Annotated in this window: 57 protein-coding genes, 1 tRNA gene and 2 pseudogenes (2 of these 60 only partly in view); 33 read left to right on the top strand and 27 right to left on the bottom strand. The window is 74.0% G+C overall.

The genetic code is table 11. The features are described 5' to 3' along the window. The 3 genes from BM051_RS24265 to BM051_RS24255 form a co-directional block, all read right to left on the bottom strand. Positions 1-247, bottom strand: partial view of a TVP38/TMEM64 family protein gene (locus BM051_RS24265; protein ID WP_092534947.1) — the beginning only. Its footprint begins 572 nt before the window's first position; 247 of the gene's 819 nt are visible here — the first part of the coding sequence; its start codon is at positions 245-247; the stop codon falls past the left edge of the window. A 212-nt stretch (positions 248-459) separates the two neighbouring features. Further along, positions 460-1,998, bottom strand: a complete 1,539-nt coding sequence (locus tag BM051_RS24260) for an alpha/beta fold hydrolase (protein WP_092534944.1) — start codon at positions 1,996-1,998, stop codon at positions 460-462. Positions 1,999-2,156: 158 nt separating this feature from the next. Further along, a complete protein-coding gene (locus BM051_RS24255; protein ID WP_092534941.1) occupies positions 2,157-3,236 on the bottom strand; it encodes an ATP-dependent DNA ligase in 1,080 nt (359 codons plus the stop codon). Positions 3,237-3,323: 87 nt separating this feature from the next. Here BM051_RS24255 and BM051_RS24250 point away from each other — a divergent pair, with 87 nt between their 5' ends. The 3 genes from BM051_RS24250 (at position 3,324) to BM051_RS24240 (ending at position 6,298) form a co-directional block, all read left to right on the top strand. Further along, complete coding sequence (locus BM051_RS24250; protein ID WP_134046350.1) at positions 3,324-3,749, top strand: hypothetical protein; 426 nt, start codon at positions 3,324-3,326, stop codon at positions 3,747-3,749. Positions 3,750-3,827: 78 nt separating this feature from the next. After that, entirely contained in the window at positions 3,828-4,916 is a 1,089-nt protein-coding gene (locus BM051_RS24245) for a PLP-dependent cysteine synthase family protein (RefSeq protein WP_092534935.1), read from the top strand. Further along, positions 4,913-6,298: an MFS transporter gene (locus tag BM051_RS24240; RefSeq protein ID WP_092535144.1), complete on the top strand. Its 1,386-nt coding sequence runs from the start codon at positions 4,913-4,915 to the stop codon at positions 6,296-6,298. Before BM051_RS24245 ends, BM051_RS24240 begins: the two co-directional genes overlap by 4 nt. Here BM051_RS24240 and BM051_RS24235 read toward each other — a convergent pair. From BM051_RS24235 to BM051_RS24190, 10 genes are all read right to left on the bottom strand, one after another. Continuing rightward, positions 6,224-6,820 (bottom strand): alkaline shock response membrane anchor protein AmaP, encoded by a 597-nt coding sequence (locus BM051_RS24235; RefSeq protein ID WP_092534932.1) that lies wholly within the window; start codon positions 6,818-6,820, stop codon positions 6,224-6,226. The two genes, BM051_RS24240 and BM051_RS24235, sit on opposite strands and share 75 nt — an antisense overlap. Next, positions 6,817-7,353 carry a DUF6286 domain-containing protein gene (locus tag BM051_RS24230; RefSeq protein WP_092534929.1) on the bottom strand — a complete coding sequence of 179 codons (537 nt, stop codon included), beginning with the start codon at positions 7,351-7,353 and terminating at the stop codon, positions 6,817-6,819. The genes BM051_RS24235 and BM051_RS24230 overlap by 4 nt, the downstream gene beginning before the upstream one ends. A gap of 20 nt (positions 7,354-7,373) precedes the next feature. After that, positions 7,374-7,739 carry an Asp23/Gls24 family envelope stress response protein gene (locus tag BM051_RS24225; RefSeq protein WP_092534926.1) on the bottom strand — a complete coding sequence of 122 codons (366 nt, stop codon included), beginning with the start codon at positions 7,737-7,739 and terminating at the stop codon, positions 7,374-7,376. Beyond that, on the bottom strand, positions 7,736-7,912 hold the full coding sequence (locus BM051_RS24220; RefSeq protein ID WP_092534923.1) for a hypothetical protein: 177 nt from the start codon (positions 7,910-7,912) through the stop codon (positions 7,736-7,738). Before BM051_RS24220 ends, BM051_RS24225 begins: the two co-directional genes overlap by 4 nt. 88 nt (positions 7,913-8,000) lie before the next feature. Further along, the gene (locus BM051_RS24215; RefSeq protein ID WP_092534921.1) at positions 8,001-8,252 is read right to left on the bottom strand and encodes a hypothetical protein; all 252 of its coding nucleotides are present in this window, start codon (positions 8,250-8,252) and stop codon (positions 8,001-8,003) included. Between the two features lie 2 nt (positions 8,253-8,254). After that, positions 8,255-8,593 (bottom strand): hypothetical protein, encoded by a 339-nt coding sequence (locus BM051_RS24210; protein WP_092535141.1) that lies wholly within the window; start codon positions 8,591-8,593, stop codon positions 8,255-8,257. Between the two features lie 23 nt (positions 8,594-8,616). Continuing rightward, positions 8,617-9,096 (bottom strand): Asp23/Gls24 family envelope stress response protein, encoded by a 480-nt coding sequence (locus BM051_RS24205; protein WP_092534918.1) that lies wholly within the window; start codon positions 9,094-9,096, stop codon positions 8,617-8,619. Between the two features lie 131 nt (positions 9,097-9,227). Then, the gene (locus BM051_RS24200) at positions 9,228-9,668 is read right to left on the bottom strand and encodes a hypothetical protein (RefSeq protein ID WP_092534914.1); all 441 of its coding nucleotides are present in this window, start codon (positions 9,666-9,668) and stop codon (positions 9,228-9,230) included. Beyond that, complete coding sequence (locus tag BM051_RS24195; RefSeq protein ID WP_092534911.1) at positions 9,665-10,282, bottom strand: RNA polymerase sigma factor; 618 nt, start codon at positions 10,280-10,282, stop codon at positions 9,665-9,667. Before BM051_RS24195 ends, BM051_RS24200 begins: the two co-directional genes overlap by 4 nt. Further along, positions 10,279-11,085 (bottom strand): pyrimidine reductase family protein, encoded by an 807-nt coding sequence (locus BM051_RS24190; RefSeq protein ID WP_092534908.1) that lies wholly within the window; start codon positions 11,083-11,085, stop codon positions 10,279-10,281. The genes BM051_RS24195 and BM051_RS24190 overlap by 4 nt, the downstream gene beginning before the upstream one ends. A 71-nt stretch (positions 11,086-11,156) precedes the next feature. Between BM051_RS24190 and zapE the strand changes: the two genes are divergently transcribed. Further along, positions 11,157-12,218: a cell division protein ZapE gene (gene zapE / locus BM051_RS24185; RefSeq protein ID WP_092534905.1), complete on the top strand. Its 1,062-nt coding sequence runs from the start codon at positions 11,157-11,159 to the stop codon at positions 12,216-12,218. On the opposite strand, the gene BM051_RS29235 is transcribed toward zapE, so the two are convergent. Continuing rightward, a complete protein-coding gene (locus BM051_RS29235) occupies positions 12,157-12,798 on the bottom strand; it encodes a phosphatase PAP2 family protein (RefSeq protein ID WP_166677827.1) in 642 nt (213 codons plus the stop codon). The genes zapE and BM051_RS29235 overlap by 62 nt on opposite strands. Positions 12,799-12,870: 72 nt before the next feature. Here BM051_RS29235 and BM051_RS24175 point away from each other — a divergent pair, with 72 nt between their 5' ends. Continuing rightward, on the top strand, positions 12,871-14,523 hold the full coding sequence (locus BM051_RS24175) for an ATP-binding cassette domain-containing protein (protein WP_092534902.1): 1,653 nt from the start codon (positions 12,871-12,873) through the stop codon (positions 14,521-14,523). A gap of 10 nt (positions 14,524-14,533) precedes the next feature. Next, positions 14,534-15,439, top strand: coding sequence for an NAD(P)/FAD-dependent oxidoreductase (locus tag BM051_RS24170; protein ID WP_092534899.1), 906 nt, complete (start codon positions 14,534-14,536; stop codon positions 15,437-15,439). 33 nt (positions 15,440-15,472) lie between these two features. On the opposite strand, the gene rocD is transcribed toward BM051_RS24170, so the two are convergent. Then, a complete protein-coding gene (rocD, locus tag BM051_RS24165; RefSeq protein ID WP_092534896.1) occupies positions 15,473-16,696 on the bottom strand; it encodes an ornithine--oxo-acid transaminase in 1,224 nt (407 codons plus the stop codon). 240 nt (positions 16,697-16,936) lie between these two features. On the opposite strand from rocD, the gene BM051_RS24160 reads away from it, so the two are divergent. Both BM051_RS24160 and BM051_RS24155 read left to right on the top strand, forming a co-directional pair. Continuing rightward, on the top strand, positions 16,937-19,021 hold the full coding sequence (locus BM051_RS24160; protein ID WP_092534893.1) for a S9 family peptidase: 2,085 nt from the start codon (positions 16,937-16,939) through the stop codon (positions 19,019-19,021). Continuing rightward, entirely contained in the window at positions 19,018-19,968 is a 951-nt protein-coding gene (locus BM051_RS24155; protein WP_092534890.1) for an LLM class F420-dependent oxidoreductase, read from the top strand. Before BM051_RS24160 ends, BM051_RS24155 begins: the two co-directional genes overlap by 4 nt. A 728-nt stretch (positions 19,969-20,696) precedes the next feature. Here the strand turns inward: BM051_RS24155 and BM051_RS24150 are convergent. Beyond that, entirely contained in the window at positions 20,697-21,692 is a 996-nt protein-coding gene (locus tag BM051_RS24150; RefSeq protein WP_092534887.1) for a GlxA family transcriptional regulator, read from the bottom strand. A 92-nt stretch (positions 21,693-21,784) separates the two neighbouring features. Here BM051_RS24150 and BM051_RS24145 point away from each other — a divergent pair, with 92 nt between their 5' ends. Together BM051_RS24145 and BM051_RS24140 are read left to right on the top strand one after the other, a co-directional pair. Continuing rightward, complete coding sequence (locus tag BM051_RS24145) at positions 21,785-22,492, top strand: DJ-1/PfpI family protein (protein ID WP_092535138.1); 708 nt, start codon at positions 21,785-21,787, stop codon at positions 22,490-22,492. 61 nt (positions 22,493-22,553) lie between these two features. Further along, on the top strand, positions 22,554-23,252 hold the full coding sequence (locus BM051_RS24140; RefSeq protein ID WP_092534884.1) for a class I SAM-dependent methyltransferase: 699 nt from the start codon (positions 22,554-22,556) through the stop codon (positions 23,250-23,252). A 22-nt stretch (positions 23,253-23,274) separates the two neighbouring features. Here BM051_RS24140 and BM051_RS30070 read toward each other — a convergent pair. Together BM051_RS30070 and BM051_RS24130 are read right to left on the bottom strand one after the other, a co-directional pair. Beyond that, positions 23,275-23,430, bottom strand: a pseudogene (locus BM051_RS30070) (general stress protein); the annotation flags it as partial. A gap of 149 nt (positions 23,431-23,579) precedes the next feature. Next, positions 23,580-23,861 carry an Hsp20/alpha crystallin family protein gene (locus BM051_RS24130; RefSeq protein ID WP_243859778.1) on the bottom strand — a complete coding sequence of 94 codons (282 nt, stop codon included), beginning with the start codon at positions 23,859-23,861 and terminating at the stop codon, positions 23,580-23,582. 174 nt (positions 23,862-24,035) lie between these two features. Between BM051_RS24130 and BM051_RS24125 the strand changes: the two genes are divergently transcribed. After that, positions 24,036-24,734, top strand: coding sequence for a twin-arginine translocation signal domain-containing protein (locus BM051_RS24125; RefSeq protein WP_166677835.1), 699 nt, complete (start codon positions 24,036-24,038; stop codon positions 24,732-24,734). Positions 24,735-24,876: 142 nt separating this feature from the next. On the opposite strand, the gene amaB is transcribed toward BM051_RS24125, so the two are convergent. After that, a complete protein-coding gene (gene amaB / locus BM051_RS24120; RefSeq protein ID WP_092534875.1) occupies positions 24,877-26,412 on the bottom strand; it encodes an L-piperidine-6-carboxylate dehydrogenase in 1,536 nt (511 codons plus the stop codon). Between the two features lie 88 nt (positions 26,413-26,500). Next, positions 26,501-27,661, bottom strand: coding sequence for an NAD(P)/FAD-dependent oxidoreductase (locus BM051_RS24115; protein WP_177216998.1), 1,161 nt, complete (start codon positions 27,659-27,661; stop codon positions 26,501-26,503). Between the two features lie 202 nt (positions 27,662-27,863). Here BM051_RS24115 and BM051_RS24110 point away from each other — a divergent pair. After that, positions 27,864-27,995, top strand: a pseudogene (locus tag BM051_RS24110) (site-specific integrase); the annotation flags it as partial. A gap of 105 nt (positions 27,996-28,100) precedes the next feature. Here the strand turns inward: BM051_RS24110 and BM051_RS24105 are convergent. Continuing rightward, positions 28,101-28,174: transfer RNA gene (locus BM051_RS24105), tRNA-Pro, on the bottom strand. A 258-nt stretch (positions 28,175-28,432) separates the two neighbouring features. Between BM051_RS24105 and BM051_RS24100 the strand changes: the two genes are divergently transcribed. The 9 genes from BM051_RS24100 (at position 28,433) to BM051_RS24060 (ending at position 39,698) form a co-directional block, all read left to right on the top strand. Further along, positions 28,433-29,332, top strand: coding sequence for a sugar phosphate isomerase/epimerase family protein (locus BM051_RS24100; RefSeq protein ID WP_092534872.1), 900 nt, complete (start codon positions 28,433-28,435; stop codon positions 29,330-29,332). Continuing rightward, on the top strand, positions 29,333-30,445 hold the full coding sequence (locus tag BM051_RS24095) for a Gfo/Idh/MocA family protein (protein WP_208326017.1): 1,113 nt from the start codon (positions 29,333-29,335) through the stop codon (positions 30,443-30,445). After that, entirely contained in the window at positions 30,442-33,252 is a 2,811-nt protein-coding gene (locus tag BM051_RS24090; protein ID WP_092534869.1) for a glycoside hydrolase family 38 N-terminal domain-containing protein, read from the top strand. Before BM051_RS24095 ends, BM051_RS24090 begins: the two co-directional genes overlap by 4 nt. A gap of 8 nt (positions 33,253-33,260) precedes the next feature. Further along, positions 33,261-34,001, top strand: a complete 741-nt coding sequence (locus BM051_RS24085; RefSeq protein ID WP_166677834.1) for a GntR family transcriptional regulator — start codon at positions 33,261-33,263, stop codon at positions 33,999-34,001. A gap of 200 nt (positions 34,002-34,201) precedes the next feature. Continuing rightward, the gene (locus tag BM051_RS24080) at positions 34,202-35,617 is read left to right on the top strand and encodes an extracellular solute-binding protein (protein ID WP_092534863.1); all 1,416 of its coding nucleotides are present in this window, start codon (positions 34,202-34,204) and stop codon (positions 35,615-35,617) included. Beyond that, positions 35,598-36,533, top strand: a complete 936-nt coding sequence (locus BM051_RS24075) for a carbohydrate ABC transporter permease (protein ID WP_092535129.1) — start codon at positions 35,598-35,600, stop codon at positions 36,531-36,533. Before BM051_RS24080 ends, BM051_RS24075 begins: the two co-directional genes overlap by 20 nt. Then, positions 36,530-37,381 carry a carbohydrate ABC transporter permease gene (locus tag BM051_RS24070; protein ID WP_208326016.1) on the top strand — a complete coding sequence of 284 codons (852 nt, stop codon included), beginning with the start codon at positions 36,530-36,532 and terminating at the stop codon, positions 37,379-37,381. Before BM051_RS24075 ends, BM051_RS24070 begins: the two co-directional genes overlap by 4 nt. After that, positions 37,381-38,499, top strand: coding sequence for an ABC transporter ATP-binding protein (locus tag BM051_RS24065; RefSeq protein WP_092534860.1), 1,119 nt, complete (start codon positions 37,381-37,383; stop codon positions 38,497-38,499). Before BM051_RS24070 ends, BM051_RS24065 begins: the two co-directional genes overlap by 1 nt. Positions 38,500-38,501: 2 nt before the next feature. Then, complete coding sequence (locus BM051_RS24060; RefSeq protein WP_092534857.1) at positions 38,502-39,698, top strand: CehA/McbA family metallohydrolase; 1,197 nt, start codon at positions 38,502-38,504, stop codon at positions 39,696-39,698. A gap of 82 nt (positions 39,699-39,780) precedes the next feature. Here BM051_RS24060 and BM051_RS24055 read toward each other — a convergent pair whose 3' ends face one another. Next, positions 39,781-40,005, bottom strand: a complete 225-nt coding sequence (locus BM051_RS24055) for a hypothetical protein (protein WP_134046348.1) — start codon at positions 40,003-40,005, stop codon at positions 39,781-39,783. Positions 40,006-40,158: 153 nt separating this feature from the next. On the opposite strand from BM051_RS24055, the gene BM051_RS24050 reads away from it, so the two are divergent. The 8 genes from BM051_RS24050 to BM051_RS24015 all read left to right on the top strand — a co-directional run bounded on the left by BM051_RS24050 (position 40,159) and on the right by BM051_RS24015 (position 46,731). Beyond that, the gene (locus BM051_RS24050; RefSeq protein ID WP_134046347.1) at positions 40,159-40,500 is read left to right on the top strand and encodes an FGGY-family carbohydrate kinase; all 342 of its coding nucleotides are present in this window, start codon (positions 40,159-40,161) and stop codon (positions 40,498-40,500) included. Then, complete coding sequence (locus BM051_RS24045; RefSeq protein ID WP_092534847.1) at positions 40,497-41,234, top strand: (Fe-S)-binding protein; 738 nt, start codon at positions 40,497-40,499, stop codon at positions 41,232-41,234. Before BM051_RS24050 ends, BM051_RS24045 begins: the two co-directional genes overlap by 4 nt. Continuing rightward, a complete protein-coding gene (locus BM051_RS24040) occupies positions 41,213-42,646 on the top strand; it encodes a lactate utilization protein B (RefSeq protein ID WP_092534844.1) in 1,434 nt (477 codons plus the stop codon). Before BM051_RS24045 ends, BM051_RS24040 begins: the two co-directional genes overlap by 22 nt. Continuing rightward, on the top strand, positions 42,639-43,289 hold the full coding sequence (locus tag BM051_RS24035; RefSeq protein WP_092534841.1) for a LutC/YkgG family protein: 651 nt from the start codon (positions 42,639-42,641) through the stop codon (positions 43,287-43,289). The genes BM051_RS24040 and BM051_RS24035 overlap by 8 nt, the downstream gene beginning before the upstream one ends. Positions 43,290-43,413: 124 nt before the next feature. Beyond that, a complete protein-coding gene (locus BM051_RS24030) occupies positions 43,414-44,202 on the top strand; it encodes an IclR family transcriptional regulator (RefSeq protein ID WP_243859775.1) in 789 nt (262 codons plus the stop codon). A 241-nt stretch (positions 44,203-44,443) separates the two neighbouring features. Further along, a complete protein-coding gene (locus BM051_RS24025; protein ID WP_092534835.1) occupies positions 44,444-44,734 on the top strand; it encodes a hypothetical protein in 291 nt (96 codons plus the stop codon). Between the two features lie 3 nt (positions 44,735-44,737). Then, positions 44,738-46,252 (top strand): sodium:solute symporter family protein, encoded by a 1,515-nt coding sequence (locus BM051_RS24020; RefSeq protein ID WP_092534832.1) that lies wholly within the window; start codon positions 44,738-44,740, stop codon positions 46,250-46,252. 140 nt (positions 46,253-46,392) lie between these two features. Further along, positions 46,393-46,731: a histone-like nucleoid-structuring protein Lsr2 gene (locus BM051_RS24015; protein WP_092534829.1), complete on the top strand. Its 339-nt coding sequence runs from the start codon at positions 46,393-46,395 to the stop codon at positions 46,729-46,731. A 103-nt stretch (positions 46,732-46,834) separates the two neighbouring features. On the opposite strand, the gene BM051_RS24010 is transcribed toward BM051_RS24015, so the two are convergent. Together BM051_RS24010 and BM051_RS24005 are read right to left on the bottom strand one after the other, a co-directional pair. Next, positions 46,835-47,197, bottom strand: a complete 363-nt coding sequence (locus BM051_RS24010; protein WP_092535123.1) for a DUF2203 domain-containing protein — start codon at positions 47,195-47,197, stop codon at positions 46,835-46,837. Between the two features lie 44 nt (positions 47,198-47,241). Continuing rightward, a complete protein-coding gene (locus BM051_RS24005) occupies positions 47,242-48,051 on the bottom strand; it encodes an alpha/beta fold hydrolase (RefSeq protein WP_092534826.1) in 810 nt (269 codons plus the stop codon). Positions 48,052-48,216: 165 nt separating this feature from the next. Between BM051_RS24005 and BM051_RS24000 the strand changes: the two genes are divergently transcribed. Next, a complete protein-coding gene (locus tag BM051_RS24000; protein ID WP_092534823.1) occupies positions 48,217-49,542 on the top strand; it encodes a GAF domain-containing protein in 1,326 nt (441 codons plus the stop codon). Between the two features lie 6 nt (positions 49,543-49,548). On the opposite strand, the gene BM051_RS23995 is transcribed toward BM051_RS24000, so the two are convergent. Then, on the bottom strand, positions 49,549-50,016 hold the full coding sequence (locus BM051_RS23995; protein WP_092534821.1) for a DUF4383 domain-containing protein: 468 nt from the start codon (positions 50,014-50,016) through the stop codon (positions 49,549-49,551). A 139-nt stretch (positions 50,017-50,155) separates the two neighbouring features. Here BM051_RS23995 and BM051_RS29230 point away from each other — a divergent pair, with 139 nt between their 5' ends. From BM051_RS29230 to BM051_RS23985, 3 genes are all read left to right on the top strand, one after another. Then, positions 50,156-50,305, top strand: coding sequence for a hypothetical protein (locus BM051_RS29230; protein ID WP_166677833.1), 150 nt, complete (start codon positions 50,156-50,158; stop codon positions 50,303-50,305). A gap of 173 nt (positions 50,306-50,478) precedes the next feature. Further along, entirely contained in the window at positions 50,479-51,333 is an 855-nt protein-coding gene (locus BM051_RS23990; protein ID WP_092534818.1) for an alpha/beta fold hydrolase, read from the top strand. A gap of 626 nt (positions 51,334-51,959) precedes the next feature. Beyond that, on the top strand, positions 51,960-53,291 hold the full coding sequence (locus BM051_RS23985) for a YjiH family protein (protein ID WP_092534815.1): 1,332 nt from the start codon (positions 51,960-51,962) through the stop codon (positions 53,289-53,291). On the opposite strand, the gene BM051_RS23980 is transcribed toward BM051_RS23985, so the two are convergent. Together BM051_RS23980 and BM051_RS23975 are read right to left on the bottom strand one after the other, a co-directional pair. Further along, positions 53,272-54,456, bottom strand: coding sequence for a saccharopine dehydrogenase family protein (locus BM051_RS23980; RefSeq protein WP_092534812.1), 1,185 nt, complete (start codon positions 54,454-54,456; stop codon positions 53,272-53,274). The two genes, BM051_RS23985 and BM051_RS23980, sit on opposite strands and share 20 nt — an antisense overlap. Before the next feature lie 54 nt (positions 54,457-54,510). Beyond that, positions 54,511-55,139: the 3' portion of a PP2C family protein-serine/threonine phosphatase gene (locus tag BM051_RS23975; protein ID WP_092534809.1), read on the bottom strand. 175 nt of this gene lie beyond the right edge of the window; 629 of the gene's 804 nt are visible here — the last part of the coding sequence; the start codon falls outside the window, past its right edge — the gene reads right to left on this strand; its stop codon occupies positions 54,511-54,513.

Raw genomic sequence — 55,139 nt, 5'->3', positions numbered from 1 at the left:
TCATCGCGACCGCGATGCCCAGCGCGTTGCCGAGCAGCAGCCCGGCGGCCAGGCTGAAGACGGTCCGCGGGATCGGCGCCACGGTCAGCACCGCGTAGCCGGCCAGCAACAGCAGCGGGGCGACCGGGCCGGCGCCGTCGGCCCAGGCCCGCAGCGCGGCGGGGCCGGGGACGGGCAGCAGCAGCGCCGCGGCCACCAGCGCGGTGAGGGCGGCGCCGGCGGCGAGCAGCTGGGTCCGGCGGGGCACGGCGTCCACCGTAAGGCAGGCCGGGAAAACCCGGTGACGCGCGTGCCGGGCCGTGCTCGACTGAGCCGGTGCTCGACCTCGACTGACGCTGTGTCCGCGTGCTGTGCACGGCCGTCCGCGCCGCGCGACGCGGACACGCGATCACAGCCGGCGGACACGCGGGCACAGCCGGCGGACACGCGATCGGCACCACATCGCGCCGTGAGCCACGCTCAGGCCGGGCAGAGGGTGCCGTCGCGCGGCACCGTGCCGTCGAGCAGGAACCCCCGCACCGCGGTGACGACGCAGGGTGAGCCGAGCGCGCCGTGGCCCGCGCCCTGCCAGGCCACCCGCACGGCGGTGGGCATCCGCTCGGCGGCGCGGGCCGTCCCCGCCTCCGGGGTGACCGGGTCGGCCGCGGTGCTGGCGATCAGGATCGGCGGCACCCCGCGCGTCGCCGGCTCCGGCGGCGGCTCGCGGCGCACCGGCCACGGCCCGCACCACGCCAGTCGCTGCGCCACCAGCGCGCCGAACAGTGGGTACTGCTGCCGCAGCGTGCCGGCGACCGTGTCGATCCGGTCCGCCGGCAGCCGGTCGGCCGTGTCGTTGCACAGCGTCGCCAGCGCCGCGTCCAGCCGCGGTGCCCCGGTGGTGGCCTCCGCCAGCAGCGGCTCGGCGAACTCCGCCAGCGCCGCCACGTCCCCGCCGCGGGCGGCCGCCACCGCATCGGCCAGCTCCGGCCACCGCTCCCGCTGCCGCAGCCCGTTCCACACGGCGTAGAGCGCCAGCGCAGGGCCCATCCGCGCCCCGGTGGGCGTGCTCAGCGGCGCCGCGCGCAACCGTTGGACCAGCGCCGATACCGCACCGGCGGCGTCGGCGCCGAGCGGGCAGCCTCGAGCGGCGCAGTCGGTGCCGAACGCGTCGAGGGTGGCGGTCACCCCGGCGGCCACCCCGTCGAGCACCTCGGCCGAGTCCGGCGCCGGGTCGGGCACGCCGTCGAGCACGAACCGGCCGACCCGCTCGGGGTACCGGTTCGCGTAGGCGGTGAGCACCCGCGACCCCTCCCCGTGCCCGAGCGCGTGCAGGTGGTCGACGCCCAGCTGGTCGCGCAGCTCCTCCAGGTCGCCGGCGGTGCGCCAGCTGTCGAACGTGGTCTGCGCGTTCTCCAGGCTGATCGTGCACTGCTGCCCGGCGCGGCGCGCGGCTTCCAGCAGCGGCTCCACGGTCCGCGCGGCCGGGTCGTGGCCGAGCAGCTGCTCGCGCACCTCGGCGTCGACGCAGCTGATCGGGTCCGACCCGCCCGTGCCCCGCCGGTCCACGCCGATCAGCGAGAGCCTCTCGAGCAGCTCCGGTGGCAGGCGCGCGGCCAGCCGGGCGGCGTAGCGGGTCCCGGGCACCCCGTCGACGTCGTTGACCACCACGAGCGGCACCGGCCCGTTACCGGCCTTGAGCACGGCGAGCCGGATGATCCCGCGGCCGGGTAGGTCGGGCGCGTCGAGGGCGGTGGTGAGCCGGGCGCACGTCAGCGGCACGTCCGGTGGCGGCCGGTCGTCGCCGAGTCTGGCCACGGCGTCACCGCCGCAGGTGCCCCAGCGGACCGCCGAGGTGCCCGGCTCGGTGAGCGGGGGCAGCGGCACCGGGCGGCTGGTCGTGGGCTGCCGCGGTGGCTGTGCCCCGTCGTTCTCCACCACCGGTGGCCGGGTCGAGGGGCCGGCGGTGCAGCCGCCCAGCAGCACGGCCAGTGCGGCGGCGAGGGCCAGGCCACGGCGCACGGAGTGATCCTCACTTTCTCGGTGATGTCCCGCGACGACCTTGGCACGCCGGCTGTGAGCGCGGGGTGAGCGGAGCTTGCGGAGCGAACCATTCAACACAGCAGCCTGGGCGAACGCCGTCGACGAGCGCAAGCGAGGAGAGGGTGTTCGCGGGGCCGCTACCGGGTGCGTCGCACCTCGCCGCGGAACACCGCGTCGAGGTCGTACCGGACCGGCTCCTCGAGCTGGTCGTAGCCGCACGACTCCGGCTCCCGGTCGGGCCGCCAGCGGACGAACCGCGGGTTGTGCCGGAACCGCGCCGGGTGACCGCCCTCGGTGTGCTCGTAGGCGACCTCGACGACCCGTTCGGGTCGTAGCGGCACCCACGGCTGCTCGGCGCTGCGCCAGCGGTTCACCCCGCCGGGCAGCCGCTGCTCGGGCACTACGTCGGCGCCGAGCCACGGATGCCGTCCTTCGTGGACGATCAGCGGCGCGAGCTCGGTGGCCAGCTCGCACCGGCGGGCCGCGGGGAACGAGCCGACCACTCCCACGTGGTGCAGCACCCCGGCGGCGTCGTACAGGCCGAGCAGGAAGGACCCCACGGCCTCGCCGGGCGCGCCGTCGGCGTGCCAGCGCAGGCCGGCCAGCACGCAGTCGGCCGTGCGGGAGTGCTTGTACTTGACCATCACCCGCTTGCCCGGCTGGTAGGGCGCGTCCAGCGGCTTGCCGATCACCCCGTCCAGCCCGGCGCCCTCGAAGAGGGTGAACCAGTGCCGCGCGGTGGCCGGGTCGGTGGTGGCCGGGGTGATGGGCACCGCCCCGTCGACCACCTCGACCAGGCGGTCCCGCCGCCGCCCGGTGTCCCGTTCCGTCCAGTCCTCCGTGCCGAGCGCGAGCAGGTCGAACGCGACGAACTCGGCGGGGGTCCGCTCGGCGAACAGTCGGATCCGGCTCTGCGCGGGGTGGATCCGCTCGGTCAGCGCGTCGAAGTCCAGCCGGCCGTCGCGGGCCACCACCAACTCGCCGTCCAGCACCACCCGCTCGGGCAGGGCGCGGGCGAGCCGGTCCACCGCTTCCGGGAAGTACCGGTTGAGTGGCTTGCCCGCGCGGGACTGCAGGGTGAGCTCGGCCCCGTCGCGGAACACCAGGCAGCGGAAACCGTCCCATTTGGGCTCGAACAGCAGCCCCACGGATTCCGGAATGGTCGTTCCCGCCTTGGCGAGCATCGGGGTCACCGGCGGGGTGAGCGGCAGCGGCATGGCGCCATTGTCCTCACTCGCCCGACATCGGCGACTCGGGTGAGGCCGGCTGCGGCGCCCGCCACTCCTCGGGTACGTTTGGTCGCCGTGGGTGCCAGGGCGGTGACGGGACGGGCGGGACGGGTGGGCGCGCTCGTCGTGCTCGCCGTCTACCTCGTCTGCCACCTGCTGCCCGCCGCCGAACCCGCCGGGCACTCCGCGGCCGATCACGACCTGGGGAGCCACACCGGCGTCACCTCCACCCTCACGGACCACGGCGTCGTGACCGACGACTGCGCGCCCGGTCACCAGGCCCCGGCGCCGGTGCCGCACGCGGGCCATCCCCGGTGCCTGGCGCTGCCCAGGTCCGCCGACCACGCCGACCACCCGGCGCCCGGCACCGGCGGCGTCATCGCCGTGGCGCCACTCGCGCTGCTCCCCTTTGCCCGGCTCCTGCGTGGCGCGCGTCCCGCGCCGAGACGACCGGTGCGCGGGCGAGACGTCCTCACCACCCTCTGCGTGCTGCGGCGCTGATCGGGCCGCCGGCCGCCGATTCGTCGCGGCCGGTGCCGACCCGCTCGCCGTCCCCCTTCTCTTCCGTGAGGTCTCGTCATGCTCTCGTCCGACATCGTGCGCACCGCGCCGAACCGGCCGCCCGCTCCCGCGGTCGGCGACACCCCGGTCGTGTGGATCGACACCCCGTTCACCACCGATGGCAGGGGCTTCTGGGCCAAGCTCGAAGGGCACAACCCCGGCGGCATGAAGGACCGTCCGGCCCTGCACATGGTCCGCCGCGCCAGGGAGCGCGGCGACCTCGCTCCCGGCGGCATGATCGTCGAGTCGACCAGTGGCACGCTCGGCCTCGGCCTGGCGCTGGCCGGCATCGTGCACGGCCACCCGGTGACGCTGGTCGGCGATCCCGGGATGGAGCCGATCGTGCACCGCCTGCTCACCGCGTACGGCACCCGGGTGGAGATCGTCGACCGGCCGCACCCGGAGGGCGGCTGGCAGGAGGCACGCCGGCGGCGGGTGGCCGCGCTGCTCGCCGCGCACCCCGGGGCGTTCTGTCCGGACCAGTACCACAACCCGGACAACGTGGCCGCGTACGCGCCGCTCGCCGAGGAGCTGCTGCGCCAGCTCGGCCGGGTCGACGTGCTGGTGTGCTCGGTCGGCACCGGCGGCCACTCGGCCGGGGTGAGCCGGGCGCTGCGCCGGTCCTGCCCGCAGCTGCGGCTGGTCGGTGTGGACACCATCGGTTCGACGATCTTCGGCCAGCCGGCCCGCACCCGGCTGATGCGCGGCCTCGGGTCGAGCATCTACCCGCGCAACGTCGACTACGGCGCGTTCTCCGAGGCGCACTGGGTGGCCCCGGCCGAGGCGGTGTGGGCGTGCCGCCGGCTGGCCGCGTCCCGGTACGCGTCGGGCGGGTGGAGCGTCGGGGCGGTGGCGCTGGTGGCCGGCTGGGTGGCGCGGACCTCGCTGGCGGACACCCGCATCGCGGCGATCTTCCCGGACGGGCCGCAGCGGTACTTCGACACCGTCTACAACGACCGGTTCTGCGCCGAGCACGGGTTGCTCGGGGCGGGACCCGCGGCCGAGCCGGACACGATCGACCGGCCGGACGAGCGAGAGGTGCGCCGGTGGACCCGGTGCGCCACGGTGCTCGATCCGGTTCCGGGTGCGCCGAGGGAGGGCCGGTGACCGGGGTGCTGCGCCAGTTCCGCTCGTTCGACCGGCCGGTGCGGTTGCTGGCGGTCAACCAGTTCTCCATCAACGTCGGCTTCTACATGTTGATGCCGTACCTGGCCGCGCACCTGTCGCTGGAGATCGGGTTGGCCGGGTGGCTGGTCGGCCTCGTGCTCGGGGTGCGCAACTTCGCGCAGCAGGGGATGTTCCTGACCGGTGGCCTGCTCGCCGACCGGTTCGGCTACAAGCCGCTGATCGTGGCGGGGTGCGCGCTGCGCACGGTCGGGTTCGCGCTGCTCGGGCTGGTCGACAACGTGCCGGCGCTGCTCGTCGCGGCGGCCGCCACGGGGTTCGCCGGCGCGCTGTTCAACCCCGCGGTGCGGGCCTACGTCGCGGCCGACGCGGGGGAGCGGCGGGTCGAGGCGTTCGCGCTGTTCAACGTGTTCTACCAGGCCGGAATCCTGCTCGGGCCGCTGGTCGGGCTGGTGCTGACCGGGGTGACGTTCCGGCTCACCTGCCTGGTGGCCGCGGTGGTGTTCGCGGTGCTGACCGTGTTGCAGGTGCGCGCGCTGCCCGGCCGGCGGGCCGGGGACGGCGAGCGCGGCGGGCGGGTGCGCGACGGCGTGCGGGTGGTGCTCACCAACCGGCGGTTCCTGGCGTTCGCGCTGACGATGATCGGCTCGTACGTGCTGTCGTTCCAGATGTACCTGGCGCTGCCGCTGGAGGCGCGGCGGCTGGCCGGCAGCGAGGTGGTGGGCACGGCCGTGGTCGGCGGGCTGTTCGCGGTGTCCGGCGTGCTCGCCATCGCCGGGCAGCTGCGGATCACCGGGTGGTGCCGGTCGCGGTGGCGCCCCGGCCGGTGCCTCGCCGTGGGGCTGCTGCTGATGGGGGCGGCGTTCCTGCCGCCGGCGCTCACCGCGGGCGAGGCCGGCGGCGGGTGGCCGGTGTTCGTGCCGCTGCTGGTGGCGGCCGCGGCGCTCGGCCTGGGGGTCGTGGTGGTGTTCCCGTTCGAGATGGACACGATCGTCTCGCTGGCCGGCAACCGGATGGTCGCCACGCACTACGGGCTCTACAACACCATCTGCGGGGTCGGCATCGCGGTGGGCAACCTCGGCACCGGCGCGGCGCTGGACCTGGCCCGCGCCGGCGGGGTGCCGTGGGCGCCGTGGGTCGTGCTGGCCGGGGTCGGCGTGCTGTGCGCCGCGGGCGTGCACCTGCTGAGCCGCTCAGGGCGGCTGGCCCCCGCGCCGGAACCGGCCCTGGCCGGCGTGCGGGGTACGGCCGCGGCGCGGTCGTCGAGCGGGCGACCCGCGGGCTCAGACTCAGTGGACGCGGGGACGCTCGCCGGCGTCGAGCTCGAGGTGGATGGTGGCCGGCAGGGTCTCCAGGCCGAGTGACTCCCGCGCCCTGGCCAGCACCCGGCCGTCCAGCTCGGCCCACACCTGCCGCAGGTCGGTGCCCGGGGCCAGCCACAGCGTGAGCCGCAACGCCGGCCGCCCCGCGGCGCCGACCGTACGGACCCGCGCCCGGCGCACCCCGGTCACCGCCTCCGCGTCGGCCCGCACGGCGGTGGTCAGCGCGGCGGCGGTGACGGTCAGCTCGTGCCCGGGCGCGTCGTCCAGCGTGACGTCCGGCCGGGGCTGCGGCCGCAGCGACCGCACCAGCCACCACAGCCCGAACCCGACCAGCGCCACCGCGAGGACGAGCACCACCACCCGCACCAGGGTCGGCGGCTGGCGGCCCACCCAGTCCACGGCGATCGGGTCCAGCACCGGCCGTGTCGCGCGGTAGGTCCCGAGCACCCCGAAGCTCACCAGCAGCACCAGCCCGCCGAGCACCACCAGGACCACCCCGGTGAGCAGGGTCAGCACCCGCTCCGTGGCGGCGGACCGGAAGCCGCCCGCGGGCTCGCGGGTCACCGGCGGTCCTTCGGTGAGTCGACGACCACCGACACCGCCGGCCGGCGGGCCAGCGGCAGGTCGGTCACCAGCTCCGCCACGAGCGACGTCAGCCGCGGCCGCAGCTCCTCCTCCGTGACGGACCGGCTCGCCGCGCGCACCCGAACCCGGCCCGCGCTGGCGACCACCGTCGCCGAGTCCACTGTGGCCTGTTCCCGCACCCGGTGCCCGACCAACCGGGCCAGCGACCGCGGTGACATGGTGACCGCGATCCCCGGCGCCGGGTCGTGCAACCGGATCAGCCTGCGCCGCGCGGTGGCCGCGACCAGGATCAGCGCCAGCCCGGCCGCGACGGCCGCGCCGGCCAGCACCCGCACCTGGGTGGCGTCCCAGCCGACCTCGCCCAGCCGCGCCAACCACCGCGGCCACGGCACCACCAGTGGCGCCTGCGCCGGCCGCCACCAGTGCCAGCCGACCTCGAGCACGGTGAAACCACCCGCCGCGACGACGGCCAGCGCGAGCAGTGCCGACAGGAAACGGACGAAGACGCGCACAGTTCCTCCTGTTCTCGGCCTCACACCACGTGGGACGCGACATCCGGCCGCAGCGTGGACACCGTGATCGCCACACCCCGGACGCGGTAACCGGTGATCCGCCCCACTTCCGCCGTCACCGCCGCGCGCACCGCGGCGGCCACCTCGCGCACCGGCGCCGGGTAGCGCAGCGCGAGGTCCAGCGCCAGGTCGACGTCATTGCCGTGCTCGGAGATCGTGACGCCGGCCCGGTGCTCCCCCACCCCGATGCCGGCGATCCGCCGCTCGACGCGCGCCGTGCCGTCCACCCGGTCGGCCGCGCGCCGGGCCACCTTGCGCACCACGGTGTGGTCGACGGTGAGCGTGCCCCGTTCGCCGGGGTCGGGCAGCGGCGGCGGCTCGGTCACCGGTCCCGGCCTCGCCCGAACAGGTCACCGAGGTCGAGCCGGCCGTCGATGACCCGACCCACCACGAGGCCGATCACCCCGACCGCCAGCGTGACCAGAAACGTGGTGAAGCTCTGCGCGGCGGCGAGGCCGAGGACGAGGCCGGCGATGATCCCGGTCTGCGTGGCGTTCATCCGTCACTCCCTTACTGGGCCTTGGTGGGCCTTACTGGGCAACGAGCTGGGCAACGAGTTGGGTGGCGACGCGGGCGACGATCGGAGGTCAGCGGACCCGGGGTGGTTCGCGCCGGCGCCGGCGCCAGCGCCGCACCACCTCGACCATGCCGGCCACCCCACCGGCGCGCTGGACGAACGACACCGGCGCGTCGTATCTGTCCACGTCGGACTGTGGAGCCGCCGAGTCGCGGCGGAACCGGGTCAGCCCCGCGACGAACTCCTCCGGGTCGCCGCCCACGTCGGGATGGTGCCGGCGGACGAACTCGCGGAAGGCGGCCCTCTCCTCGGGTCCGCGCATGCTCAGCGCTCTCCGCCGGTCGCGGGCTCCGGCTCGACCACGTCGCTCACCACGATGTCCACCGGCACGGTGCCGACCACGCCACGCACCCGGTGGCGCACCTGCTCGGTCAGCTCCGGCAGTGGCTCACCCAGCCGCAGCACGACGCCGACCTCCACCGGAGCGCCGTCGTCGGGCACCCGCACCCCGGTCACCCTGCGGCCCGGCAGGTGGGTGGCCACGACGCCGAGCGGCCCGCCGTCCAACCGGACCACCGCCGGGTGGGCCAGCACCTCCCGCGCGATGGTCTCCGCCGGGTCCTCGGCAGGGCCCTCGTCCGTGCCCGCGCCTCGTGTCGCCATCCTTCGCTCCTCGCCGATGCCGCTCACTCCACCCGGGGCGACGTGTCCGACTCCTCGCCGTCCTGGTCGGGCAGGTGGATGTCGTTCACCGCGATGTTGACCTCGATCACCTCGAGCCCGGTGATCTGCTCCAGCGTCGTGATCACGTTGCGCCGCACCGCCTTCGCGACGTCGACGATCCGGGCCCCGTATTCCACCACCAGGTCGAGGTCCACCGCCGCCTGCTTCTCACCCACCTCGACCGCGACGCCCGCGGTGGCCGCGGTCCCCGACCCGGGAATCCGCTCCCGGAGCGCGCCGAAGGCGCGGGACACCCCGCCGCCGAGCTCGTGCACCCCGGACACCTCCCTGGCGGCCATCCCGGCCACCTTCTGCACCACGGACGAGGCGATGGTGGTCTTGCCGGTGGACTCGTCCTCGTTCAGCACCGGCGCGCCGGCGCTCGTGGTCGCTGGGGCCTTGGTCGTCTCGCTGTCCGCCTTGCTCGTGCCGCTCTGGGCCATTGCCGCGCTCCTTCGTCCCGACCGCGGAGTCCGTGCACCGCGGTACCGCCTCGTTCCCGACCACTCCTACGATGTCGCCTCGCGCCTCCGTCTGCCGCAAAGTCGCCTGAATGGGCTAATTCGGGGGAGGGTCACGTGGGGTGCACGTCCGCGATGTGCACGTTGACCGGCGGGGCCGCACCCCCGAGTTGCGCCGCCAGCGCCTCGTGCAGCCGCACCCGCAACCGCTCGGCCGCCTCGCCCGCGGCCACCCCGTAGCGGACCGTCAACAGCACCTCCAGGACACCCTGCTCCATCGCCACCGCCGACACGTGCACCCCGCCGAGCGCCCTGCCGAGCTCCGCGCCGAGCCGGCGGGCCAGCAGCACCACCGCGCGCTCGCTGACCGTCAGCAACCCGCCGTCCTGCGGGATCCGCAGCGGGACCGCGGTCATCCGGCCGCGTACCCCGTGCACCGACCGCAGCACCCTGGCGATGAGGCCCGGCGGGGTCGGCACCGGCACCCGCGCGGCCGCCCGGACGAGCTCCCATCGCGGGTCGTCCCGGGGATCCGGGCCCGCGCCGGTGCTCATCGCAGCTCCCTCAGTTTCGCCAGCAACGCCACCCTGGCGCGGTGCAGCCGGGAACGCAAGGCCGGAACGCTGACCTCCAGCACTTCGGCGACCTCCTCGTAGCTGAGCCCTTCCAGCTCCCTGAGCACGAGCGGGACCCGCTGGGACACGTCGAGCTCCGCGATCGCCCGCAGGACCGCGGTCACCTGCTCCGTTCGCACCACCTGGCCCTCGGGGTTGCCCCGAGAGTCGGCCAGCACCCCGGCGTCGAGCAGCGGCCGGCCCTGGTCCTCCTCGGGGGTGAGCGCCGCGTCCAGCGACACCGTCGGCCGGCGCCGCCGCACGTGCCCCAGCGCCGTGTTGGTCACCACCCGGAACAGCCAGGTGGACACCGCCGACTCGCTGCGGAACCCGGGCAGCGCGCGCCACGCCGCGATCCAGGCGTCCTGCACGACGTCCTCGGCCTCGGTGGCGGCGCCGGTGATCCGCAGCGCCACCCGGTACATCCGCGGGGTGTGCCGGCGCACCAGCCGGTCGAACGCCGCCGGGTCGCCCGCGGCGGCGCGGGCGAGCAACGCCTGGTCGGCGTCGGCCGGCCGGGCGTCACCGGCGCCGGCGATCGCCTCGCCGGTCATCCGGACCCGCCGGGATCCCTGCGGTAGCGGAGCATCAGGAACCCGTCCTCGTGCAGGACCGACGCCAGCCGCAGCGCGCGGGCCTCCGGCGACGGCAGGCCCTCGACGATCCGGCCGGCCCCGGCGCCGGCGGCCAGCGGCGCGACGGTGAGGCAGAGCTGGTCGACCAGGTCCTCGGCGAGCAGGCCGGCGAACAGGTGCGGCCCGCCCTCGCAGTCCACCCGGTACAGCCCGCGCCCGCCCAGCTCGTCGAGCATCGCGCGAAGGTCGACCGCGCGTTCCCCGGTCACCACGACCTCCGCGCCGGCCGCGGCCAGCGCCTTGCGCCGCTCGATCGGCGCCGCCTCCGTGGTGAACACGATCGGCGGCACCCGGGTGTCGGTCACCACCGGGGCATCCGGCCGGACGGTGCAGCGCCCGCTCACCACCGCGATCGGCGGCACCTCGGGCCGGCCCAGCTCCCGCCGGCGGGGCCGGGGCCGCGCGCCCCGGTAGCCCTCCGCCTCGACCGTGCCGGCCCCCACCAGTACCACGTCGGCAAGGTCCCGGCCGTGCAGGAAGATTCGCTTGTCCGCGGGGTGGGACAGCCCCTCGGATCTGCCGTCGAGGGTGACCGCCCCGTCGGCCGAGGCCACGAAGTTGGCCTGCACCCACGGTCGGTCGAGGTGCTCCGGGTATCCGTAGAGGCGGTCCAGATCGGCGTCGGTGAGCGCGGTGAGCGCGGTGGGCGCGCCGCCGTCTCTGGGAGTCGGCCACAAGATCTGCACGCCCTCATCCCAACACGGCAGGCGGGCGTGAGCCATTCGGGTGGGCCACGTCTCCCTCGGTGGGCGGCCGGCCGGAAGGCGGGCGGCCGGGAACTAGGCTGGCCGGCATGCCCGCTGTCCAGCTGACCGATCGCCGCCCCGAGGTCGGGCCGGACGAGCTGGTCGCCGCGCTGGTGCCACCGCCCCGGTTCGACGCCGTCCGGTTCGCCACCTACGTGCCCGACCCGGCCGAGCCGAGCCAGGCCGAGGCGGTGCGCGCGGGTGCGGCGTTCGCCGAGCGGGTGCGGGAGGGGCGCGGTGCCCGGCGCGTCGGCTGGCGGGGCCTGTTCGGCCGGCGAGGCGGCTCGGCGTTGCCGCAACGGCCGGGGCTCTACTTCGACGGCGGGTTCGGCGTGGGCAAGACCCACCTGCTCGCGTCGCTGTGGCACGAGGTGCCCGCGCCCAAGGCCTACGGCACGTTCGTCGAGCTCACCCACCTGGTCGGCGTGCTGGGCTTCGCCGAGGCGGTGCGCCGGCTGTCCGCCCACCGGTTGCTGGCCATCGACGAGTTCGAGCTGGACGACCCGGGCGACACGATGCTGGTGACCCGGCTGCTGCGCGAGCTCACCGAGGCCGGCGTGTTCGTCGCGGCCACGTCGAACACCCTGCCGGACAAGCTCGGTGAGGGCCGGTTCGCCGCCGACGACTTCCTGCGCGAGATCCAGTCACTGGCCGCCCGGTTCACCGTGGTGCGGGTGGACGGCCCCGACTACCGGCACCGCGGCCTGCCCGAGGCGCCCGAGCCGGTGTCCGACGCCGCGCTGCGGGCGTCGGCGGAGGCGCATCCTGGGGCGAGCCTGGACGACTTCACCGCGCTGTGCGCGCACCTGTCCCGGCTGCACCCCTCGGCGTACGGGCGGCTGCTGGACGGGGTGACGCGGGTGCACCTCGCCGGGGTGCGCCCGACGCCGGACCAGTCGGTGGCGTTGCGGCTGGTGGCGCTCGCCGACCGGCTCTACGACCGCGCGGTACCGGTGGTGGTGTCCGGCCAGCCGTTGTCCGCGCTGTTCGACGCGGAGATGCTGCGCGGCGGCTACCGCAAGAAGTACCTGCGCGCGCTGTCCCGGCTCACCGCGCTGGCCCGGGACGCCGTGGCGGGCTCGGACCCCGCGCCGCGGGCGGCCGGCTGAGGCCGAGCAGGGCGAGCCCCAGGACCACGGCGACCGCGAAGGCCGCGCCACCGAGCACGTCGGTGGCGTAGTGGTAGTGCAGGCCGACCATGCCGCCACCCGCGGCCACGGTGAGCACGACCCCGGCGCCGACCACCGCGCGGCGGGCCCGGCCGGGCCGGGCGAGCACCGCGAGCACGGTCAGCACGGACACCAGCGCGACCGTGTGCCCGCTCGGGTAGGCGAGGTGGTCGGCATAGTGACGGCCGAACGCCGGCTTGAGCACCCAGGTGTTCGCCGCCACCGCCAGCGCCGGGCCGGCCAGCGCCAGCGCCGCGCCGGACCACCACCGGTCCAGGGCGCAGAGCAGCACGATCGCGGCGACGGCGACCAGCAGCACCGGCGGCTCGGTGGGCACCACCAGCAGCCTCAGCAGCGGCAGCCGCCCGGCGAACGCGGCGTCGACCGCGCGCTCCACCGCGCCGTCCACCGGCCCCGGCACGCCCTCGCCCGCGTGCCACAGCCCCAGCAGCAGCGTCAGCGACGCCGCCCCGATCGCCCCCGCCGCGGTCGCGAGCGTGCGGGCGGGAGGTCGGGCCACGCGCCGAGCGTACGTGGGCGGTGATCGGTTATTCGGTCGCGTCCCGCCGGCGGGCCGACCACCATGTGGGGCATGGGGTTTCTGGAGGCCACCGGGCTGGCCCACCGCCTGCCCGACGGGCGGCAGCTGTTCGCCGACGTGGCGTTCCGCGTCGGCGCGGGCGACGTGGTCGCGCTGATCGGGGACAACGGCGCGGGCAAGACGACGGTGCTGCGGATCGCCGCCGGGGAGCTGCGGCCCTCCGCCGGGCACGTCCGGGTGCAGGGCGGGCTGGCGGTGATGCCCCAGTTCATCGGCGCCGTCCGGGACGAGCGCACGGTGCGCGACCTGGTGCTGGAGGTGGCCTCGCCGGCCCTGCGGGCCGCGGCGGCCGAGCTCGACGCCGCCGAGCTGGCCCTGATGGAGCGCGACGACGAGCTCACCCAGCTGCGTTACGCCACGGCGCTGGCCGGGTGGGGCGACGCCGGCGGCTACACCGCCGAGGTCACCTGGGACACGGTGACCGTCGCCGCGCTCGGCATCCCCTTCGACCGGGCCCGGTTCCGCGAGGTGCGCACCCTGTCCGGTGGGGAGCAGAAACGGCTGGTGCTGGAGGCGTTGCTGCGCGGCCCCGAGCAGGTGCTGCTGCTCGACGAGCCGGACAACTACCTCGACGTCCCCGGCAAGCGGTGGCTGGAGGCCCGGCTGGCGGAGACGGGCAAGGCGGTGCTGCTGGTCAGTCACGACCGGGAGCTGCTCGCCGCGGCGGCCACCCGGATCGTCACCCTCGAGGGCGGCACCGCGTGGGTGCACGGCGGTGGGTTCGCCGGGTGGCACGCGGCGCGGCGGGCCAGGGCCGAGCGGATGGCCGAGCTGCGCCGCCGCTGGGACGACAAGCACCAGCAGCTGAAGGAGCTGGTCCGCTCGCTGCGCCAGGCCGCGACGACCAGCGACGACATGGCGTCGCGGTACCGCGCCGCGCAAACCCGGCTGCGCAAGTTCGAGGAGGCCGGCGCGCCGCCGCTGCCGCCGAGGGAGCAACGGGTCCGGCCCCGGCTGCGCGGCGGGCGGACCGCGGTACGCGCGATCACCTGCCTTCGGCTCGAGCTGACCGACCTGATGGACCGGAGTTCGAGTGGTGGAGGACGCGGCGCCGGCCCGTTCGACCTCGAGGTGTTCTTCGGCGACCGGGTGTGCGTGCTCGGCCCCAACGGCTCGGGCAAGAGCCACTTCCTGCGGCTGCTGGGCGGCGACCGGGAGGTGGCGCACACCGGGGAGTGCCGGCTCGGCTCGCGGGTGGTGCCCGGCCTGTTCGCGCAGACCCACGAGCACCCGGAGTGGCTCGGCCGCACGCTGCTCGACGTGCTCGGCCGCGGGGAGGGCACCCGCGCCGGGCTGGACCGCGCGGCGGCCAGCGCGGCGCTCTCCCGGTATGGCCTCGCCGCGGCGGGGGACCGGTCGTTCGCCACGCTCTCCGGTGGTCAGCAGGCCCGGTTCCAGGTGCTGCTGCTCGAGTTGTCCGGGGCCACCCTGCTGCTGCTCGACGAGCCGACCGACAACCTCGACCTGGTGTCCGCCGAGGCGCTGCAGGCGGCCTTGGAGGAGTTCACCGGCACGGTCGTCGCGGTCACCCACGACCGCTGGTTCGCCCGGTCGTTCGACCGTTACCTGTGGTTCTCCGCCGACGGCAGGGTCACCGAGGTGGGGGAGCCGGTGTGGGCCGCGACACCGGAGGGCTCCCACTAGGGTCGCGGCCATGCGCGTCGCGGTCGTCGGAGCCGGGGTCATCGGGTTGAGCTGCGCGCTGCGGCTGGCGGAGCGCGGTGCGGCGGTGCACGTGGTGACCGCGGACCTGCCCGCCGACACCACCTCGGTGGTCGCCGGTGGGCTGGTGTACCCGCGGCACGCCGAGCCGGCGGACCGCTGCGCGGCGTGGACCGCCGCCAGCGTCGCCGAGTTCCGCCGCCTCGCCGAGCGGCCCGGCACCGGCGTCCGGCTGGTGCCCGGCCGGCTGCTGCGCCGGGCCCCCCGGCCGGTGCCGCCGTGGGCCGAGGCCGTGGGCGGGATGCGCCGGGTCGCCGACCCCGGCGGGCCGTGGACCGACGCGCTGGCGTTCACCCCGCCCCTGGTGCACACCGGGCGGTACCTGGCGTGGCTGGCCGACGCGGTGGCCGCGGCCGGGGTGCGGACCGAGCGGCGGCGGCTGCGCCGGTTGGCCGACGCCGGACCGGCCGACCTCGTGGTCAACGCGGCCGGGCTCGGGGCCCGCGAGCTCGTCCCCGACTCCCGGGTGGTGCCCGCCCGCGGCCAGGTCGTGCACCTGACCGATCCCGGCCTGACCGAGTGGGTGGTGGACGAGGACGACTTCAGCTACGTCCTGCCGCACGGCGACCACGTGGTCTGCGGCGGCACCGAGGAACCCGGCAACGACGACCTCGCTCCGGACCCCCGGATCACCGAGGACATCCTGTGCCGCTGCCGGGCGTTGGTGCCGGAGCTCGCCGGCGCCGAGGTCCTCGACGCGCGGGTCGGCCTGCGCCCGGTCCGGCCGCACGTCCGCGTGGAGCGCGCCGGCGACGTCGTCCACTGCTACGGCCACGGCGGCACCGGCGTCACCCTGTCGTGGGGATGCGCCGAGGAGGTCGCCGAGCTGGCCGCGTAGGCCACCTTCCGGGGCGGCCGTTGTCGGGGTGGCTCAGCCGCGGACGACCTCGGTGAGGGCGTCGACGCCCCGATCCAGCTCGTCCTGCGTGATGACCAGCGGCGGCGCGATCCGCAGCGTGTGGTCGTGGGTCTCCTTGCACAGCACGCCGCGCTCGGCCAGCGCCAGCGACGCCGCCCGCCCGGTGGGGCCCTCCGGGGCGATGTCCACGCCCGCCCACAGGCCCCGCCCGCGCACGGCCGTCACACCGCGGCCGACCAGCTCGGCCAGCCGCGCGTGCAGGTGCGCGCCCAGCGAGGAGGAACGCTGCTGGAACTCGCCGGTCTCCAGCAGCCGGATCACCGCCCGGCCCACGGCGCAGGCCAGCGGGTTGCCGCCGAAGGTCGACCCGTGCTCCCCCGGGCGCAGCACGCCGAGCACGTCGGCCCGCCCCACGACCGCGGACACCGGCAGGATCCCGCCGCCGAGCGCCTTGCCGAGCGTGTAGAGGTCGGCCCGGACCCGCTCGTGGTCGAGCGCGAACAGGGTGCCGGTGCGGGCCAGTCCGGACTGGATCTCGTCGGCGATCAGCAGCACGCCCGCCTCGTCGCACAGCCGGCGCGCCTCCGCGAGGTAGCCGTCCGCCGGCACGAGCACGCCGGCCTCGCCCTGGATCGGCTCCAGCAGCACCGCGGCGGTGCGCTCGGTGATCGCCGCGGCCAGCGCCGCCGCGTCGCCGTACTCCACGATGCGGAAGCCCGGGGTGAACGGGCCGAAGTCCGCGCGCGCGGTCTGGTCGGTGGAGAACGACACGATGGTCGTGGTGCGCCCGTGGAAGTTCGACCCGGCGACGACGATCTCCGCGGTGCCGTCGGGAACGCCCTTCACCCGGTGCGCCCACTTGCGGGCGACCTTGATCACCGACTCGACGGCCTCGGCGCCGGAGTTCATCGGCAGCACCATCTCGGTGCCGGTGAGCTCGGCCAACTCCCGGCAGAAGTGGCCGAGCTGGTCGTGGTGGAACGCCCGGGACGTCAGCGTGACCCGACCCAGCTGAGCGACCGCGGCGTCGACCAGCGCGGGGTGCCGGTGCCCGAAGTTCAGCGCGGAGTAGCCGGCGAGGAAGTCGAGGTAGCGCCGGCCGGCGACGTCGGTGACCCAGGCGCCCTCGGCCTCGGCGATGACCACGGGGAGCGGGTGGTAGTTGTGCGTGCTCCACCGCTCGTCCAGGGCGATGAGGTCCTCGGCGGTCGTGGTGCTGTCGGCGAACGTCGTCATGCGTTCAGGTTAGAGGCGCCCCGTGGAAGGTTCATCCACCACTCATTGCTTGTGATCGGCGTTCGTTGCGTTGTTCAACCGGATCGCCGTCGATTCGTTGCTCCACGGGCCTGGCTGCGTTCCGGGTCACTCCGCTGTGGACGGGGCGCCCCGGCGGCGTCGGGCGGGATCGGGTAGGGCACTGCCATACCGGCCGGTCGGCTGGCCGCGGTGCTGACTACAGTGCCCTTCGTGCCCCCCGTGACCAGTGATCAGTCCTTCCTCCGTGAGCAGGCCCGTACCCAGCGGTTCACCCTGGGCGCGCCGAAGGAGTTCCGGGTCGCGCCGGACGGCTCCCGGCTGCTGTTCCTGCGGGCCGAGTCGGGTTACGACCGGCGGCACAGCCTGTGGTCACTCGACCTCGGCACCGGCGCCGAGACGAAGGTGGTCGACGCCGCCGCCCTGCTGCCCGGCGAGGAGGAGTTGCCGCCCGAGGAGCGGGCCCGCCGGGAGCGGGTCCGGGAGACCTCCGGCGGAGTGGTCGGCTACGCCGTGGACGACGCGCACACCGTGGCGGCGTTCACCGTGTCCGGCACGCTCTACACGGTCGACCTGCCGGCCGGCGAGGTCACCCTCCGGGTCGACGGCGCGGTGGTCGACCCGCGACCCGCCCCGACCGGCACCCACGTCGCGTACGTGCGGGACCGTCGGCTGCGCGTCCTCGACCTCGCCACCGGGGCGAACCGGGCGCTGGTCGACGAGGAGGGCGACGACATCGCCTGGGGGCTGGCCGAGTTCGTCGCCGCGGAGGAGATGGGCCGGACCCGCGGGTACTGGTGGTCGCCGGACGGCCGGACGCTCCTGGTCGAGCGGAGCGACCGGGCGGGCGTGCCGAAGTGGAGCATCGCCGACCCCGCGAACCCGGGCACACCACCGCAGACGGTGGCCTACCCGGCCGCGGGGGAGGCCAACGTGGACGTCTCGCTGGCGTTGCTCGGCCTCGACGGCAGCCGGGTGGACGTGCGCCGCGGCGACTGGGAGTACCTGGTCGCGGTGCACTGGTCGGCCGGTGGACCGCCGCTGCTGGCGGTGCAGCCGCGGGACCAGCGCCGGCTGGAGGTGCACGCGGTCGACACCACCGACGGCAGCACGACGCTGCTGCACGCCGAGACCGACCCCGACTGGGTGGAGATCGTGGCCGGCGTGCCGGCGTGGACCGACGACGGCCGGCTGGTGTGGGTCAGCGCGGCCGACGGCGGCTACCGGCTGGTGGTCGACGGGACACCGGTCACCGAGCCGGGGCTGCAGGTCCGCTCGGTGCTGCACGTGGGCAGCGAGGTGCTGTTCAGCGCCTCTGCCGACGACCCGACGCAGATCCACGTCTACCGCACGGCCGGCGACGGGGTGCAGCGGTTGTCCGATGTGGACGGCGTGCACATCGGTGGCGGGACGGCAGCGGTGACGGTGCTGTCGTCGTGGAGCATGGAGCACAGTGGACTCGAGGTGTCGGTGTTGCGGGACGGCGCGCCGGTGGCGAAGGTCGCCTCCGACACGGTCGATCCCGGCCTGGTGCCGAACATCACGTGGCTCACCGTGGGGGAGCGCCGGCTCCGGGCCGCGTTGCTGTTGCCCACCGGGTACCGGGCCGAGGACGGGCCGCTGCCGGTGTTGCTGGACCCCTACGGCGGGCCGCACGCCCAGCGGGTGCTGCGCAGCCGCAACGCGTTCCTCACCTCGCAGTGGCTGGCCGACCAGGGGTTCGCGGTGTTGGTGGTCGACGGGCGCGGCACGCCGGGGCGGGGGCCGGCGTGGGAGAAGGAGATCGCGGGTGGCCGGCTGGCCGAGGTCACCCTCGCCGACCAGGTGGACGCGCTGCACGCGGTGGCGGCCGAGCGGCCCGAGCTCGACCTGTCCCGGGTGGCGATCCGCGGCTGGTCCTACGGCGGCTACCTGGCGGCGCTGGCGGTGCTGCGCCGGCCGGACGTGTTCTCCGCCGCGGTGGCCGGGGCACCGGTGACCGACTGGTCGCTGTACGACACGCACTACACCGAGCGGTACCTCGGCCGGCCGCGGGACGAGCCGGAGGCGTATCGGCGCAACTCGCTGCTCGCCGACGCCGCGGAGCTGCGCCGGCCGCTGCTGCTGGTGCACGGGCTGGCCGACGACAACGTGTTCGTCGCGCACGCGCTGCGGCTGTCCGCGGCGCTGCTGGCGGCAGGGCGGGCGCACACGTTCCTGCCGCTGGTCGGGGCCACGCACATGACCCCGCAGGCCGAGGAGGTCGCGGAGAACCTGATGCGGCTGCAGGTGGAGTGGCTGCGGCGGGAACTGGAGGTGGTTCGATGACACGCTGGGGAATCACGCTTCCGCTGACCGGGGTGCCGCTGGCGGCGCACCGCGAGCTGGTGGAGCGGCTGCCCGAGCTCGGCTACACCGACGCGTGGTCGGCTGAGACGGCCGGCACCGACGCGTTCGCGCCGCTGCTGCTGGCCGCGCAGTGGGCGCCGGAGCTGCGCCTGGGCACCGCGATCGTGCCGGTGTACACGCGGGGGCCAGGGTTGCTGGCGATGAGCGCGGCGACGCTGGCCGAGTGCGCGCCGGGGCGGTTCGTGCTGGGGATCGGTAGCTCGTCTCCGGTGATCGTGGAGGGCTGGAACGCCGGTGAGTTCGCCGAGCCCTACGCGCGAACCCGGGACACGCTGCGATTCCTGCGGGCGGCGCTGGCGGGGGAGAAGGTGACCGCCGACTACCCGACGTTCTCGGTGCGGAAGTTCCGGTTGGAGCGGCCGCCGGAGCCGGCGCCGCCGATCATGGTGGCGGCGCTGCGGCCGGGCATGTTGCGGCTGGCGGCGCGGGAGGCCGACGGGGCGATCACGAACTGGTTGGCGCCGGGGGACGTGCCGACGGTGCGGGCCGAGGTCGGTGCCGGGGTCGAGCTGGTGGCGCGGGTGTTCGTGTGCCCGACCGTCGACGCCGACGCGGCGCGGGCGCTCGGCCGGATGTTGATCAGCGGTTACCTGACGGTGCCGGTGTACCGGGCGTTCCACGAGTGGCTCGGCCGCGGGGAGGTGCTGGCGCCGATGCGCGAGGCGTGGGCCGCCGGCGACCGGCAGCGGGCGAACGAGGTGATCCCCGACTCCGTCGTGGATGACCTCGTCGTGCACGGCACCCCCGACGAGTGCCGCGCGAAGATCCAGTCCTATGTCGACAACGGCCTCGACACGCCGGTGATCGCCCTGCTGCCCACCGGCGACGACCCGCTGGAGCAGGTCCGCGCCCTCGCCCCTCAGTGAGTGCCTGGGCGAGGAGGTGGAGTGGCGCGACTTGGTCCCGTCGTGACGGTCCGGGCGCGTGAGCGACTGGTCTTGTCGTGATGGTCCGGACGCGCGAGTGGTCCAGCCGCGGCTCGAGTTCCGCCCAGTTGTCCACAGATTTCCGCCGTGCCCACCCAGCGGCGCTACAGTGAGTAGACTGGAGCTGGGGTCGCCCCCCGGAGCGGGTGGGGGCTGCTCTCGGGTAAGGGCTGGCCTCGGGTAAGGCTTTCTGGCTTGGGTCGAGCTGCCGTCCCGGTGGGTTGCCGGCGGTGGCCGTTCGACCGGGACCGGCACCGGCCCGGGTGTGGCGGAACGTTCAGCAACGGCGGCGCGGTCTGTGGGCGGTGTGGGGCGCCGGCGGTGGCTGCTCGACCGGACCGGAGCTGGCCGTGGTGGCGGTGGACACTCAGGAACGGCACGGTGTTCGCGCCAGGATGCCGGAGGATGGGCCCATTGTGGCCATTCCGCGAGCACGTGCCGGAGTGGCGCCCTGAGCGCGCGGCCAGCGCGTCGGTGGCCACCCGGACGGCCTCGGCGGGGGCAGGTGACGACGCCGCCGCGGACACATCCGGGAGCGGATCACCAGTCCGTGCCGCCGAACGCGTCGAGCGGCCGAGGCAGCACCTCCGGTCGGTAGCCCGCTGAGACGACCATGGCTTGGTCCACAATGGATCGGACGTCGCCGGTCCACGGTCAGGGGACCGGTGTCAGACGGTCGCGGAGCGCGCCGGCGGCTGGACGTGCCGCTGGTGGAGCCTGCGGTACGCCGACGGCGGGGTGCCGAAGTGGTCCACGAAGGCGGCGCGCAACGTCTCGGTCGAGCCGAACCCGCAGCGGTGGGCCACCGCGGACAGCGGCAACGGCGTCCCGGAGAGCAGGTGTGCCGCCACCTCCGTCCGCACCGTGCGCACGTACCGCGCCGGCGACGTCCCCAGGTGCGCCTCGAACAGCCGGCTGAGCTGCCGGGCGCTCACTCCCGCCCGAGCCGCGAGCGCCGCCGTGCCGAGATCGGCGGCCGGATGCGCGGCGATGTGCCCGGCCAGGTCCGCCACCACCTGGTGATCCGGCGGGGGAGCGGCGAGGAACAGGCTCACCTGCGCCTGGTTGGCCGGCCGCTGCAGGTAGGTGACCAGCCCCCTGGCGATCCGCCGGGCCAGCGCCGGCCCGTGGTCCTCCTCCACCAACGCCAGGCTGAGGTCGAGCGCGCTGGTCACGCCGGCCGAGGTGTACACGTTGCCGTCCCGCACGTACAGCGGCGCCGGATCGACCGTTACCGCCGGGTACGCCGCCGCGAGTCGCCGCGCGTCCAGCCAGTGCGTGGTTGCCCGCCGCCCGTCCAGCAACCCGGCGGCGGCCAGCACCGTCGCCCCCGTGCACACCGAGCACACCCGCCGCGCCTGACCGGCCAGCCTCCGCAGACACTCCACCAGCCGGGCGTCGGCCGCGGCGTCGAGGTGGCCGAGCCCGCCGGCGACGATCAGCGTGTCCACGGGAGCCCGTACCCGGTCCAGCCGGCCGTGCGGCACCAGCGTCAGCCCCGACTGGCAGCGGAACGCCCGCCCGGTGAAGCTGACCAGCTCCACCGCGTACCCCGGCCGGGCGAGCCGGTCGGCGACGTCGAACACGTCGGAAGGGCAGGCGATGTCCAGCAGCTCGGCATCGGGATAGCCCACGATCACCACCCGCCGCCGACCACCCGCCATGACCACGACCGTACCCGGCGAGCCAGCCATGGTTCGCAGGATTCGGGACATCGCGGCCCCGCCGCCACCACGTGACCGGCAGCGTGGCGCCCATGACCGAAGAGCGGAGCAAGACCATCGCGTTCGTGGTGTACCCCGGGCTCACCCTGCTAGACCTCGCCGGCCCGCTGCAGGTGCTGACGCCGCTGGCGGTCGCGGGTTACCGGGTGCTGACCGTTGGCGAGCGAGCGACACCGCACGACACCGACACGCCACTGGCGATCACCCCGACGCACACCTTCGCCGACGTGCCCACGCCGGACGTCGTGGTGGTGCCCGGCGGTGCCGCGCCCACGCTGCGCGCCATGGCCGACGAGCGGCTGCTGGACTACCTGCGCACGGCCTCGGCACACGCGACGGTGCTCGCGTCGGTGTGCACCGGCGCGCTGCTCCTCGGCGCCGCCGGCCTGCTCGACGGCCGGCGGGCCACCACCCACTGGGTGATGCGGGATCAGCTGGCCGCGCTCGGTGCGACGCCGGTGGCCGAACGCTGGGTCGAGGACGGTCCGGTGCTGACCGCGGCCGGCGTTGCCGCCGGCATCGACATGGCGTTGCACCTGGTCACCCGCCTCGAGGGCGCGGACATCGCGCGGACGATCCAGTTCGCCGTCGAGTACGACCCCGAGCCGCCGCTCGGCCCGCTCGACTGGAGCCGGGCGCCGCACGCGGAGTTCGGTGCGCTGCGATCGGCCTGGTTGCGGGAAGGCCTCGCCGACCACCCCGACCTGCTGGCCCGGCTGGGCGGCGACTCGGTCGCCTGATCGATGGACAGGAGCGGAAAACCGTTCGGCGACCGCCGGCAGGGCGTCGATACTCGGGCGCATGTCCGTGCCCTGGCTGATCGACGAGATGGCGCACGCCGGCCCCGAGCATCTCGACGAGGGCTTCGTCGCCGGCTACGACCGCAAGCAGGGGTATCCCGATCCTGGGGAGGACCTGGCCGCGTTCGCCGACCACGGTCTCGACCGCACGGCGACCGTGCTGGACCTCGCGGCCGGCACCGGCCAGTTCACCCTGCCCGCCGCGCGCCGGTTCAACCACGTCACGGCCATCGACGTCTCCCCGGAGATGCTGCGGTTCCTGCGGGAGCGGGTGACCGAGGCCGGGCTGGACAACGTGACCTGCGTCCGGGCGGGCTTTCTCGGCTACCGGCACATGGGCCCACCGGTGGGCGGCATCCACACCCGGAACGCGCTGCACCAGCTGCCGGACTTCTGGAAGGCGCTCGCCCTCGACCGGATGGCCAGGATGCTCCGGCCCGGCGGAATCCTACGGTTGCACGACCTGGTCTACGACTGCGCGCCGGCCGAGGTGGACACCGTGTTCGAGCGCTGGTTCGCCGGCGCCGCCGAGGACCCGGCCGAGGGATACACTCGCGACGACTTCATCGAGCACATCCGCACCGAGCACAGCACCTTCCGCTGGCTGCTGGAGCCCATGCTCGACGCCGCCGGCTTCGAGATCCTCACCGTCCACTTCGATCGGCAGGTCTACGGCAGCTACACCTGCCGCCGGCGCTGACCACCTGCTGAGCCCACAGTGGTCACTCGATGGCCGTCGCGAGCGTGGCCAGCCGGTCGCGGCCGCGCTCGGCGTTGCGCGGCAGGCACAGCACGTCGTACTGCCCGGCCACGATCTGCGTGTTCGACACGAAGTCGCGCCGCCCACCGAGCGAGGCGTACCCCGCGGTGGCGAACGCGGCGGGTGGCGTAGGAGCCGATGGGCCAGCCGGTCGGTGGCTCGGGCAGCGTGGCCAGACCGGGCGAGAGGGGAGTGGGGGTCATGAGCACGTCCGTGACACCAGGACGACGACTGCCCGGGCCCTGTCCATACGGCCCCGGCCGGTGATCACGTCGCCGAGATGGCGATGCGCCGCGGCTTGGCCGCCTCGCTCTTCGGCGCCCGCACCGTCAGCACGCCGTCGGCAAGCGTGGCGTTGATGTGGTCGGCGTCCACGTCGTGCGGCAGCCTCACCTGGTAGGGGAACCGGCCGGTGCGGCGCGTCCGGTGGCGGAACCAGCCCTCGCACTCCTTCTCGATGCGCTCCCCGGTGGTGGTCAGCTCGGACCCGACGAGGTCGACGGTGCCATCGTCCTTACGACGAAGTTGAGTTCCGGTTTGTTGAGTCACCGTGACGCGACGCTGCGTTAGAGGCTGATTCCTGTCCTTTGGGATGAATCGCGTCGCTCAGGTTGGGGAAGGGCGGCCGCCGGCGGACGCCGCGCGTCTAGCGTCGAAGGAGTCCTCACCGCACCGGTCACGCACAGTCGAGTCGGAAGGGCGAAGCGACAGATGATGGACTGGATGGCAACGGGCAGCGTGACCAGCCGACGGGGCTTCCTGCGGGCGTCGGCTCTGGCCGGTGCGGCGGCGGGCGCGGTCGCGGTCGGGGCCGACGGCGCGCTGGCCGCGCCGCGCATGGCGCAGATCCCGCCGCCCCCGCCGGTCGGCGCGGAGATCCCGATGTCCATGCTGGCGGTCGAGGTCCCGTTGCGGGTGGGTTCGATGTCGGTGGAGGTGGACTTCGAGGGCGAGATCCGGTTCCGGGTCACCGAGGCCGACGCCGCCGACCCGTGGAACCTCACCCTCGAGGTCATCGCTTTCGGGATGGCCGGCCGGCATGAGGACGGGAACCGTGTGACCCAGGACCACAGCCTCGGCCAGATCACGATCGAGCAGAGCGACACCGAAGACACGCCGGACAGCCTGCTGAAGATGGTGAGCCAGACACCGCCGCGGTGGGAGCAGACGATGTTCCTCGACTTCACCATGACCATCGAGAACCCCCCTCCCGACCTGCCCGGTGGGCGGCGGTCACACACCCCGGAGCCGCTGGTCCTGTCGACCAAGGAACCGGCCAAGCTAATCGGTGAGTTGGACAACTTCCCGCCGAAGGGGGAGCCCTACCAACTGGCGAACCCGATCCAGCTGGTGCTGCCGGACAACCCCGAGCAGACCATCGCGTCGGTGGACAAGTTCCCGGTCAAGGTCAGCGAGCTGTAACGCCGCCGGGGCAAGTCGCGCTGTCCCGCCTTGACACGGTGCCTCCGACCGTCAACACGCTCGGTCTTGGGGGCCCGCAATACCCGAGACGCTCCGTGCCCGAGGTTCCACACGGCGGAAACAGCAGTGCTCGCCGAGGTTCCTAGCCCAGGAACCGGACGTTCTGGGCGAGGGTCAGGGTGTCGCCGTAGTTGATGGTGTTGGTGGCGCGGCGCATGTAGGCACGCCAGGCGTCGGAGCCGGACTCCCGCCCACCGCCGGTGGCTTTCTCGCCACCGAAGGCACCGCCGATCTCGGCGCCGGAGGTGCCGATGTTGACGTTGGCGATGCCGCAGTCCGAGCCGTCGGCGGCGAGGAAGCGTTCGGCTTCCCGCTGGTCCCGGGTGAAGATGGAGGACGACAGCCCCTGCGGAACGTCGTTGTGCAGCGCGATCGCCTCGTCGAGCGTGTCGTAGGTGAGGACGTACAGGATCGGGGCGAACGTCTCCTCGCGCACGATGGGAGTCTGTTCCGGCATGCGCACCAGCGCCGGTTCCGCGTACGCCGCGTGGGGCGCGGCGTCGGCCAGGACGCGCCCGCCGCCGACCAGGAGCTCGCCGCCGTCGGCCTCCGCCCGGCCCAGCGCCTGCCGCAGGATGTCGTAGGCCCCGGTGGAGATCAGCGGCCCGACGAGGGTGCCCTCATGGAAAGGGTCGCCGATGGGCAGCCTGCGATAGGCGGCGGTGAGCCGCCCGATCAGCTCGTCGGCGACGTTCCGGTGCGCGATCAGCCGCCGCAACGTGGTGCACCGCTGCCCGGCGGTGCCCGCGGCGGCGAACACGACGGCGTGCGTGGCCAGGTCCAGGTCGGCGGACGGGGTCACCACCGAGGCGTTGTTCCCGCCCAGCTCCAGCAGCGCCCGCCCGAACCGGGCCGCGACCCGCGGCCCCACCTCGCGGCCCATGCGGGTCGATCCGGTGGCGCTGACCAGCGCCACCCGTGAATCGTCGACCAGCGCCTCACCGACGGTCCGGTCGCCCAGCACCAGCCGGTGGACGCCGGCGGGCGCGCCGACCTCCTCGGCCGCGCGCTCCACGAGCCCGTGGCAGGCGAGCGAGATCAGCGGGGTCAGCTCCGAGGGCTTCCACACCACGGTGTCCCCGCACACCAGGGCGACCGTGGTGTTCCACGACCACACCGCGGCGGGGAAGTTGAACGCCGAGATCACCCCGACCACGCCGAGCGGGTGCCAGGTCTCGGCCAGCCGGTGACCGACTCGCTCCGAGGCGATCGTCCGGCCGTAGAGCTGGCGGGACAGCCCGACCGCGAAATCGCAGATGTCAATCATCTCCTGCACCTCGCCGAGTGCCTCGGAGCGGATCTTGCCGGCCTCGACGGTGATGAGATCCGCGAGATCGTCCTGGTGCCGGCGCAGCAGCTCGCCTAGGCACCGCACCAGCGCGCCCCGTGCCGGTGGGGGAGTGGTGCGCCACGTCCGGAACGCCGCCGCGGCCGCCGCGACGGCCTCGCCCGCCTCGTCCCGGGTGGTGGCCTTCAGCCCGAGCAGGGTCTCCCCGGTGATCGGGGTGCGCGCGGTGAGGTCCGCACCCTCGGGGACCGTCACCCCCACACGGCGCAGGCTCGCCAGCGCGCGCTCGCGCAACGAGTCGGTGCTCGGCAGGGTGGTGGTGTCGGACATGACGTTCCCTTCTTCGGCTTCGTGCGCCGCTCGGACAAACCCGCGGTGGCACTGACTCATTTCGGCACGGTGGTCTTTCGGCTGGTGCTCAGACGATGTGGGTTTCGGGACGCAGTTGGGCGCTCCCGGCGAAGCGCCGGGCGCTCAGCGGGCGCACGTCGACGACCGGTGCGTGCCCGAGGCAGAGGTCCCTGACGACCTCGCCGACGGCCGGTGCCTGCAGGAACCCGTGCCCGGAGAACCCGGTGGCGTAGAGGAAGTTCGACGGCGCGTCGGCGCGGCCGATGAGCGCGTTGTGGTCGGGCGTGACCTCGTACAGTCCCGCCCAGCCGTCCGCGAGGCCGACGTCGAGCAGCCGCGGGGCGCGGGTCTCGATCGCCGCGCCGAGGCGGGGCAGCCAGGCGTCGGAGTAGTCGAGGTGGAATCCGGGATCCTGGTCCGGATCGGACATGCCGAGCAGGAGACCGCGGCCTTCGCGGTGGAAGTAGAACGACGTCGCGAAGTCGATGGTGAAGGGCACCGCGGGCGGCAGGTCCGGCATCGGCTCGGTGAACAGGATCTGGCGCCGGACCGGTGACACGGGCAGGTCGACGCCCACCATGTCGCCGATGGAGCGCGACCAGGCGCCCGCCGCGCAGATCACCGTGTCCGCCGCGATCGTGCCGTGGTCGGTCACCACGGCCGTGACCCGATCGGCGTGTGTGACGATGTCGAGGACGGAGACGCCCGTGCACAGGGTCGCACCCAACCTCCTGGCGGCGGTGGCGTAGCCGAGCACGACCGACTCCGGCGTGCAGTGACCGGCGTCGGCGGAGAACGCCGCGGCGAGCAGGCCGTCGGTGTCGATCAGCGGGGACAGCCGCCTGGCCTCGTCGACGTCGATCATCCAGCTCGCGACGCCGAGTTCGTTCTGCAGGGCGACATCCCGTTCGAACGCGACGACCTGGTCCGGTGTGGACAGCAGGAACAGATAACCCACCTGACGCAGGTCGATCTCCTGGCCCGGGCGTTCGCGAAACCGTAGGAACGCGTCGAGGCCACGGGCGCCGAGCTCGATGTTCAGCTCGTCGGAGAACTGTGCCCGGACACCGCCCGCGGCCTTGCAGGTCGAGCCGGAGCCGAGCTCGTCTCGTTCGACCAGGACCACGTCGCTGACCCCGGCCTCGGCGAGGTGGAACGCGACGCTCGTTCCGATGACGCCCCCGCCGATGATCACGACGGAAGCGGTGCGCGGCAGCGCGGCTGGCATCGACTGTCCCTCCGGCGGCTGGCTTCGACCGGGACGCTGGCCAGGTCATCGTGCACGCCCAGATCGTTGACGTCCATCCGCAGGTTTCCTCACCTTCGCTGAAGGACTCGATGTGGACCTACGTGTTGGGCGGGTGGACCCGGACAAGTGACGGACCGGATTGCGACGACCTTCTACGAGGTGAACGGCGTTCAGCATGCTCATGCTCGGGCACGCCGATGCCGCGATGACCCTGAACATCTACGGGCACCTGTTCCCGGACCGCCTGGACGAGGTGGCTGACACGCTCGATGTCCGGCGGCTCGCGGCCCTGGCGGAACGATCGGCAGCCTGATGGTCCAGCCTCGGCGGGATGACACGAATGTGTCCTGCTCCGGGGCTGTGATCGTTTCCGAAAAGACTGAGGGGCCGTCTACCTGCGTAGACGGCCCCTTGCCGGTCGGGCTGACAGGATTTGAACCTGCGACCCCTTGACCCCCAGTCAAGTGCGCTACCAAACTGCGCCACAGCCCGGCCATCGCCCGCGCGGGGCGATGGGCAGTAGCTTAGCGCGCCAGGCCGGCGGGGGGTCAACCAGGGTTCCCGGCGCGCTGACCAACGCCGATCCCGCTTCCCGTGAGCCGGTGCCGGGGGAGCGGCGTGCCGAACCGGCGCTCGAGTGCGGAGCCAGGCTGACAAGACCGGACAGGATCGCGGGCCATCCCGTGACGTCGTCACGTCAGCTGGATAGTTTGTCAGGACCTAACCGCCGGGTGTCGGGAGGTCGAGCGCATGCGGGTCGCCAACGCGCCGGTGAGCTTCGGGGTGTTCGACCTCGCGGGCCGTCGCGCGGGGCACGTCGACGCCCCCGCTCTCCTGGAGGGCCTGCGGGACTCCGGGTACGACGGCGTCGACCTCGGGCCGCCGGGCTACCTCGGCGACCGCGACACGCTGCGGGCCAACCTCGACGCCGTGGGAATGGACCTCGCCGGCGGCTGGATCGACCTGCCGTTCGCCGAGGAGGGCTTCGCCGACGCGCTGCCCCGGCTGGACGCCGCCCTCGATCTCCTCGAGCGCGGCGCCGGCGACCAGCACCCCCCGCGCCCCACGCTCGCCTGCTCCGGCTCCCCGGCCCGCGCGGCCAACCCCGGCGCCGGCGCGCACGACCCGGACCTCCGGCTCGACGAGCCGGGCTGGCGCCGCTTCGCCGGCAACGTCGGCAGAGCCGCCGACCGCTGTCGCGCCCGCGGCCTGGAACCCACCTTCCACCACCACGCCTGCACCTTCGTCGAGGCCCCCGCGGAGATCGAGCAACTCCTCGACCGCACCGACATCGACCTCTGCCTGGACACCGGCCACCTCCTCCTCGGCGGCGGCGACCCGGTCACCGCCCTGCGCGACTGGGCCGACCGGGTCAACCACCTCCACGTCAAGGACGCCCGCGTCGACGTCCTGGACGCCGTCGTCCGCGAGCGGGCCGGCATGCGCGCGGTCTGGGAACGCGGCGCGTTCTGCCCGCTCGGCGCCGGCGACCTCGACATCACGTCCTTCATGGACACGCTGCGCGGCGTCGGCTACGACGGCTGGGTGGTGGTCGAGCAGGACATCGTCCCCGGCTCGGACGACACCCTCGCGCACCTGCTGGACGTCCAGGCCGCCAACCGTGACCAGCTCCGAAAGTGGGGGATCTAGATGCCGATCCGCGTCGCCGTCGTCGGGCTCGGCGCGGTGGCCCAGGCCGTGTACCTGCCGCTGCTGGCCCGCCGAGCCGACCTGTTCACCGTCACCGCCGTCTGCGACCTCGCCCCCGACCTGCGCGCTCACGTCGGCGACCGCCTCGGCCTGCCCACGACCCGCCGCTTCGCCACCCTGGACGACCTGCTGGACGCCCCCGACATCGACGCCGTCATCCTGCTCACCTCCGGCTCGCACGGCGCGGCCGTCACCGCGATCGCCGCGCGCGGCCTTCCCGCGCTGTGCGAGAAGCCCCTCGCCTACACGCGGTCCGAAGTAGACGACATCGAGGCGCACGACCCCGCCGTGCTGCTCGGCTACATGAAGCAGTACGACCCCGCCGTGCGGCACGCCGCCGAGCTGCTCGCCGACACCGACCCGGCCCGCTTCGTCGAGGTCAGCGTGCTGCACCCCAGCTCGGCCGCGCAGCTGGAGTTCGCCCGCGTCCGCGCCGCCGAGCCGGACCCCGCGGTACTCGGCGGCCTCCGCGAGCAGGACGACGCCCTGCTCGACCGCGCCCTCGGCACCGCCGCGCCGGCCCACCTGCGCCGGCTCTACGCCGGCGTCGTGCTCGGCAGCCTGGTGCACGACCTCGCCGTGCTACGCACGCTCGGCCAGCACATCGACACCGTCGACCACGTCGCCACCTGGGCCGAGAGCACCGCCGACCCCGGCTCGGCGCACATCACCGGCGCGCTCGCCGGCGGCGGCCGCTACGCCCTGCGCTGGCACTACCTCCCCGACTACCCCGCCTACCGGGAGACCGTCGCCGTGCACCACGACACCGGCAGCGTCGAGCTGGTCTTCCCCTCGCCCTACCTGCTCAACGCGCCCACCACGCTGCTCGCCGTCGACACCAGGGACGGCGCCGAGCGCCGCGCCGAGCACCGCTCCGTGGTGGAGGCGTTCGAGGAGGAGCTGGCCGCGTTCGCCGCCATGGTCACCGACGGCACCCCGCCGCTGGCCGGCCCCGCCGAGGGCCGCGCGGACATCGTCACCTGCCAGCGCATCGTGCGCGCCCACGCACGCGCCGCCGGCATCCCGATCGAAGGGGAGGCAGCCACCGCATGAGCGAGCCCGCCGGCTCCGGAGGCAGGAGCGAGCCCGCCGGCTCCGGAGGCAGGAGCGAGCCCGCCGGCTCCGGAGGCAGGAGCGAGCCCGCCGGCTCCGGAGGCAGGAGCGAGCCGACCACGGTGCACCTCGTGCCGCACACCCACTGGGACCGCGAGTGGTACGAGCCGTTCCAACGCTTCCGCCTCCGGCTGGTCGACCTGCTCGACGAGGTGCTCGACCGCGCCGAGGCCGACCCCCGGTTCCACTTCACCCTGGACGGGCAGATGGCCGCCGTGGACGACTACCTCGAGGTGCGCCCGGAGCACCGGGACCGCGTCGCCGCGCTGGTCCGCCGCGGCCAGCTCGCCGTGGGGCCGTGGCAGATCCTGCTGGACGAGTTCCTCGTCTCCGGCGAGAACATCGTCCGCAACCTGGAGCTGGGTTGGTCCCGCGCGGAAGCGCTCGGCGGCGCGATGCGGGTCGGCTACCTGCCCGACGAGTTCGGCCACTGCGCGCAGATGCCGCAGATCCTCGCCGCCGCCGGCCTCACCCACGCGTGCCTGTGGCGTGGCGTTCCCGGTGGCGTCACCGGCCACGCCTTCCGTTGGGTCGCGCCGGACGGCAGCGCGGTCCGCGTCGAGTACCTGCCCGGCGGGTACGGCAACGCGGCCGGCCTGTTCGCCGACCCCGACCGCTTCGCCGCCAAAGTGACCGAGTACGCCGCGCGCCGCCGCCCGCTGTTCGACCCCGACCCGGTGCTCGCGATGTACGGCGCCGACCACTCCGCGCCGGTGCGCTCGCTGGTCGACCTGGCCAGCGGGCTCGGCGACGACGCCCCGGTGCGGGTGCGGATCACCACCCTTGGCGCCTACGTCACCGCCCGGAACGGCGACACCGAGCTCGCCGCGGTGCGCGGCGAGCTGCGCAGCCACGCGCGCGCCAACATCCTGCCCGGGGTGATCTCCGTGCGCCCGCACCTGAAGCGGGCCATGGCCGCCGCCGAGCGGATGGTCGAGCGCTACGCCGAGCCGCTCGCCGCGCTGTGGGCGCCGGCGTGGCCGGAGCGGTTCCTCGACATGGCGTGGTGGCGGCTCGTCGACGCCTCCGGGCACGACTCGGTCACCGGCTGTGGCGTCGACGAGACGGCCGTCCAGGTCGCCGCCCGGCTCGCCGAGGCCGAGCAGCTCGGCCAGGCCGTGCGCGACCGGGTCGTCGGCCGGCTGACCCGGGACGTGCCACGGGACGCCGTGCTCGTCACCAACCCGTCGCCAGCCGAGCGCACCGACCTCGTCCGGCTCGACCTGGAGATCCCGGACGAGTGGCCGGCGGTGGCCCTGGAGCTGCCGGACGGCACCCGGCAGCCCACCCAACTGGAGGACCACGTCCCGGCCGACCTGCACACCGAGCGGCTCGCCGCCGCCGACCTGCCCGCGTTCTGCCGCCGCCTGCACGGCCCCGAGCTGTTCGGCCGGCAGATCGTGGCCTGGCGGCTCGACCCGGCGGCCCGCACCCTGGAGTTCGACCTGGACCGGCACGGCGCCGACGAGCCGTTCGACGAGGACGCGCTGCCGGCGGCGCTCGCCGACGTCGCCGGCGAGCCGGGGGAGTGGACCGTCCGGCTGCGCACTGCCCCGCGCCGGGTGCTCACCGGCCGGGTGACCGTGCCCGCGCTCGGCCACGTCGCCGTCCGGCCCGTGCCCGGCGAAGTGCCGGTCGACCGTGCGGTCCGGCTCGCGGACGGCGTGCTGGACAACGGCCTGATCCGGGTGCGGGTGCGCGACGACGGCACGCTGCGGGTCGCCGCGGCGGGCGGCACCGTGCTCGACGGGGTGGGTCGCGTGGTGGACGGCGGCGACCGCGGCGACACCTACAACTACGGCCCGCCCGGCACCGACACCCTCGTGGACACACCGGCGGAGGTGCGGGTCACCGAGGGCGCGCGCGGGCCGCTGCGCGCGGAGCTGACCATCGACCGCGGCTACGACTGGCCCGCCGCCGTCGACTGGGCGGCCGACCGGCGCACCGTGGCCACCGAACGCGGCGTGGTGTCGATGCACGTCGAGCTGCGCGCGGGCGAGCCGTTCGTCCGGCTGAACCTCACCCTGGACAACCGCAGCCGGGACCACCGGGCACGGCTGCACGTCCCGCTGGCTCGGCCGGCGGACGCCTCGCACGCCGAGGGCCAGTTCGCCGTGGTGGCGCGCGGCACCACCGTCGAGGGCGGCTTCGGCGAGCACCCGCTGCCGACCTTCCCCGCGCACGGCTTCGTCGACGCCGGCGGCGCCGGGCTGCTGCTCACCCAGGCCAGCGAGTACGAGCTGCTCGACGGCGAGCTCGCGCTGACCCTGCTGCGCGCCACCGGGCAGCTCAGCCGCAACGTCCACCCGTACCGCGAGGAGCCGGCCGGGCCCGAGCTGCCCACCCCGGAGGCACAGCTGGTCGGCACCAGCACCGTGCGGCTGGCCGTGCTGCCGCACGGCGGGGACTGGCGGGCCGCCGACCTGCTCGGCGCGGCCGAGCGCTACCGGCACCCGGTGCACGCCGCGCCCGGCCAGGCGCCGCCCGGTGGCCCGCTGGCGGCGCGTGCCGGGCTGTCCGTCGACGGTGCCACGATGACCAGCCTGCGCCGGCGGGACGGCGAGCTCGAGCTGCGCCTGGTCGCGCAGAGCCCCGAGCCCACCACCGCCGTGGTGCGCGGACCGTTCGCCCGCGCCCGCATCGTCGACCTCCTCGGCCGGCTCGGCGACACCCTGCCGGTGCGGGACGGTCGCGTGGAGCTGGCGCTGCCGCCGTGGCGGCTGGCGACCGTCCGGTTGGGACAGTGATGTCCGCGATGTCGGCACGACCGGAGGTGGTGGTCGACCGGGACAGCCCGGTGCCGCTGTACTTCCAGGTCGCGCAGCAGCTCGAGCAGGCCATCGAGTCCGGGAGGATCCCGCCGGGCACCCGGCTGGACAACGAGATCGCGCTCGCCGAGGAGCTGGGGCTGTCCCGGCCGACGATGCGTAGGGCGATCCAGTACCTGGTGGACAAGGGAATGCTGTCGAGGCGGCGTGGGGTGGGCACCCACGTCGCGCACACCCGGGTCCGCCGGCCGGTGGGGCTGACCAGCCTGTACGACGACCTGTCCGGCGCGGGCCAGCGACCCGGGACGATCGTGCTGCGCAACACCGTCGGCGTGGCGTCGGCCGATGTCGCCGAGGCGCTGGAGGTCGCCGACGGCACGGCCGTGGTGATGCTGGAACGGTTGCGGTCGGCCCGCGGCGAGCCGTTGGCGTTGCTGCGCAACTACCTGCCGGCCGGGCTCGTGCGGCTGCGCACCGAGGCGCTGGAACGGCACGGGCTCTACGAGCTGCTGCGGGCCGCCGGCGTCGGGATGGCCGCCGCGCGGCAGAGCATCGGCGCCCGCAGGGCCACCGCCGCGGAGGCCCGGCTGCTCGACGAGCCACGCGGCGCGCCGCTGCTCACCATGCGCCGTACCACGTTCGACGACCGCGGCGTGGTGGTGGAGTACGGCGACCACCTGTACCGGGCGTCGCGCTACTCGTTCGAGCTCGCGCTCACCAACCGATGAATCCTGTCCGGTTCTGTCATGGAAAGCCGGTTGGCGGCCGTGGACTTCGTCCATACGTCGTGACATATTGACCTACAGCGCTGGTAGATACCAATCCGACCGAAAGCGGTCCGATCCCATCAGCACGTGCGGCGTCGGCGTGCTTTCAGTCTTCTTGGTATACGCAGCACATCGTGGTACTGCCGAACGGGGAATCCGAGATGACCGTCAACACGTCGATCCGGTCCGTACTGGCCCTGACCGCAGCGGCCGCCCTCACACTCGCCGGATGCGGCGGCGACTCCGCGGCGGGCGGCGACCCCGACCGCAACGCCGACGCCACCGAGGTCAACCTCGTCATCAGCTCGAACGCCGCGCAGGGCGGGAAGAACACGGCCGAGGCGGACTGGATCGTCAACTACGTCATTCCGACGTTCACCCAGCGGATGGCGGCCGAGGGCGTGACGGCCAACGTCACCTTCGAACCCTCCGGTGTGGACGACGAGCAGTACAAGACCAAGCTGTCGCTGGACATGCGCAGCGGTGCCGGCGCGGACATCGTGACGCTGGACGGCATCTGGGTCGGCGAGTTCGCCCAGGCCGGCTACATCCGGCCGCTGACCGACGTCGCCGGAACCGGCGTGGACGCCTGGGACGGCTGGAGCCAGATCCCCGAGGCGGTCCAGCAGCTGGGCGTGTTCGAGGGCAAGCGCTACGGCGTGCCGTTCGGCACCGACGCCAGGGTGTTGTTCTACAACAAGAAGCTGTTCGCCCAGGCCGGATTGACCACCGAGTGGCAGCCGCGCGGCTGGCAGGACATCCTCGACGCCGCGGAGCGGCTGAAGACCCTGCCCGGGGTGGACCCGTTGCAGATCAACGCCGGCACCGCGATGGGCGAGGCCACTACCATGCAGGGCGTGCTGCCGCTGCTGGCCGGCACCGGCGAGCCGCTGCACGCCGAGGGCAAGTGGTTGGGTGACTCGGCCGCGCTGCGCGACGTGCTTGGCTTCTACCAGCGGGTTTACGGCGGCGGACTCGGCGACCCGCAGTTGCAGCAGGAGGCCAAGGGCCGGGACAAGTCGTTCCAGGAGTTCGCCGAGCACAAGATCGGCATCCTGCTGGAGAGCGACTACCTGTGGAGCTCGGTGATCGAGCCGACCGAGGGCTCCACCCCGATGGCCGACCGCGACGAGGCGGTCGGGTTCGCCAAGATCCCGGCCCGGCAGCCCGGCGCCGGCCTGAACGGCCAGGACTTCGTCAGCATGTCCGGCGGCGGGGCGCGCACGGTCAACCCGAACACCGACTACCCGCAGCAGGCCTGGCGGCTGCTGGAGTTCATGAACTCCGCCGAGGCCGTGGAGGCGCTGATGGGCGAGGCCAGGGCCAGGGTCACCCAGCGCGAGGACGTCAACGCCAAGATCCTCGCCGGTGACCCGCTGCTGAGCTTCATCTCCGCCGAGGTGCTGCCGATCACCGCCTACCGGCCCGGCCTCGCCGAGTACCCGCAGGTGTCCCAGGCGCTGCAGGAGGCCACCGCCGCGGTGCTCACCGGGACCTCGCCGGAGGAGGCCGCCCAGGCCTACCAGGCCGCGCTGGAGCGGGCGCTCGGCGGTGCCGATGACATCCGCGCCAACTGAGCCGGCGACCCGGGCGGTCCACACCGGACCCTCCGGCGCGGCGGCCACCGACGCCGCCGGGCTCGGCCGCACCCGAGCCTCGCTGTTCGTCCTGCCCGCGTTCGTCCTGATCGGCGCGTTCCTGGTCTTCCCCGCACTGTGGACGCTCTATCTCGGACTCACCAACTACCGGCTCACCGGCATCGCCGCGGCCGACCCGGAGTTCGTCGGGCTGGACAACTACACGGGTGCTCTCTCCGATTCCGGGTTCACCCACTCGCTGTGGCTCACCCTGCTCTACGTCCTCGGCTCGGCGGTCGTCGGCCAGTGCGTGCTGGGCTTCACCCTCGCCTGGACGCTGCGCCGCGTCCGCCGCACGCTGCGCACCGTCGTGGAGTCGCTGGTGGTGCTGGCCTGGATCCTGCCCGGCTCGGCCGTGGCGTTCCTGTGGATCGCCCTGCTGGACCGCGACGCCGGTACGCTCAACGCGCTGCTCGGCACGCCGGGCATGGCGTGGCTCATCGAGCACCCGATGCTGTCGATCATCATCTTCAACACCTGGCGCGGGACGGCGTTCTCCATGCTGCTGTTCGGCGCCGCGCTCAACGCGGTGCCACCCTCGCAGCTGGAGACCGCCAGGATGTCCGGGGCGTCGGGCTGGCAGCAGCTGCGCGACGTCGTGTTCCCGCACATCCGCGGGCACGTGCTCACCAACCTGCTGCTGATCAGCCTGTGGACGTTCAACGACTTCACCCCGTACCTGATCACCGCGGGCGGGCCCAACCACGCCTCGGAGATCCTGCCGCTGTTCGTCTACCGCACCGCGATCTCCGACGGCCAGCTCGGCTTCGGCAGCGCCATCTCACTGATCATGTTGGTGATCAACCTGGTGCTCGCGGTGCTGTACCTCCGTCTGCTTCGGGAGCGCAGGGCATGAGCACCCCGACGACCTCCACCGGTGCGCGGGCCGCCCGCGGGATGGCCGGCCGGATCGGCTTCTACGTGGTGATCGCGGTGATCACCGCGTTCATGGCACTGCCCGTGCTGTGGCTGGTGTTCGCGCCGTTCGACCGCAGCCCCGGGCTGAGCACCTCGCTGCCGGACTGGACCCTGCGCAACTTCCGGGAGCTGCTGGACAACCCGTACGCGCTGACCTCGCTGGGCAACTCGGTGCTGCTGTCACTGTCGTCGATGGCACTGGTCACCGCCTTCGCCGCGACGACCGCGTACGCGCTGTCCCGGGTGCGGATCCCCGGGCGGGACGCGCTGCTCTACGGCCTGCTGCTGCTGTCGTCGATCGTCACCGGCACCGCCGCCATGGTGCCGATCTTCCTGATGATGTTCGAGCTGAACCTGGTGGACTCGCAGCTCGGCGTGGTGCTCGTGCTCAGCGGCGGGCTGCTCCCCGCCGCGATCTTCATTCTCAAGGACTTCATGGACGCCACCCCCCGGTCCTACGAGGAGTCCGCCCGGGTGTTCGGCGCCGGACCGCTGCAGATCCTGCGCGACGTGGTGCTGCCGATGGTGCGCCCCGGCATCGCGACCATCGCGGTGTGGGCGATCGTCAACGTGTGGGGCAACTTCCTCATCCCGTTCATCCTGCTGCGCAGCCCCGACAAGGCACCGGCCGCCGTGGTGCTGTTCACCTTCTACACCGAGGGCGGGCAGGCGAACCTGGGGCTGATCTCGGCGTTCTCGCTGCTGTACTCGATCCCGGTCGTCGCCATGTTCCTGTTCGTCAACCGCCGCTACGGGTTCCGCTTCCACGGAGGGATCAAGCGCTGATGGCCGATGTCGTGCTGCACCAGCTGGTCAAGGAGTACCCCGGTGGGGTGCGCGCGGTGGACGAGCTCGACCTCGCCATCGCCGACGGCGAGTTCTTCGCGCTGCTCGGACCCTCCGGCTGCGGCAAGACCACGTTGCTGCGGTCCATCGCCGGGTTGGAGACGGTGACCAGCGGCCGGATCGAGCTCGGCGGGCGGGACGTGACCCGGCTGGCCCCCGGCGAGCGGGACATCGCCATGGTGTTCCAGGACTACGCGCTGTTCCCGCACATGTCGGTGCGGGACAACATCGCGTACCCGTTGCGGATCCGCAAGATGGCCAGGGGCGAGCGGCACCGCAGGGCCGAGGAGACCGCGCGCGGGTTGAGCCTCGGCGGCCTGCTCGACCGCCGGCCGGGGCAGCTCTCCGGCGGGCAGCAGCAGCGCGCCGCGCTGGCCAGGGCGGTGGCCTGCCACCCCCGGCTGTTCCTCTTCGACGAGCCACTGTCCAACCTGGACGCACGGCTGCGACTGGAGGCCAGGACGTTCCTCAAGCGGCTGCAGCGCGACCTCGGGGTCACCACGGTGTTCGTCACCCACGACCAGGCGGAGGCGCTGGCGTTGTCCGACCGGATGGCGGTGATGGACGCCGGTCGAATTCGGCAGATCGGTACCCCCACGGAGGTGTTCCAGCGGCCGGCCAGCACCTTCGTCGCCGGGTTCATCGGCTCCACCCCGATGAACCTCCTCGACGCGGTGGTCGACCGGGACACGCTGCGGATCGCCGACGCGGTGCTGCCGGTGCCCGACACCGCCCGGCCGCACCTGCGGCACGGCGAGAAGGTGGTGTACGCCGCGCGGCCGGAGTACCTGACGCTGACCGCGGAGCCGCCGCCGGGTGCGCTGGGCGGCGTGGTGGCGATCGTGGAGAACCTCGGGGTCGGCGCGCTGGTCACCCTCGAGGTGGGTGAGGTGACGGTGCAGGCGACCGTTCCGGAAGGGCAGGAGCCACCGGTGGGCGCCTGTCGCTGGGTGGTGGCCGACCCCGCGCGGGTCCTCGTCTACCGCGCGGCGGACGGGGAGCTGGTCGGCAGCGCGGTGGCCACCGAGCCCGCCTCGGCACCGGCGGCCACCGGCTGAGCGTGATCCGAACCGTCTACTGTGGCCGGTGGGGCCTGGACGACCGGGCCGCGGGACCGTACCGGGAGCTGCCGGTCGACGTGCCGCGCGGCGCGGCCACGGTGACCGTGCGACTGCGCTACGACCGCGGGGCCGGTGTGCTCGACCTCGGCTGTTTCGACCCCGGCGGGTTCCGCGGCTGGTCGGGGGGCAGCCGGGACACGGTGACCGTGGCGGAGGGCTGGGCCACGCCCGGGTACCTGCCGGGCGGGCTCGCTGCCGGCACCTGGCGAGTCTGCCTCGGGTTGCACCGGATCCCGGTGGAGGGGCTGGACTTCGAGGTGGTGGTGGACACCCGGCCGGTGCCGGCGCCACCGCCCGCACCGGTCCCGACCGCGGCCGAGCGGCCACCGGGTCGGGCGCTGCCGGCGGAGCCGGGGCACCGCTGGCTGGCGGGCGACCTGCACGCCCACACCGTGCACTCCGACGGCACGCTCACCGTGGACCAGCTCGCGCACCGGGCGGCCGCGGCCGGGCTGGACTTCCTGGCGGTGACCGACCACAACACGGTGAGCCACCACGCCGAGCTCGCCGGCGCGGGCCGGCGGCAGGGCGTGCTGCTCCTGCCCGGCCAGGAGGTGACCAACGACCTCGGCCACGCCAACGTATTCGGCGCCGTCGGCTGGGTCGATTTCCGGCGGCCGGCCGCGGACTGGGTGGCCGCGGCCGGCGCCGGTGGTGGGCTGCTGTCGGTGAACCACCCACTGGCCGCGGACTGCGCGTGGCGGCACCCGGTGCGCCCGCGGTTCGCCGAGATCTGGCACGAGACCTGGCGGGACCGCCGCTGGGGCGGACCGCTGGCGTGGTGGCTGGCGGCGGCGCCGGACGCGGTCCCGCTCGGCGGCAGCGACTTCCACGACCCTCGGCAGGGTCACACCCTCGGCCGGCCCACCACGTGGGCGCACTGCGCCGGCACGGACGTGCCCGCCGTGCTGGCCGCGATCGCCGCCGGCAGGGTGGCGATCAGCGCCGGCCCGAACGCGCCGGTGCTGCTGCGACTCGGGGAGGAGCTGCACGCGCTCGACGCCGACGGCACGTTCCTGGTCGACGGGGTCGGTGCGCGCCGGGTGGTGCGCGGGGACCGGGCCACGGTCGCCGCGGGGCCGGGGCCGCACCGCCTGGAGGCGCCGGACGGTGAGGTGCTGGCCCTGGCGGCCTGACCGCGTGGCTCACCTCAGTACGGTGGCTCAGCTCAGTACGGTGGCTCAGCTCAGTACGGTGGCTCAGCTCAGCGCGGGACGCTCAGTACGAGGCGGTGGAGTCCCTGGCGACCAGCTTGGGTTTGACCATCACCTGCTGGTGGGCGTGCGTGCCGGGGATGTCGCGCTCCTCGGCCAGCGGCTGCCCCGCCGCGTGATCGATCCGCAGGGTCGGCTGCCGGAGGTCGTCGGCGCGGAACGCGGCCCGCGGCGAGCCGGTCCAGCACGGCGGCGTAGCCGGTCGCGGCCTTCGACGCGGGGCCTCCACCACCTCGACGGCGCGGTCCGGGTCCGCCCGGCCGCCGCGAACGCCCGCCGCAGCCCGACCAGCCGGTCGGCACACTGCCGCAGCGCGAGCGGCCCGCTGACGGTGTGGCGGGAGCGAGGGCTCGCCGTTAGGCTCGACGAGGTGTTCACGGCCATGTGGGAACCGACTTTCGTGTCCATTATGGATCCCGATGACCCGGTCCTCCTGCCACCCGGTGCCGTGCCCGCCCGGATCGCCGCCGCGGGGCGGGCCAGCGGCCAGCCGGAGCGCCCGCCGGCGGCGGTGGTGCGCACCATCCTCGAGTCGTTCACGGTCGCGCACGCGGCGTCGCTGCGCACCGCTGCCCGGCTGGCCGGGTGCGACGTCGAGGTCGTGCCCCTGGTCGGCGGCGGCGCCCGCAACGCCTCGCTCTGCCAGCTCACCGCCTGGTACGAGCCGCGCGGTGACCGGGCCGCGCGGCGGCCCGCGGCCCGGCGGGCGGGGCGCGCGGGATGAGCGGCGGGCCCCGGGTGGCGTTGTTCGCCACCTGCCTCACCGACACCCTGTTCCCGGACACGGCCAAGGCCGTGGTGCGGCTGCTGCGCCGGCTGGACTGTGACGTGGACTTCCCGCTCGCGCAGACCTGCTGCGGGCAGCTGCACTACAACACCGGCTACCGCGAGCACGCCCGCCCGCTGGCCGCGGCCTACGCCGAGGTCTTCGCCGGGTACGACCACGTGGTTGTGCCGTCCGGCTCGTGCGCGGCGATGGTGCGCGACCTGCACTCGGGCCTGGTCGGGCGGAGCCCTGCCGGCGAGCGCACGTACGAGCTGAGCGAGTTCCTGATCGACGTGCTCGGGGTGACCGACGTCGGCGCGTACTTCCCGCACCGCGTCACCTACCACCCGACCTGCCACTCCCTGCGGATGCTGGAGGTGGGGGACCGCCCGCTGCGGCTGCTGCGGGCCGTGCGCGGCCTGGAGCTGGTCGAACTGCCGGGCGCCGAGCAGTGCTGCGGGTTCGGCGGCACGTTCGCGGTGAAGAACGCCGACACGTCGACGGCGATGCTCGCCGACAAGATGCGCCACGTGCTGGACACCGGTGCGCAGGTGCTCACCGCGGGGGACAACTCGTGCCTGATGCACATCGGCGGCGGGCTGTCCCGGCTGCGCACGGGCGTGCGGCCGGTCCACCTGGCGGAGATCCTGACCAGTACGGAGGAAGAGCCATGGCCGGCCGCAATCCGGTGACCTGGCTGGGCAGCCCGACCTTTCCCGAGGCGGCGAGGACCGCGCTCGCCGACACCCAGCTGCGCCGTAACCTGCGCAAGGCCACCACAACCATCCGGGACAAGCGCGCCGGGGTGGTCGCCGAGCTGACCGACTGGGCGGAGCTGCGCCGCGCCGGCGCGGCGATCAAGGACGATGTGCTGGCCAACCTGGACACCTACCTGCTGCGTCTGGAGGAGTCGGTGACCGCGCGCGGCGGAGTGGTGCACTGGGCGCGCGACGCCGAGGAGGCCAACCGGATCGTGCTCGACCTCGTCCGCGCGGAAGGAGCCGACGAGGTGGTGAAGGTCAAGTCCATGGCCACCGCCGAGATCGGGCTCAACGAGGCGCTCGCCGCCGGGGGCGTGCGGGCCGTGGAGACCGACCTCGCCGAGCTGATCATCCAGCTCGGGCACGACCGGCCCTCGCACATCCTGGTGCCGGCCATCCACCGCAACCGCGCGGAGATCCGGGAGATCTTCCGCACCGAGATGTCGGAGCCGCCCGCCTCCGCCGACCCGGCCGACCTCGCCGAGGCGGCCCGGCGGTACCTGCGCCGGCGCTTCCTCTCCGCGCGGGTCGCGATCTCCGGGGCCAACTTCGCCGTCGCCGACACGGGCTCCGTCGTGGTCGTGGAGTCCGAGGGCAACGGGCGGATGTGCCTGACCCTGCCGGAGACGCTGATCACCGTGATGGGCATCGAGAAGCTGGTGCCGACATGGCGGGACCTGGAGGTGTTCCTGCAGCTGCTGCCCCGCTCGTCCACCGCCGAGCGGATGAACCCGTACACGTCGGTGTGGTCCGGGGTGACCCCCGGCGACGGGCCGCGGCGGTTCCACGTGGTACTGCTGGACAACGGGCGCACCGCGACGCTGGCCGACCCGGTCGGCCGGCAGGCGCTGCGCTGCATCCGCTGCTCGGCGTGCCTGAACGTGTGCCCGGTCTACGAGCGCACCGGCGGGCAGGCGTACGGGTCGGTCTACCCGGGGCCGATCGGCGCGATCCTGGCCCCCCAACTCGTGGACGACCCGCACGACGCGCAGGCGGCGTCGCTGCCGTACGCGTCGTCGCTGTGCGGCGCGTGCTACGAGGTGTGCCCGGTGCGGATCGACATCCCCGAGGTGCTCACCCACCTGCGCGCCGAGGTGGTGCGGGCGAAGGGCCGGCGCACCCCGGAGGCGGTGGCGATGGCCGCGGCCGCGTGGGTGTTCGGTGACGCCCGGCGGCTGGAGGCGGCCCAGCGGGTCGGTGCGCTGGCCCGGTTGCTCGCCCGCGACGGCCGGATCGCCCGGCTGCCCTGGCCGGGGTCGAAGTGGACGGCGGCGCGGGACGCTCCGGCGCCACCGAAGGAGTCGTTCCGGATGTGGTGGCGGCGGGAGGGGCACCGTGGGTGAGGCCCGCGCGGAGATCCTCCGCCGGATCCGCGCCGGTGTGTCCGACCAGGACCGTGACGGGGTTCCCGGTGACGCGGCCCTGCCGGAGGTGCCCCGGGACTACGCGCGGACCCGACCCGCCGCGGATCCGCTGGCGCTGCTGGCCGAGCGGGTGGCCGACTACCGTGCGGGCGTGCACCGGGTCGTGCCGGCGGACCTGCCGGCCCGGATCACCGCGCTGCTGCGGGCCCGGGGTGCGCGGACGATGGCCGTGCCGGTCGACGTGCCAGCGGAGTGGCGGGTGCCGGACGTGCGCTGGCTGGCCGACGCGCCACCGCTGCAGGTGGCCGAGCTGGACGAGGTGGACGGCGTGCTCACCGGCTGCGTGGTGGCGATCGCGGAGACCGGCACGGTGGTGCTCGACGCCGGCGTGACGCAGGGCCGCCGGGTGCTCACCCTCGTTCCGGACTACCACCTCTGCGTCGTGCGGGCCGAGCAGGTGGCGGTGAGCGTGCCGGAGGCGCTGTCCCGGCTCGACCCCGTCCGACCGCTCACGTTCGTCAGCGGCCCCTCGGCCACCAGCGACATCGAGCTCGACAGGGTGGAGGGGGTGCACGGACCGCGGACCCTGGACGTGATCATCGTCCAGGGACCCACGATGTAGTGGCTGACCCGGGATGTGGGCCATCGAGCAGTGCCGTCTTCCGGCCCAGCCCCCGACCATCCTCCCACATAGTGGTACGCTGGTCGGTACTGTGGCGCCGACCGTGGGAACGAGGAGCGATCCGGTGACCCGAGCCTCCGCCTCCTCGGCGCGCCCCGTGCTCGTGCTGCGCAAGGTCCGGCAGATCCTGGAGTGCTTCACCCTGGACGAGCCCGAGCTGGGGCTGCGACAGATCGCCCTGCGCACCGGGCTCCCGGCCAGCACCTGCCAGCGGCTGGTGCAGAACCTGGTGCACGAGGGCTTCCTGGACCGGGACGGGGACCTCTACCGGATCGGGCTGGGCCTGGTCCGCTGGGCCGCTCCGGGCACCTATGGCATGGACCTGGTGCAGGTCACCCGCCCGGTGCTGGACGAGCTGCGGGACGCCGCGGGGGAGACCGCTTACCTGCAGGTGCGGGACGGGCCGTACCGCACCATCGTCGCGCTGTCCGAGGTGCGGCACCTCGTAGTCCGCCGGTTCATGGTCGGCATGGTGATGCCGCTGCACGTCGGCTCCGCCGGCAAGGTGTTCCTCGCCTACGACCCCGACGCCTGGGCCGCCGCGCTTCGCCACGGCCTGCGACCGGTGGAGGGCGGCCGGCAGGTCGAGGCCGAGGAGCTGCGCCGGGAGGTGGCGCGGACCCGGGAGGTCGGGTACGCGGCGACCTTCGAGGAGCGCGACCCCGGCGCGGGGTCGGTGAGCGCCCCGGTGTTCGGCATGGACGGTGGGATCGCCGCCGCGATCGGCATCGGCGCGCCCGTCCAGCGGTTCACCCCCGAGGTCGCCGAGCGGCTGGCCCCGGTCGTGGTCGGCGCGGGGCGCCGAGCCTCGGAGTTGCTCGGCCACCGGGCGACCCGGATGCCGGCACGGTAGCGCCGGGCCGGTGGAGCCTCGCGGGGCTGGTGTCCACAGTGTGGACAGTGAAGGGCGGTCGGCTCGGACTTGACGCAGGCCGTACGGACGGTCAAGATGGGCCCTACATTCTGGTAGCTTGACTCACATGTCGGGCCGGCGAGTCGTCGCGCGGTGGCGTGGCGCGCGAGGTGGCGGCGCCCTGGAGGGTGGCGGCTCCGCTCGGCGCCCGCTCCGGCTGTCCCGACCGAAGGAGCTCGGTGTGGCGGTGCCTGCTGATCGCGCCCGGCCGCGGGAGCCGATCCGGAATCCGTGGATCTGGCTGGGCCTCGCGGTGATCGTCCTGGTCGGCGTTCCCTGGTACCTGCCCGCCGGCACGATCGGCCCGATCGTGCTCGGCCTGCCACTGTGGACACTGGTCGCGATGGGCTCGTCGGTGGTCCTGTGCGGCTACCTGACCTGGGTGCTGTCCCGGCGGTGGAACCTGGCGGAGGACACCGAGGAAGCCGGGCAGGCCGGGGAAGCCGGGGACCGGCCGGCGGGGACGGACTGACCGGTGGACACGCTGGCCTTCGGTGGTGCCGCCGGCATCGTGGTGCTGGTCGGCTACGCCGTGATCATGCTGCTCATCGGGTACGTCACCGGCCGGCGTGGTGGGGGCGCCCGGCGGGACATGAAGGGCTACTACCTCGCCGGCGGCAACCTCGGCGTGCTGGTGCTGTTCTTCACCCTCTACGCCACCCAGTACAGCGGCAACACCGTCATCGGGTACGCGCCCCAGGCGTACCGCACCGGTTTCTCCTGGTGGCAGTCGGTCACCTTCTTCATCGTGGTGGTCGCCGGGTACCTGCTGTTCGCGCCGCGACTGTACGTGCTGGCGAAAAAGCACTCGTTCATCACGCCCACCGACTGGGTGCGGCACCGGTTCGACACGCCGGCGGTGGCGCTGCTGGCCACCCTGCTCATGCTCTGGGGGCTGGCCAGCTACCTGCTCGAACAGCTCATCGCGATGGGGCACGCCATCTCCGGGCTCACCGGGGACACGGTTCCCTACCAAATCGGTGTCGCGGCTTTCGTCTGCGTGATGCTGGCCTATTCCTGGATGGGCGGCATGCGCGCGGTGGCGCTGACCGACGTGATGCAGGGCATCGCGTTGCTGGTCGGGGTCGGTGTGCTGCTCGGCGGGGCGCTGTACCTGACCGGCGGATCGGTGGCCGACACGACGCGTTATCTGGCGGAGAACGAACCGTCGGCGATCGCCGTGCCGCCGCTGGAGGTGTCGGTCAACTGGTTGTCCATGGTCGTCATGGTGGGCATCGGCGTGGTGTTCTATCCGCACGCCGTGCAGCGCATCTACTCGGCCAGGAGCGAACGTGTGCTCAAGCGTTCGCTGCGGCGGTTGGTGTGGATGCCGCTGATCACCGCGGGCGCGGTGTTCTTCATCGGCATGCTCGGCATCCGGCTGTTCCCCGGGTTGTCCGACGACGACTCGGAGCGGCTGGTCGGCATGATCGCCAACGAGGTCGCCGGGGTGAACCCGCTGTTCTACGCGGCGATGGTGCTGCTGTTCGGTGGGGTGGTCGCGGCAATCGTGTCGACCGCGGACTCCGCGTTGCTGAGCCTGTCCTCGATCGTGTCCAAGGACGTGGTGGATCGGTACCTGCGGCGGGAGATTGGCGAGTACCGGCAGGTGATGGTCGGGAAGCTGGTCGGGATCGCCGTGGTGTTCGGCCTGCTGGTGCTGGCGTGGTACCCACCGGGCACCCTGGTCGGCATCTTCGTGTTGAAAATTGAACTACTCGTGCAGCTGGCCCCGGCATTCGTGCTCGGCCTGTACTGGAAACGGCTCGCCGGGTGGCCGGTGTTCTGGGGCATGGCGGCTGGGGCGGCGCTGGCCGGCACGATGACGATTACCGGGGTCAAGACGGTGCTCGGAATCCACGGCGGGATTTACGGCCTGGCGCTCAACCTGGCGATTTGCATGGCCGGCTCGCTGTTGCCCCGGCCCACCGGCCCGGCGGCCGCCCGGGGAGACGATCCGGCACCCGCGGGCGCCGGATCGGCCACGTGAAATTTCCTCATTACCGTTGGGCCACCTCCTGACGGAACCGAAATCGGGAAATGTATGCTTCGGGTACGACCGTGCCGCGGATGATTCCGTCGGCCGGTATGCCGTAAGCGTTTACCGTGAGATCGAGTGGCGAGGCGAGGATGGCGCAGCAGGTTCTGGTGTCCCTGGTGGACGACCTCGACGGTTCCGAGGCAGACGAAACCGTCGAATTCATGTTGGACGGGGTGTCCTACGAGATCGACCTCTCGGCGGAGAACGCCGAGGAGTTGCGGGACAGCCTGGCGCAGTACGTCGAGCACGCTCGCCGGGTTGGCGGGCGCAAGCGCTCGGGGCGCAGGTCGGTGACCGCGGAGCGGTCCACGGCGGATCGGGAGCAGAACCAGGCCATCCGCGCCTGGGCCCGCAAGAACGGGTTCGAGATCTCCGATCGTGGCCGCATCCCGAGCGAGGTGGTCGAGGCCTACCACCGCAGGCGGTGATGGGCTCCGGCGCGGCGCGCGACGGTCGCGCCGCGCCGGACGCCCGAGGCCCCGGCGCGGAAGGTGCCGGGATCGGTCGGTGTGCGCTGACCGGCGGAGTCGGTCAGGGGAGCGGGCGGCGGCCGGCGAAGCCGAGGTCGGCCCGGTGGTACCAGGCGAGCTCGGCGTCACCCTCCAGCCAGCACAGCAGCACCGGGACGCCGTCGAGCTCGGCGGGAAAGTCCACCAGCAGCGGCGCGAAGCCCTTCAGCTCCGCTCCCGTCCGCTGCACCTCGCCGAGCAGGTCGTCGAGTCGGGCCTGCGCGCCCTTGAACTCGGGCAACCCACCCAGCGGGCTCGGCGCCCCGTCCGGGGCGAGGGACGCGGCCAGCTCCGCCGCGTCGGCCCGCACGGTCACGATCTCGTCGAGCACCGGCCGCAGCCGGGTCAGCTCGGCCCGCGCCTCGGCCACCGTGAACAGTCCCATCACCCCCAGCTTGGCACGGGGTGTCCCGGTGCCGGCACGGTCCCTCACTCGGCGAGGAAACCGCGCAGCGTCGCGGTGAACTCCTCGGGCTCCTCGGCGAACGGGGCGTGCCCGCTGCCGGCGAACCGGGCGACCCGCGCGTCCGGCAGCCGACCGGCCAGCCAGCCGGCCAGGTCGCCGGGGAACACCTTGCTCCGCTCGCCGTAGACCAACAACGCGGGCACGGTGACGTCGGGCAGCACCGGGCGCAGGTCGGCGTGCGCCATGTCCATCCAGATCGCCAGTGCCGTGTCCGTCGGCGTTTGCGTGGTCTCGGCGTAGATCGCGTCCACCACGTCGGCCGAGGGTGGCTCGGCGAAGCACGCCTCGATGAACGGCTTGATCACCGAGGGGCGGGCGTGGCGCAGCCCCTGCGCGAACAACGCGAGGTCGGTGGTCGAGTAACCGCCGAGCAGCGGGAAGTCCCAGCCCGGCCGGTCGAGGAAGCACGGCGACTGGTCCACGAACCCCACCGAGCGCAGCCGCTCGCAGCCGAAGTCGCGGACGTAGGTCAGGATGACCGCGGTGCCCATCGACCAGCCGACGAGGCAGGCGTCGTCGAGGTCCAGCGCCCGCAGCAGGTGCCGGACGTCGGCGGCGTAGAGCGCGAGGGTGTGTGCCGCCGAGGTCTTGCCCGAGCGGCCGTGCCCGCGCAGGTCGACGGTGATCACCCGGTTGTGCTCCGCGAGCGGGGGAGCCGTGTCCGCCCAGAACGTGCCGTTCATCGTCCACCCGTGGATGAGCACCACCGGCCGACCGACGCCCTGGTCCTCGTAGTACAGCGGGGTTCCGTCCGGCAGCTCGAGATACGGCACGGCTCCTCCTCGTTCCTGCTTCGTTCCTGCTCGTTCCTGTGCTGGCGCGACGATCGTGCGGGAAGTGTGCGCCGGGGTGGTGGGCTCGCGGGCGGGTCGGGAGGGGGTTGCCCGAGGGTTGCCTCGGGTGTGGACCCGCCGCCGCCCGCGGCGGAAGATGTCCGGGTGAACGACTGGGACACCCTCCGCGCCCGCGAACGGATGCTGGCCGGAGAGCCGCCGCGGGGTGTCCGGCCGCCCATCGGGGAATCCTGGTCGCGGGCCCGGCGGCATGGGCTGCGGCCGGACGCGTACCTGCCGCCGGTGCCGCTCGGCGAGGACGACGTCCGGGAGCGGCGGGACGGCCACCCGCTGGCGGCGGTCTGGCCGGTGCTGCGCAACAGCCTGCTCGGGGTGACCGCCGACCCGGCGAACCTGCTGTTCCTCAGCGACGCCGAGGGCCACCTGCTGTGGCTGAACGGCGAGCCGGCGAGCCTGGTCCGGGCCGAGCGGGCGCACCTGCTGCCCGGGGCGCTGTGGAGCGAGGCGGCCGCCGGGACCAGCGGGGTCGGCACGGCGCTGGCGCTGCGCCGGCCGTTCCAGGTGCGCGGCGCCGAGCACTTCCTGTCCGCGGCCGTCGACTACACCTGCACGGCCGTGCCGATCCGTGATCCCACGGGCGGCGACGTGCTCGGTGTGCTGAACCTGACCTGCCGCCGCCAGCAGCACGAGGCGATGGTCATGTCGTTGCTGGTGACGTCGGCGCGGCTGGCGGAGGCGCAGTTGCGCGGGATCCGGCTGCGGGAGCTCGCCAGGAGCCGGGAGCGTTACGCCAGCCGGCTGTCCCGGTTGGTGGGGGCGCACGCGGCGCTGGTCGCCGCCGACGGGGCGGTGTTGCTGGCCAACCCGACCGGGTGGCTGCCCCGCCGGGTCGCTCCGCCCCGGCAGGGCGACCAGGTGCTCGACGACGGGCGGCCGGTGGTCGTGGAGCGGCTGGCGGCGGCGGGGCCCTACCTGCTGGTCGCCGACCGGTCGGTGGACCGGGCCGGCCTGCCCGTGGGGTTCGCCGGGTTGGGGCGGCACACCGCGCGGCTCGTGCTCGCCGGGGCGCCGCACGACCTGCGCGGCCGGCACAGCGACATCGTCGCGATCCTGTTGGCCCACCCGGAGGGGATGCCGGCGCGCGAGCTGTGCCCCGCGGTGTACGGGCCCGCCGGGCGGGCGGTGACGTTGCGCGCCGAGCTGACCCGGCTGCGGGCGGTGCTCGGGCGGCGGTTGGCGTCCGAGCCGTACCGGATCGTGGGGGAGAGCCGCGCCGACTTCCTCGACCTGGAGCGGGAGGTGGTTGACGCGCCGGTCGCCGAGCTGCTCGAGCGGTACCGGGGACCGCTGCTGCCGTACTCGCGGGCGCCCGGCGTGGTGGCGTTGCGGGAGCGGTTGCACGAGCGGGTGGCCCGGCGGGTGCTGGCCAGCGGGGACGCCGCGGCGATCCGTCGCTGGCGTTCCGGGTGATCGGGCCTACGGGAGTCGCCTCTCCCGGACGCCGGGCGCGGCGAACCAGCCGAGCAGGAGCATGCCCGCGGCCAGGCCGAGGTGCAGCCAGTCGTCGGCGTCATTGACCGGGACGAAGTTCGCCCAGCTGTGCTCGTCGACGACCAGGCCGTACAGCCACAGCCCCAGGTACACCGCGCCGCCGCCGAGCAGGTAGGCCCTGGCCAGCCGACCGGTGCGCGCCATGACGAAGCCGGCCACGGCGAACAGCAGGTGGACGGCGTTGTGCAGCACCGAGACGGTGAACAAGCCGAGCAGCTTGGCGTCGGAGTGCGGGCCGGCGAACGCGAGCTGGTCGAAGTCGGTGTTGGCCAGCGGCACGAACCCGAGAATCCCGACCAGGAGGAACACCGCCGCCACGGCCAGGGTGGCGGTGCGGGCGAAACCGGCCTCGGGGGCCTCGCCGCGGGTGTAGAAGCGCTTGAGTGCCGTCATCGCCGCTCCCGGACTCCTCGTGTGTCGCGCCTTCCGAGGTACCCGCCGCCCGGCAGGGCAAACGCGGTTTCCCGGCCGCCGTTCGGGGGCATCCGAACGGCGATCACCCGCCGGACGAGGGACACGAGGAGGAGCGGGGATGGCCGACCGAGTGCGCGGCGAGCATCCGTCCGACCCCGCCGAGGGCAGCAGGGACGTCGGCGAGCACGCCGAGGAGAAGGTCGAGCAACGCCGGGACGACCGTGGGGTCGACGGGCCCGACCGCGCCCGCGACGACGACCGCACCTAGCATCCCGGGCTGTCGTGCCACCAAGGCCCCCTGGTGCTCGAGCTGGCCGGCGAGGACCGCAGCGCTCTGGCCGACTCCCTGAGTCGGAGCTGAGTTGGAGCTGGTGCCGAGGCCGCGGGCGACGTCTCGCGCGTAGCGTGTGCCGCGGTGAGGCGGCTGTCCTGGAGGTTGACATGCGTTCGACGGTCCACTCGTTCCGCACGCCCGACGGCGTCACGCTCGGGGTCGAGCACTTCGGCGATGCGGCGGCGCCCCTCGTGCTGCTCGCGGGCGGCACGACCATGCACTCCTGGCCCGACGCGCTCTGCGAGGCGCTCGCTCGCGGCGGACGTCACGTCGTGCGCTACGACCTGCGCGACTCCGGCGCGTCGACGACCGTCGACCCCGAGGCGCCGGGGTACACGCTGCGCGACCTCGCCGCCGACGCCGCCGCGCTCGCCCGCGCACTCGACGACCGGCCGGCGCACCTGGCGGGCATCGGCGTCGGCGGGATGGTCGCCCAGGTCGCCGCGCTCGACCACTCGGACGCGTTCTCGGCACTCACCCTCGTCGGGACGCGGCCCGTCGCACCGGGCCCGGTCGACGACGACCTGCCCGACCACGACGCGGCGACGATGGACCGGTGGTTCGCGCTCCCGATGCCCGACTGGTCCGACCGCGCTTCCGTGGCGGCGTTCTCCGCCGCCGGTGCGGAGATCCTCGGCGACGACCCCGTCGCGGCGCGCGCGACCGCCGAGCGCATCTTCGACCGCACGCCGGGCGCGGAGCCCGCGGTCCAGATGGCCAACCAGATGGGCATGGTGTTCGCCAAGCTCGACTGTACGCCGCGCTGGCGGGAGCGCCTGCCCGAGATCGCGATACCGGTGCTCGTGGTGCACGGTCGTCGCGATCCGTTCTTCCCGGTCGGCAACGGCGAGGCGCTCGCGCGCGAGATTCCTGGCGCGCGGCTGCTCGTACTCGAACAGGTCGCGACCGCGATCCCCGACGCGGCGGTCGACGAGGTCGCCGCGGCGATGCTCGCGCCGTAGTCGATCGTTGATCACCCATCTGCGGACCGCACCGCGCTCCTGATTCATTTGTCGAGTCCTGCGACGTCGGGTGCACGACTTTCGCGGCCGGGACGTTGCCGAGGGTCGCGTGGTCGCGAGTTGTGGTGCCGCCTGAACTCGCGTGCGGCCCGCGTGCGCGCCTCGATCCGACTCGGCCACGAGGCGTTGGCCGGGATGAGTGCCCGCACGACGTCGTGGACGGCGCACCAGTCGAAGACCTCGCTCCCGCGGTGCGCTGAGAGGTTGTCGCATCCGACGAACTCGCTCACGCGGGCACGGCACGGTGATCGTCACCGCGTCATGCCGGACCGCGGGCAGGAGGCGCGGGAACAGTGTGTCCGCCGCGCGTGTCGGCGGCCCGAGCCGCCGTCCACCTGGGACGGACCTGCCGGAGAACTCACCGCTCCCACCACGGCGCGTCGTGCGGTGGTCACCAACGGCGGGGATCGTTTCACCATGCAGGATGGTCGTCTGGGATACCAGACACATTCCCCGTCGCCCGGCTACACCCGCCGCCGTGCCGGGGGTGGAATGAGCGAACTCTCCACCCGGTGGCCGGCCCACTCTCCGGCCACCTCCGACCCCGAGAGGCAGGTGAGTGCGCCATGTCGGCCACGACGTCCTCCTCAACCAACCGATCCGGTCTGCTCCGGCTGGCGCTCGCCACGTTCGGCGGCGCGCTGTTCTTCCTGCTGCCGGTCCGCTGGCAGGGAAAGTGGACGGTCCCCTTCGACATCGTCGTCAGCACCGTCACCCGGGAGCTGCCCACCCTGGTGCGGTACTACTCCCTCGCCCTGATCGTCGGCGCCCTGCTGCTCACCGTCGCCGCCTACGGCCCGCCCGGACGCCGTTACCCGTTCGTGGCGGCGTTCCGCTCCTCGTGGTTGATGATCGTGCTGCGGGTGATCGGCGCGGCGCTGGCGATCCTCATCGTCACCGGCACCGGCCCGGCCGCGCTGCTGGACCCGGGGGTCGGTGGGCTGATGTTCGGCACGCTGGTGGCCTCGGTCGCGGTGATCGTGCCCATCGGCGCCCTGTTCATCACGCTGTTCGTCGCGTTCGGCGGCCTGGAGCTGGTCGGCACCCTGGCCCGCCCGGTGATGCGCCCGCTGTTCCGGGTGCCCGGCCGCGCGGCGCTGGACGCCATCGCCTCCTACGTCGGCAGCTACTCGGTCGGCCTGTACGTCACCAACAAGATGTACCTGGAGTCGCGCTACTCGGCCCGCGAGGCGGTGGTCATCGCCACCTGCTTCTCCACGGTCAGCCTCGGCTTCTTCGCCGTGGTGGCGTCCACTCTGGACCTGCTGCCCTACTTCGGCCTGCTGGTGCTCGTGGTCTCCGCGCTGACCCTCGTGCTCGCCGCGATCCTCTGCCGGATCCCGCCACTGTCCCGGATTCCCGACGACTACGTGGGCACGCCGGTGCGCGAGCCGGCGGTCACCGGCGGGCTGTGGCGCGCCGCGCTGCGCGCCGGCCGGCAGCGGGCGGTGGAGTCCGGGTCGGTGGCCAGGGAGTCCGGTCGCGGCCTGGTCGACGGCCTGCGCCTGGCGATGGTGGTCCTGCCGGCGATCCTCACCGTCGGCGTGCTGGCGATCCTCGTCGCCGAGCACACCCCGGTGTTCCAGTGGCTCGCCGCCCCCGTCGAACCGCTGATCGCGCTGCTGGGCATCCCGGACAGCGCCACCGTGGCCCAGTCCACGGTGATCGGCATCAGCGAGATGTTCCTGCCCGCGCTGCTGGCCACCGGCGCCGCGCTACCGGCGAAGTTCTTCGTCGCGGCGCTGTCGCTGACCCAGATCTTCTTCTTCAGCGCGACGATCCCCCTGCTGCTCTCGCTGGAGCTGCCGGTGCGGCTGTGGCACTGCCTCGTGCTGTTCGTGCTGCGGACCCTGCTCAGCATCCCGTTGTTGGCCGCGCTCACCCACCTGCTGTTCTGACCACCCGGATCGTCAGCCCGGCCCGGCGCAACCGGTCGAGCAGCGCCTCGCCCATGGCCGCGGCGGTGGTGAGCTGGCCGGCGGTCTCCGGAAGGTCGTCGAAGGCGAGGCACAGGGCCGACTCGCCGAGCATCCGCGCGGTCTCGGCGTACCCGGGATCACCACCGGCGAACTCGGTGACCACCTCCCGGCCACCGCCGCGCCCGGTGAACCGCAGCGAGAACCACGACTCCGCCCGCCGCCGCTCGTCCGGCCCCGCTCCCGGCGGGCGAAGCCGGCCGAGCGCGGCACGGGCCGGCGGGATCTGCGCCAGCACCGCGAGCGTGGCCAACCCCAGGCCGCCGGCCACCACCGTCGGCAGCCGCCGCACCGAGAGGTACTGCCGGTAGGTGAAGTCCGGCCCGTATCCGTCGAGCGCCGCCGCGGAGCGGGCGACGACCTGAGGGTCGATGGTCGGCATCGGCACCAGCCAGCGTCCGGTGGAGGGGTCGCGCCGGGGCGGGCCGAGCGGCGTGTGCACCGCGCGGTCGGCAGGGCGCGGCTCGACCCGGCGCCGCTCGCGCGCGGCGCGGAGCATGCCGAGCGGCCGGGAGAACGCGGTGAGCGCCGAGGCGTAGGTGCCGCCGGACAGCTCCCCCTCGCCTCGCAGCACGGCCTCGACGGTCAGCGGCACGCCCTCGGGAAGCTGCCGGACCGTGAAGTAGGTGCCGAGGTCGTAGGGAATGGAGTCGAACCCGCAGGCGTGCACCAGGCGCGCTCCGGTGTCGCGCGCCGTCTCGTGATGTCGGAGGTAGGTCCGGTCGACGAACTCCGGCTCGCCGGTGAGGTCGACGTAGTCGGTGCCGGCCTTGGCGCAGGCCGCCACCAGCGGCTCGCCGTGGCGCAGGTACGGGCCGACCGTGGTGATCACGACCTTCGCCGACCCGGCCAACGCGCGCAGCGAGTCGGGGTCGGTGACGTCGGCGGGCAGCAGCGGCAGGTCGGCGTGGCGGGGGTCGATCGCGGCGAGCCGGTCGCGCACCTCGGCGAGTCGACCGCGGTCGCGTCCGGCCAGTGCCCACCGCCCGCCGGCGGGCATGGCCCGGGCGAGGTGCTCCGCGGTCAGCCGGCCGGTGAACCCGGTGGCGCCGAACAGGACGACGTCGTGGTCGCGACCCGGGGACATGCGACAGCTCCTCTCCGCCGACGACGTCGGCACCATCCGCATGGTAGGGCCGGCTCAGCCGGCCGGCGTCTCGACGGCGGCGCCGGCCACCAGCGGGGTCACCGGAGCGGGGGCGACCCGCAGGTCGGCCACCGTGCAGGCGATGTTGTCCGGTCCACCCCGGTCGTTGGCCAGCTCGACGAGCCGGCGCGCGGCGTCGTGCGGGGCCCGGTGGCCGGCGAGCACGTCGCGCAGCACGTCGTCGGGCAGCACGCAGGTGATGCCGTCGGAGCAGAGCAGCACCCGGTCACCGGCGCGGGCGTCGACGCGGCTCAGGTCGGCGTCCGGCGCGGCGCCGGTCTGCAGCGCGCGCAGCAGCACCGACCGCCGCGGGTGCGTCCCGGCCTGCTCGGCCGGCAGCTGACCGCCGCGGATCAGCTCCTCCACCAGCGTGTGGTCGGTGGTGATCCGACGCAGTGCCCCGTCCCGCAGCAGGTAGCCCCGCGAGTCACCGACGTGCGCGAGCACGATCTCGGTGCCGGTGCACAGCAGCGCGGTGAGCGTGGTGCCCATTCCGCGCAGCCGCTCGTCCTCGTCCGCGGCCGCGGCCAGCCGGCGGGCGATGTCGGACACCAGGCCGGACAGCGCGGTGGTGTCGTCGCCCGGGTCGGCGGGCAGGCGCCGGTCGGCGTCCCGGACGGCGG

Source organism: Amycolatopsis arida (genome assembly GCF_900115565.1).
Taxonomy (GTDB): Bacteria; Actinomycetota; Actinomycetes; order Mycobacteriales; family Pseudonocardiaceae; genus Yuhushiella; species Yuhushiella arida.
Note: the sequence above shows the minus strand (reverse complement) of the source record. Positions and strands in the feature narration are given on the sequence as shown.

Coding starts and splice junctions, on each gene's coding strand:
- BM051_RS24190 (WP_092534908.1), bottom strand. CDS start 11,085: ATGGCTCACGCCCGCCTGCCGTGTTGGGATGAGGGCGTGCAGATCTTG.
- BM051_RS24215 (WP_092534921.1), bottom strand. CDS start 8,252: ATGCGCGGACCCGAGGAGAGGGCCGCCTTCCGCGAGTTCGTCCGCCGG.
- BM051_RS24125 (WP_166677835.1), top strand. CDS start 24,036: ATGGCAACGGGCAGCGTGACCAGCCGACGGGGCTTCCTGCGGGCGTCG.
- BM051_RS23980 (WP_092534812.1), bottom strand. CDS start 54,456: ATGTCCCCGGGTCGCGACCACGACGTCGTCCTGTTCGGCGCCACCGGG.
- BM051_RS24095 (WP_208326017.1), top strand. CDS start 29,333: ATGCCGATCCGCGTCGCCGTCGTCGGGCTCGGCGCGGTGGCCCAGGCC.
- BM051_RS24205 (WP_092534918.1), bottom strand. CDS start 9,096: ATGGCCCAGAGCGGCACGAGCAAGGCGGACAGCGAGACGACCAAGGCC.
- BM051_RS24065 (WP_092534860.1), top strand. CDS start 37,381: ATGGCCGATGTCGTGCTGCACCAGCTGGTCAAGGAGTACCCCGGTGGG.
- BM051_RS24220 (WP_092534923.1), bottom strand. CDS start 7,912: ATGAACGCCACGCAGACCGGGATCATCGCCGGCCTCGTCCTCGGCCTC.
- BM051_RS24200 (WP_092534914.1), bottom strand. CDS start 9,668: ATGAGCACCGGCGCGGGCCCGGATCCCCGGGACGACCCGCGATGGGAG.
- BM051_RS23985 (WP_092534815.1), top strand. CDS start 51,960: ATGTCGGCCACGACGTCCTCCTCAACCAACCGATCCGGTCTGCTCCGG.
- BM051_RS24100 (WP_092534872.1), top strand. CDS start 28,433: ATGCGGGTCGCCAACGCGCCGGTGAGCTTCGGGGTGTTCGACCTCGCG.
- BM051_RS24045 (WP_092534847.1), top strand. CDS start 40,497: ATGAGCGGCGGGCCCCGGGTGGCGTTGTTCGCCACCTGCCTCACCGAC.
- BM051_RS24140 (WP_092534884.1), top strand. CDS start 22,554: ATGTCCGTGCCCTGGCTGATCGACGAGATGGCGCACGCCGGCCCCGAG.
- BM051_RS24010 (WP_092535123.1), bottom strand. CDS start 47,197: ATGGGACTGTTCACGGTGGCCGAGGCGCGGGCCGAGCTGACCCGGCTG.
- amaB (WP_092534875.1), bottom strand. CDS start 26,412: ATGTCCGACACCACCACCCTGCCGAGCACCGACTCGTTGCGCGAGCGC.
- BM051_RS24050 (WP_134046347.1), top strand. CDS start 40,159: ATGTGGGAACCGACTTTCGTGTCCATTATGGATCCCGATGACCCGGTC.
- BM051_RS24245 (WP_092534935.1), top strand. CDS start 3,828: ATGCTCTCGTCCGACATCGTGCGCACCGCGCCGAACCGGCCGCCCGCT.
- BM051_RS24175 (WP_092534902.1), top strand. CDS start 12,871: ATGGGGTTTCTGGAGGCCACCGGGCTGGCCCACCGCCTGCCCGACGGG.
- BM051_RS24075 (WP_092535129.1), top strand. CDS start 35,598: ATGACATCCGCGCCAACTGAGCCGGCGACCCGGGCGGTCCACACCGGA.
- BM051_RS23995 (WP_092534821.1), bottom strand. CDS start 50,016: ATGACGGCACTCAAGCGCTTCTACACCCGCGGCGAGGCCCCCGAGGCC.
- BM051_RS24090 (WP_092534869.1), top strand. CDS start 30,442: ATGAGCGAGCCCGCCGGCTCCGGAGGCAGGAGCGAGCCCGCCGGCTCC.
- BM051_RS24145 (WP_092535138.1), top strand. CDS start 21,785: ATGACCGAAGAGCGGAGCAAGACCATCGCGTTCGTGGTGTACCCCGGG.
- BM051_RS24115 (WP_177216998.1), bottom strand. CDS start 27,661: ATGCCAGCCGCGCTGCCGCGCACCGCTTCCGTCGTGATCATCGGCGGG.
- BM051_RS24085 (WP_166677834.1), top strand. CDS start 33,261: ATGTCGGCACGACCGGAGGTGGTGGTCGACCGGGACAGCCCGGTGCCG.
- BM051_RS24150 (WP_092534887.1), bottom strand. CDS start 21,692: ATGGCGGGTGGTCGGCGGCGGGTGGTGATCGTGGGCTATCCCGATGCC.
- BM051_RS24080 (WP_092534863.1), top strand. CDS start 34,202: ATGACCGTCAACACGTCGATCCGGTCCGTACTGGCCCTGACCGCAGCG.
- BM051_RS24195 (WP_092534911.1), bottom strand. CDS start 10,282: ATGACCGGCGAGGCGATCGCCGGCGCCGGTGACGCCCGGCCGGCCGAC.
- rocD (WP_092534896.1), bottom strand. CDS start 16,696: ATGACGACGTTCGCCGACAGCACCACGACCGCCGAGGACCTCATCGCC.
- BM051_RS24040 (WP_092534844.1), top strand. CDS start 41,213: ATGGCCGGCCGCAATCCGGTGACCTGGCTGGGCAGCCCGACCTTTCCC.
- BM051_RS24015 (WP_092534829.1), top strand. CDS start 46,393: ATGGCGCAGCAGGTTCTGGTGTCCCTGGTGGACGACCTCGACGGTTCC.
- BM051_RS24155 (WP_092534890.1), top strand. CDS start 19,018: ATGACACGCTGGGGAATCACGCTTCCGCTGACCGGGGTGCCGCTGGCG.
- BM051_RS24210 (WP_092535141.1), bottom strand. CDS start 8,593: ATGGCGACACGAGGCGCGGGCACGGACGAGGGCCCTGCCGAGGACCCG.
- BM051_RS29230 (WP_166677833.1), top strand. CDS start 50,156: ATGGCCGACCGAGTGCGCGGCGAGCATCCGTCCGACCCCGCCGAGGGC.
- BM051_RS23990 (WP_092534818.1), top strand. CDS start 50,479: ATGCGTTCGACGGTCCACTCGTTCCGCACGCCCGACGGCGTCACGCTC.
- zapE (WP_092534905.1), top strand. CDS start 11,157: ATGCCCGCTGTCCAGCTGACCGATCGCCGCCCCGAGGTCGGGCCGGAC.
- BM051_RS24170 (WP_092534899.1), top strand. CDS start 14,534: ATGCGCGTCGCGGTCGTCGGAGCCGGGGTCATCGGGTTGAGCTGCGCG.
- BM051_RS24070 (WP_208326016.1), top strand. CDS start 36,530: ATGAGCACCCCGACGACCTCCACCGGTGCGCGGGCCGCCCGCGGGATG.
- BM051_RS24255 (WP_092534941.1), bottom strand. CDS start 3,236: ATGCCGCTGCCGCTCACCCCGCCGGTGACCCCGATGCTCGCCAAGGCG.